Source organism: Novosphingobium sp. (assembly GCF_027489515.1).
Taxonomy (GTDB): Bacteria; Pseudomonadota; Alphaproteobacteria; order Sphingomonadales; family Sphingomonadaceae; genus Novosphingobium.
Window position 1 is genome coordinate 57,672 of record NZ_JAIXZS010000052.1, and the last position, 57,007, is coordinate 114,678.

Here is a 57,007-nt window from a genome sequence, read left to right on the forward strand (position 1 = left end):
GGCGCGATCTCGCAGTATTCCGATCTCGGCAATGTGCGCGGCCCCAGAAATTACCTCAAGCTTGCCGAGCGCAATGCCACGATGCGCGGCTTCGTCGTCACCCACCACGCCGCGCGCTTCCCGGAGGCTAAGGCAGAGATTGCCGCGCTGATGCAGGAGGGCAAGATCGATCTGCCCGAGCACGTTGTGGACGGCATCGACCATTTCGCCGAAGCGCTGCTGCTGCTCTTCGCGGGCGGCCACACCGGCAACATGCTGGTGCGGCCCTGATCGCTCACTCCTGCGCGGCGTAGACCTTCACCAGATCGTGGAGGAAATCGCGCGCGCGGTAGGCCCCTTCCACCGAGTGCCGTTCGTTGAGGCCGTGGAGTCCGTTGCCGTCCGGTTCGAGGAGCGGACCCGGCACCCCGTAAGTGGGGATGCCCAGCGGGCCGAGGTACGTCGCATCGGTCGCGCCGGTCATCATCGCGGGAACCAGCGGCACACCCGGATAATGGCGCGCGACGAGTTTCTCCGCCGGACCCATGATGCGCGGATCGAGCGGCGGCGGGACGGCGAGCGGTCGCACGCGGCCGACCGGGGTAACGGTCATGCGCGGATCGCCGATCGCCTCGATCAGCGCGGCGCGGGTGGTGTCACCATCTTCGCCCGGCACGATCCGGCAATTGATATTGGCCTTGGCGCGCTGGGGCAGGGCGTTTGCCGCGTGGCCGCCTTCCAGCAGCGTGGCAACGCAGGTGGTGCGCAGCATGGAATTCAGCGTGCGGTCGCTGGCCACGAGCCGCTCCGCCTCGCGGTCTGCCGGATCGGCAGCAAGGCGGACCATCGCCGCCCCCAGCGCATCCGTGCGCGCGGCGCCGACCTTGGCGAAGTAGGTGCGCGTCGTATCGTTGAAGTGCACCGGGAATTTCAGCGCCCGCACGCGCGCCAGCGCGTCCGACAGTTCGTAGATCGCGTTGTCGTCCACCGGGATCGAGCTGTGCCCGCCGGGATTGGTCGCCTGCAGCTCGAAGTTGCGGTTGGCTTTCTCAGCCGTCTGCATCGATTGGCTCAGCACCTTGCCGTGCGCATCGGTCGCTCCGTTGCCGCCTTCGTTGAGTGCGAACGCGGCGGCGATCAGATCGGGCCGGTTTTCGGCGAGCCATTTGGCGCCGTTCATCCGCGCGCCCGATTCCTCGCCGCAGGTGAGCGCCAGCTTGATCGTGCGCTTCGGCTTGAAGCCTTCGGCCTTGAACCGGATCAGCGTGTCGATCCAGATCGCATCGAGCATCTTCATGTCGGACGTGCCGCGCCCGTAGAAGTAGCCGCCCTCCTCGATGAACTGGAAGGGACCCCGCACCCAGTCCTCGGCCCTCGCGTTGACCACGTCGATATGGCCGAGCAGCAGCATCGGCTTTGCCTTGGCCGAAGTGCCGGGCACGGTGACGACCAGTCCGCCGTCGAGCGGAAAGGCAGGGTCCTGAAACGCGGCGAGCTGATCCTCGGCAAAGCCTGCGGCGCGGAAGCGGGCCGCGATCTTGCCCGCCAGCGCGGTACAACTGCCGGTGGCGACCGAGGTGTCGGTCTCGACGAGCTCGCGGAACAGGTCGCGGAAGGCGAGCTGGCCAGCGCTCGGCGCTGGAGCACCTGCGGTTTCTGCCGCGTGCGCGCCGACGGGGGTTAGTGTGAGCGCCAATGGGGCGAGCGCCAATGCGGCGGCGAGAACGGTCCTTGTCGTCACGGATGCAATCTCCGGCTGGCGCTTCTGACAGACGCTTAGTTCCACCATGTCGGGCTCAAGTCCATGCCTATCGCCCTGTGACGGAACGGTGCGATCCTGGAAGGCTGTGCGTGTTTGTCGCTACGCAAAGGCCCTGTAATCGCAGCGTCATCGCGGCTAACTAATCCCTCGGGGACCCTATGGGGAAGGCTGCGAAGATGGACAGGTGGACTTGGGCGGGCGGTGCGTCCCTGCTGGCTTTCGCATCGGTGGCGCACGTGCATGCGCAAGTGCTCGCCGGACCGCCACCTTCGGAAGATTCCACCGCCACCGGCGCGCCCGGCGAGATCGTTGTGACCGCGCAGAAGCGTGCGCAGAAGCTTCAGGACGTGCCGCTCTCGATCGTCGCGCTCAATACCGAAGCGCTCGCGACGCGCAACGTGCGCACCTTCAACGATTACGCCAAGTTCCTGCCCAGCGTCTCCTATTCTAGCTACGGCCCGGGCCAGGCCGAAGTCTATTTTCGCGGGCTCTCCAACGGCAACCGGCTTTCGACCGGATCGCTGCCCACGGTCGGCGTCTATCTCGACGAGCAGCCCGTCACCACCATCGGCACGACGCTCGACGTCCACATCTACGATATCGCGCGGGTCGAGGCGCTGGCGGGGCCGCAGGGCACGCTGTTCGGTGCGAGCAGCGAGGCGGGCACCTTGCGCATCATCACCAACAAGCCCGATACCAAGGCGTTCTCGGGCTCGGTCGATCTCACCGCCAACAAGGTGGCACACGGCATGCCCGGCGGCATCGCCGAAAGCTATCTCAACATCCCGCTATCGAGCCACGCGGCGCTGCGCGTGGTCGGCTTCTATCAGTATGACGGCGGCTATATCGACAATGTGCGCGCGCCGAAGGGCGTGACCTATCCAACCTCGGGCGCGGTGCGCGACAACCGCAAGCTCGTCGGCAAGGATCAGAACTCGGTCGAGGCCTATGGCGGGCGGGCGGCGCTCAAGGTCGATCTCGATGACAACTGGACCGCGACCGCCGGCGTGATGGGCCAGCGCCAGACCTCCAACGGCAACTTCGCGTTCAAGCCCTCGGTCGGCGATCTCAAGACCACGCGCTTCTTTCCCGAGGCACAGAAGGACGAGTGGTATCAGGCCAGCCTCGCGATCGAGGGCAAGCTCGGCTCGTTCGACCTCACCTACGCGGGCGCCTATTTCGAGCGCAAGGCGGCCTATACGTCCGACTATTCGGACTACGCCTATCTCTATGACAGCTACTATGCCAGCACGCCGGACTATTTCGGCAACAATTTCAAGGACAACGCTGGCCGGCTGATCAACCCCGCGCAGATCGTCAGCCAGGACGAGCGCTTCACCAAGCAGAGCCACGAGCTGCGCATCGCCTCACCCGCGACCGACCGGCTGCGGATCGTGGCGGGACTGTTCTACCAGCGCCAGACCAACAATTGGCGCAACCTCTATACCGTGCCGAACCTTGCCGATGCGCAGTCCGTCACCGGGCTGCCGGGAGTGAACTACGCCAACATCCAGTTCCGCACCGACCGCGACTACGCCGCCTTTGCCGAGGCCGCGTTCGATATCGTGCCGACGCTCACGCTCACCGGGGGCCTGCGCGCCTACAAGTACGACAACAACGTGATCGGCTTCTTCGGCTTCAACGGGACGCGCAGCGCGGTGGGCGAGGCGCTGTGCTTTCCCGGCACCGTGGGCGCCTATGGAACGCAGCGCCCCTGCGACAACATCAACACCAAGGCGACGGGCTCTGGCGTGCGGCACAAGCTGAACCTCAGCTGGAAGGCGGCGCCGGGCAAGCTGCTCTATGCCACATGGTCCACCGGCTTCCGCCCGGGCGGCATCAACCGCCGCCCCACGGCGCCGCCTTATGCGGTCGAGACGCTTACCAACTACGAAGTGGGCTGGAAGACGAGCTGGCTGGGCGGCAAGGTCCTGTTCAACGGCGCGCTGTTCCTCGAAAAGCTCAATCAGGCGCAGTTCGCGGTGACCAGCGACCAGAACGGGATCACCGATATCGTCAACGCCGGCCGCGCGCGCTCGAAAGGGATCGAGGCGGATCTCACCGTCATGCCGATGCGCGGACTCTCCTTCCAGGCTTCGGGCACGCTGGTGGATGCGGAAATTACCACCGACTTGTGCAAGTACACCAATGCCGCGTTCGATTGCACGATCCCGAGCGCCTCGGGCAATCCGAACGAACTGCGCGCGCCCGCCGGCACGCGCTTTGCCGGCAGCCCGCGTTTCAAGCTTTCGGCGATGACGCGCTACGAGTTCAGCCTCGGCAAGCTCGATGCCTTCATGCAGGCCGCCGCCTTCCACCAATCGAGCGTCAGCTCCTCGCTCGATGTCGCGGAGGCGCGGCTGATCGGCCACCAGCCGACCTACACCACGGTAGACCTTTCGGCGGGTGTGAGCCGCGAGACCTGGTCTGCCTCGCTCACGGTCGAAAACGTGGGCGACAAGCGCGCGCAGCAGAGCCGCAGCGTGACCTGCTCGATCTCGATTTGCGGCCCCGGATCGATCGTGGTCTACCCGCTGCGCCCCCGCTTCGTGAGCCTGCGCCTTGGCCGGCGCTTCTGATGGGAGACAAGGGAATGAACCGTTTGCTGATGGCGCTCGCGCTGCTGCTGCTTGCCCCCGCAATGGCCCCCGCGATGGCTCGCGCCGAGGCGCCCACGGCGGACCAGCGCCTGATCCTTGTCACCATGGACGGCACGCGCTGGCAGGAGGTGTTCCGCGGGGCCGACAAGGCGCTGGTGGCAGAGCCGAAGTTCACCCATCCCGACTGGAAGGAGACCGTCGAGAAGGCATGGGACACCGGGCCGGGGGTCATGCCGTTTCTGCACAGCCTGCCCGCACAGGGCGGCGTGCTCCACGGCAACCGCGATACCGGCCAGTGCATGCGCGTCACCAATCCGATGTGGTTCTCCTATCCCGGCTACAACGAACTGCTGACCGGCCGTCCCGATCCCGCGATCACAACCAACGACAAGACCTGGAACCGCAACACGACCTTCCTCGAATGGCTCAATCGCCGTCCGGGCTTTGCCGGGAAAGTGCGCATGTACGGCACCTGGGATGTGTTTCCCTATATCATCAACGACAAGCGCAGCGGCGTTCCGGTGAATGGTGAAGCGCCCGGCGCGCTGCCGACCGAAACCCGCACGATGCGCATGGCGCAGGATGCGCTGCGCTCGGCCGCCGACATGCGCGTGCTCTATGTCGCGCTCGGCGATACCGACGAGTTTGCGCACGAGGGCGACTATGCGCAGTATCTCGCTTCGATGAACCGCGACGACGACTTCATCGCCGAACTCTGGCGCATGGCGCAGGCGGACCCGGCATGGCGCGGGCGCACGACACTGATGGTCACCACCGACCATGGCCGCGGGGCCAGGCCCGGCGCCTACTGGACTGAGCATGGCAGCGCCGCGGCATGGAAACTGGCGCCGCAGGACTACACGATTGCCGATCCCGAAGGCTTCACCGGCTCTGACGCGATCTGGTTCGCCGCCATCGGCCCCGGCGTCCATCCCGCGCCGCAACTCCCGCTCAAGACCGCCTGCCTCACCCAGAGCCAGATCGCCGCCAGCGCACTTGCTGCGCTGGGCGAGGACTGGCGCGCGTTCGATGCCGGGGCAGGGGCCCCGCTGCCGTTCTTCGCGGGGCGCTGACGCCGGTTACTTCTTGCGCACCCACTTGAGGTCGTAGTCGGTCGTCCACGTGGCCCCGCCGTCGTTGCTGCCGATGGCGAGTTCGCGCACCGTGCCGTCGGGCATGGCATAGAGCGTCCAGTGCCGCAGCCGCACCCGCTTCTCGCCATTGGGGCCATCCGGCAGCGGCTTCTCGGTGACGTAACGCATCTCGCCGGGCTTCACGAGATTGCCGCGAAACACGGTCGCCGCGCCGTCATCGGTGGCCCAGGTATAGCCCCATGAGCCGAGCAGCCGCGAATAGTTGAACAGGCCGATGCCGTTGCCGGTGGGGTGGCCGTCGGTCTTCTTCCAATGCTCCTCGATCGCGCAATCGTTGAGGATCAGCGTCATCGTCACTTCGTCGGTCTTCGTGGTCCCGGTATAGACGTCCCAGCTGCCGACGGTGAAATCGAGCTCGCGGAACTTGGGATCATTCTTGCAGGTATCGGCGGTCTGCGCGGCCGCGGGTGCGGCTAGGGCAACGAGGGTGGCGGCAAGCAGCGGACGAAGCATCGGCGGTCTCCTGTCGAAGTCTGCGCGATGAGGCCGCAATTTCGGCGATTGCGCAAGGCCACTTTGCGATTACAAATCATGGCAAGGCGCCGGACAGGATTGGGGGACGCAGGCATGGGCGAATGGTCGGACAAGGAACTCGGACTCCATTTGCCGATCGCGCGGCGTGACTTCATCGGCGGCGTCGCGGCAGGCGCGGCTCTGGCGGCGGCGCCCAAGGCGATGGCTGAGGCGGCATCGGCAACCCCTGCCGGCTCTGCTGATTATCCCCCGTCGCTCACCGGCCTGCGCGGCCAGTATCCCGGCTCGTTCGAGGCCGCCCACATGGCGCGCGACGGCGATTTCGCCGGGTCCCTCGCGGCGGACGACAGCGGCGAGCACTATGATCTCGTCATCGTCGGCGGCGGCATCTCGGGCCTCGCGGCGGCGTACTTCTACCGGCAGGCGCTGGGCGATGATCGCAAGATCCTGATCCTCGACAACCACGACGATTTCGGCGGCCACGCCAAGCGCAACGAGTTCACCTACGAAGGCCGCAAGATCCTGGCCTACGGCGGCACGATGAGCATCGAATCGCCGTTCCCCTACAGCTTCACCTCTAAGAAGCTGCTGGCAGACCTCGGCGTCGATCTCTCCAGCTACCACCGCTACGAAACCAAGGCCTACGATGGCCTCGGCTCAGCGACCTTCTTCGACAAGGAGCACTTCCTTGCGGACAAGCTCGTCACCGGTACCGGCACCAAGCCCTGGCCGCAGTTCTTTGCCGAAGCCCCGCTTACGGGCGCGGTGCGCGCCGATCTCACCCGGCTCTACACCGAGAAGAAGAACTACCTGCCGGACCTCACGCCCGAGGCGCGCGCCGAATACCTGCGCCACATCAGCTATCAGGATTACCTCGTGAAGCACGCGGGCGTGCTGCCGCAAAGCCTGCCGTTCTTCTTCGGCCACTACTTCCGCAACAACAAGCGTGTCGATACGCTCCCCGCGTGGGAAGCTGCGCTCGGCGGGCGGATGCCGGGCTTTGCGGGCATGGACCTTCCGCAGCAGATCACCGCCGAAGCGCAGCATTTCCACTGGCCGGACGGCAACGCCACTGTCGCCCGCCTGCTCGTCAGCCGGCTGGTGCCGGGCGTTTTCCCGTCTGACAAGCTCGATCAGGAAAGCGTCGTCCTCGCGCCTGCACGCTACGCTGCGCTCGACAATCCGGCGAACCCCACGCGCATCCGCCTCTCCAGCATGGTCATCCGCGCCGAACATATCGGCAAGCCTGCGCGGCAGACCGAGAAGGCGGTGCGCATCGTCTATGTGAAGGATGGCAAGCGCGTCGCGGTTACCGGGGCCAACTGCATCATGGCCTGCTTCAACATGGTGATCCCGTTCATCGTCCCCGATCTGCCGGCCGCGCAGAAGGAGGCGCTGCACTACGCGTCCAAGGTGCCGATGCAGTACACCAACGTGCTGCTCAAGAACTGGCGCCCCTGGGCCAAGCTCGGCGTCAAGTCGATCGGTGCGCCCAACGGCTACCATATCGGCGCCTCGCTCGATTATCCGATGGACATCGGTGGCTACAAGAGCGCGCTCACGCCCGATGAGCCGGTGGTGATCCACATGACCCGCAACCCCAACCAGCCCGGCCTCCCGCGCAAGGAGCAGAACCGCCTCGGCCGCGCCGCTATGCTGGCGGAGGATTACACCACCATCGAGCGCGAGATCCGCAGCCAGCTCCAGCGCATGCTTGGCGGCGCCGGCTTCAACGCCGCGCGTGATATCGCCGCGATCACCGTCAACCGCTGGCCGCACGGCTATGCCTATACTTACGACACGCTCGGCGATCCCGATGTGCCCGATGAACTGCGCCCCCACGTGATCGGTCGCCAGACCTTCGGCCGGATCGCCATCGCCAATGCCGATGCGGCGGGCAGCGCCTTCACCAACACCGCGATCGACATGGGCGAACGCGCGGTGCAGGAATGCCTCATCAGCCGCGGGCTGATCTGACGCGATGATCGAACTTTACCATTGCCGCGATGCGCGCTCGTTCCGCGCGCTCTGGGCGCTCGAGGAGCTGGGGCTGCCCTATACGCTCCACACGATGCCGTTCCCGCCGCGCGTCCGCGTGCCGGAATACCTCGAGCAGAACCCGCTCGGCACGATCCCGCTGCTCGTCGACGGCACCACGCGCATGACCGAGTCCAGCGCCATCCCGCAGTATCTGGCAACGCGTTACGGCCCGACCCCTCTGGCGGTATCGCCGGAGGAAGCGGACTACGGCCTCTGGCTGGACTGGATGCACCGCAGCGAGGCGACGCTCACGTTCCCGCAGACCATCGTCCTGCGCTACACCCGCCTCGAACCCGAAGATCGCCGGCTGCAGCAGGCCGCCGACGATTACACCCAGTGGTTCTTCTCGCGCCTCAAGCACCTCACCCGCGCCCTTGAAGACGGCCGCGAATGGCTCTGCGCCGGCCGCTTCACCACAGCGGACATCTGCACCGCCTACGCACTCCTCCTCGCGAAGGACCTCGGGCTCGACTACAAGTTCAGCCCAGAGATCGCCGCCTACTGGGAACGGGCGAGCACGCGGCCCGCGTTCCTCGCGGCCAAGGCGGCGCAGTCCGCCTGAATCAGTGCCGCGCCGGTAGCTCGATCACCCCGTCTACAGCGCGCCATTCCGCCGGGCGGATCAACTGGTCGTGCGCGATCCGCACCGAATGGATGCGTGCATCGATCTCTCGCCGCCAGAACGCGAGGAAATCGAACAGCACCGGAAAATCGGGCGCCTCGTCGTAATCCTGCCAGGCATAGAGCTGGAGTAGCGAGGGGTAATCGGGCCGATAGTAGACGATTTCGGCCGTCGTCAGGCCGTAGCCGAGAAGGCGGAGGCGCAGGTCATGGTCGGGGCTGGGCACAGCAGGCAGATGCGGCGTGGCAGGCAAGGCAGGAACTCCCTTCAACACAAGGGTCCGGCCCGGCCATCCCCCGGCACGCACCGGACAAGGGCAGTGTTTATCACCCGCGCGGCTGCGTCAAGTATCTGAAACATTGGCACTTAACCCGGATGAGTGCCAAAAATTTCGTCTCGGGTCTTGAAGCCGATTTTCCCCGCACCTAGCTTTGCGTTGCCTCCCGCCGGTCATGCGGGGGAGGCGCTCATCACATCGTTTTGCAACTGGAGGTTATGCATGCATTTCCGACCCTTGCACGACCGCGTGCTGGTCCGCCGCATCGAGGCCGAGGAAAAGACGGCCGGCGGCATCATCATTCCCGACACTGCCAAGGAAAAGCCGCAGGAAGGCGAAGTCATCGCCGTCGGCGCCGGTGCTCGCAATGAGGCCGGCGAGCTGATCGCGCTCACCGTCAAGGAAGGTGATCGCATCCTGTTCGGGAAGTGGTCGGGCACCGAGGTGAAGATCGATGGCGAGGACCTGCTCATCATGAAGGAGAGCGATATCCTCGGCGTGATCGAGCCCGCGGCGCAGCTCAAGAAGGCGGCCTGATCGGCGCCTTCACCATCCACACACATCTGCCAAACGCTTGAAAGGAGGTAGGCCACAATGGCTGCCAAGGACGTCAAGTTTGCCGGCGACGCGCGCGAGCGGATGCTGCGCGGCATCGATACGCTGGCCAATGCGGTCAAGGTCACGCTCGGCCCCAAGGGGCGCAACGTGGTGATCGAAAAGAGCTTCGGTGCACCGCGCATCACCAAGGATGGCGTTACCGTTGCCAAGGAAATCGAGGTCAAGGACAAGTTCGAGAACATGGGCGCGCAGATGCTGCGCGAAGTGGCGAGCAAGCAGAACGACAAGGCGGGTGACGGCACCACCACCGCCACCGTGCTGGCGCAGGCCATCGTGCGCGAAGGCGCCAAGGCGGTTGGCGCGGGCATGAACCCGATGGACGTGAAGCGCGGCATCGATCTGGCGGTCAAGGCCGTCGTCGCCGATATCGAGGCGCATGCCAAGAAGGTCTCGGCGAACAGCGAGATCGCGCAGGTTGCGACCATCTCGGCCAATGGCGACGAGGAAGTCGGCCGCATCCTGGCCGAAGCCATGGAAAAGGTCGGCAACGAGGGCGTGATCACCGTCGAGGAAGCCAAGAGCCTTGCCACCGAGCTCGAGACGGTCGAGGGCATGCAGTTCGATCGCGGTTATCTCTCGCCCTATTTTGTCACCAATGCGGAGAAGCTGAAGGTCGAGCTCGACGATCCCTACATCCTCATCCACGAGAAGAAGCTCTCCAACCTGCAGGCGCTCATCCCGCTGCTCGAACAGGTCGTGCAATCGGGCCGTCCGCTCCTCATCATCGCTGAGGACGTGGAAGGCGAGGCGCTGGCGACGCTCGTCGTCAACAAGCTGCGCGGCGGGCTCAAGGTCGCCGCGGTCAAGGCGCCCGGCTTCGGTGATCGCCGCAAGGCGATGCTGGAAGACATCGCGATCCTCACCGCCGGCAACGTCGTCAGCGAGGAACTTGGCACCAAGCTCGAGAACGTCACGGTCGGCATGCTTGGGCGCGCGAAGAAGGTCATCATCGACAAGGACAACACCACCGTGGTCGATGGCGCCGGTGCGCGCAGCGAGATCGACGCGCGCGTTTCGCAGATCCGCGCCCAGATCGAGGCGACGACCAGCGACTACGACCGCGAGAAGCTGCAGGAGCGCGTAGCGAAGCTGGCGGGCGGCGTCGCCGTCATCCGCGTCGGCGGGGCGACCGAGGTCGAGGTCAAGGAAAAGAAGGACCGCGTCGACGATGCGCTCCACGCCACCCGCGCGGCGGTCGAGGAGGGCATTCTCCCGGGTGGTGGCATCGCGCTGCTGCGCGCGACGCAGCGGCTGAACGACCTCAAGCCTGCCAACGATGATCAGCAGTCGGGCATCGACATCGTGCGCCGGGCGCTGCGTGCGCCGACGCGCCAGATTGCCGACAACGCGGGCGAAGATGGCTCGTACATCGTCGGCAAGCTGCTGGAGAGCGATGACTACAACTGGGGCTTCAACGCTGCCACCGGCACCTATGAAGACCTCGTGAAGGCCGGCGTGATCGATCCGGCCAAGGTCGTGCGCACCGCGCTGCAGGATGCGGCCTCGGTCGCCAGCCTGCTCATCACCACCGAGGCGCTGATCGCCGAACTGCCCAAGGACGAGAAGGCCGTCGCGGCCCCGCCGATGGACTTCTGATCGGTCGCTGAAATGGAAAAGGGGCGGTAGCCAAGCGGCCGCCGCCCCTTTTTCCTTTTAGCCCTCTCCCCTTGAGGGGAGAGGGTTGGGAGAGGGGAATGCTGCGACAAAGCCCCTCTCAACTTCGGCTAGGCAGCACGCTGCCAAGCCTTCGTATCTCTCCCCTGAAGGGGAGAGAGCAACGGCATTCAGCCCATCAGAACTTCACGCTGCCACGCACGCCCACAGTGCGCGGGGCCTGGAACTGGTAGGTGTTCGCACCCGCGTTGAAGTTCTGCGTCGCGTAGGCCAGAACCTGCTTGTTGAAAATGTTGCGTACGTAGGCCGAGATTTCCCAGAAGCTGTTGTTCGGCTGGAACTTGATGTTGGCGTTGGCCAGCACATAGTCCCACGAGCGCGTGTCGACCGTGTTGAACACCCCATAGTAGAAGTCCGAGGAGTACTTCGCGTCGATCCGCGCGGTGAACGTGCCGAACGAGACGGGCACGTCCTGCTCGATCGAACCCGATGCCGTGAATTCCGGCGCATTCGGCAGGCGGTTGCCGCTGATATCCACCGAAACCGGCGGATTGGCGCCAGTGTTGATCCGGATGCCATCACCGAACTTGGTGTGCAGGTAGGCCGCGTTGAGGTTCACGCGGGTGGTCTTGCTGGCAAGTGCGGTAAGGCTGCCTTCGATGCCGAACACTTTGGCGCTGCCGACGTTGAACACGCCGGAGCCGCTGGAGGTCGCGTCGGTGAACTGCGAACCCTGGTAGCCCTTGTAGTCGAAGTAGAACACCGCGGCATTCAGCTGCAGGGTGTTGCCCATCAGCGAGTTCTTGGTGCCGATTTCGAACGCGTCCAGCTTCTCGGGACCGTAATCCACCGAAGGTGCGCTGCCGTTCGAATTGAACCCGCCGGACTTGTAGCCGCGGTCATACTTTGCGTAGACCAACGTGCCCGGTGCGGGACGGTAGTTGAGGCCGACGTGCCAGGTCGGCTGACCCTGGCTGAGGTTGCCGTTGCCCGGCGTTGTCAGCGGGAACGGCGGGCAGGTGCCCGGCGCGGGGAAGCCGTTGCCGCACAGCGGGAAGGCGAGCGCGGGCAGGCTGAGCACCGCGTTGCCGGTGCGCACCTTCTTGTCCCAGGTATAGCGGCCACCAAGGCTGAGCTGCAGCTGGTCGGTCATGTTGTATTCGACCTGGCCGAACAGCGCCTGCGAGCGCGTCAGGATGTTGTAGTCGAACTTGATGCCATAGCGGTTCGACTGGTCGGCATTCGGCAGCCCGCTGAGGAAGCCGCCCGGCGCGAAAGGACCGGTCATGTCGAGGTTGAAGATCCCCGAGTTGACCACGTTCTTTTCCTGGAAATAGAAATAGCCCGCCTGGAAGAACAGCTTGCCGCCCTTGTTGTTGCTCACGCGGAATTCGTGGTTCCAGGTCTTGGGGGTTTCCTGCTGGCGGAACTGGCGATTGGCCGGATAGCCGCTGGTGGCATCAAGCCGGTTGCGCCAGTCGGCGCTGTCATAGCCGCCCGAATAAATGAAGTTGAGGCCCATGTCGGTGCTGTAGGCCGCTTCCCAGCGCACGCGGTCGCTGTCGAGCTTGGTCATTGTCGGCGCGAAGCTGGTGAAGGTCTTCGCCTTGCCGAATTCGGGCGTTGGGCCGCCGAGCGGGCCGCGGAACTGCGCGTCACCGTTCACGTCGCGGTTGTCGTGCTGGTAGGAAACCCACAGCGAAAGGCCATTATCGCCCTTGTAGAGTGCCTGGATGCGGCCCGACTTGAAGTTCTCGTCATCGCCATCGAACGCGGGGCCGGCCGACTTGCGATAGCCTTCGTGGCTCAGGATCGTGCCCGAGGCGCGGACAGCGAAGCCTGGTGCTAGCTGGACGTTGACGCCCGCTTCGCCGTTGAAGGTCTTGTAGTTGCCGGCTTCGATGCTGCCGTAGGCGCCGGTACGCATTTCGGGGCGGTTGGTGACGATGCTGACGAGACCGCCGGTCGAGTTGCGGCCCTGAAGCGTGCCCTGCGGGCCCTTGAGCACTTCGATGCGCGCCACGTCATAGAACGAGGAGCTGATCGAGAAGGAACGGTTCACGAAGAAGCCGTCGCGCGTGATCGGCACGGAAGGATCGCCGATTTCGGTCACGTCGGTTGAGGCAATGCCGCGCACCGCGACATAAGCCGCGCCGGTCGAGTTCGTGACGTTCACGCTGGGGTCGATCTGGGCGAGGTCGCGCACCGTGTTGACGCCCTGATCCGCGAGCGCAGCGCCGGTATAGACGTTGAGCGCGATCGGGGTGTCCTGCGCGCTGGAGGCGACGCGGTTGGCGGTCACGACGATTTCGCCGAGGCCTTCGGCGGGCTTCGCGGCATCGGTGGCCGCAGCAGCGGCGTCCTGCGCGTGGGCAGGCGCGGCCAGCGCGAACAGGCTCGCGCCCAGCAGGAATGCAGCAGCAGTGGTGGGCTTCATGGTTCTCCCCCTCGGATTGGAATCTTATGAACAGATTAGATTAGTAATGATTATTCTAATATTGAAAGCCGAAACGGACGTCAATATCCTCCCGCAACGTCATGGAAGTGCGGCGGCGAAGATGGGCCGGCAAGGCAACGGCCTGTCCTACATCCGCCTGATCTGCCAGTGTGCGCGCATGGCGCAGAAACCTGCACGATCCTGGCCAGACCTCGCAGGAAGCCTGATCGGCTCGGCCGATCAAGGGCCACACACTGATCGAATGCCATTATTCCTCAGGGCAGTGTCAACTGTGTCAACCTGGCAAGGCCGGACCCGTCCGGATGGGCCTGATGACACTGGCGCCGCACACTGCTAACGGCGCGGCATGACCGACCTTTCGCTGATCCGCAATTTTTCCATTATCGCGCACATCGACCACGGCAAGTCGACGCTCGCTGACCGCCTGATCCAGTACACCGGCGGCCTCTCCGAGCGTGAGATGAGCGAGCAAGTCCTTGATAATATGGACATTGAGCGTGAGCGTGGGATCACCATCAAGGCGCAGACCGTCCGGCTCGATTACACCGGCAAGGACGGCAAGACCTATCAGCTCAACCTGATGGACACGCCGGGCCACGTGGACTTCGCCTACGAAGTGAGCCGCAGCCTCGCCGCCTGCGAAGGCGCGCTGCTGGTGGTCGATGCGGCGCAGGGCGTGGAAGCGCAGACGCTCGCCAACGTCTACCAGTCGATCGAGCACGACCACGAGATCGTTCCCGTCATCAACAAGATCGACTTGCCCGCCGCCGAACCCGAAAAGGTGCGCGCGGAGATCGAGGAAGTGATCGGCATCGATGCGAGCGAGGCCGTCCTCACCAGCGCCAAGTCCGGCATCGGCATCGAGGAAGTGCTCGACGCGATCATCGCGCGCATCCCCCCGCCGGGTGGCGACCGCACTGCACCGCTCAAGGCCATGCTGGTCGATAGCTGGTACGACCCCTACCTCGGCGTCGTCATTCTCGTGCGCGTCATCGACGGCGTCATCAAGAAGGGCCTCCAGGTCAAGTTCATGGCCGGCGGCACCGAACACCTGATCGACCGCGTCGGCTGCATGCGGCCCAAGCTGCAAGTGCTCGACGAGCTGGGGCCGGGTGAAATCGGCATCATCACCGCGCAGATCAAGGAAGTCGCGCAGGCCCGCGTGGGTGACACGATCACCACGGTCAAGCAGGGCGCGACGCAGGCGCTGCCGGGCTTCAAGGAAGTCCAGCCGGTGGTGTTCTGCGGCCTGTTCCCGGTCGATGCGGCGGACTTTGAAAAGCTGCGCGAAAGCATCGGCAAGCTGCGGCTGAATGATGCCAGCTTCTCGTTCGAGATGGAAAGCAGCGCGGCACTCGGCTTCGGTTTCCGCTGCGGTTTTCTCGGCCTCTTGCATCTGGAGATCATCCAGGAACGCCTCAGCCGCGAATACGACCTCGACCTCATCACCACCGCGCCCTCGGTGGTCTATCGCCTGACGATGACCGACGGCACGGTGAAGGAACTCCACAACCCCTCCGACATGCCCGATCCGGTCAAGATCGCGGAAATGGAAGAACCGTGGATCAAGGCTACGATCTACACGCCCGACGAATACCTCGGCTCGATCCTCAAGCTCTGCCAGGACCGCCGCGGCATCCAGACCGGCCTGACTTACGTTGGCGGGCGGGCGCAAGTGACATATGAACTGCCGCTCAACGAAGTGGTGTTCGATTTCTACGACCGCCTGAAATCGATCAGCCGCGGCTACGCGAGCTTCGACTACGAGCAGATCGGCCTGCGCGAGGGCGATCTCGTGATGATGAACATCCTCGTGAACAACGAGCCGGTCGACGCACTGAGCATGGTCGTCCACCGCAGCCAGGCCGACCCGCGCGGCCGCCATCTGGTCGAGCGCCTCAAGGACCTCATCCCGCGCCACATGTTCAAGATCCCGATCCAGGCCGCCATCGGCGCCAAGGTGATCGCGCGCGAGACGATCAGCGCCATGCGCAAGGACGTGACCGCCAAGTGCTACGGCGGCGACATCAGCCGCAAGAAGAAGCTGCTGGAGAAGCAGAAGGAAGGCAAGAAGCGCATGCGGGAATATGGCAATGTGACCATTCCGCAGGAAGCGTTTATTGCAGCGCTGAGGATGGGTGAGGAGTGACGAGCGCCCGAATGTAAGCGAAGATTTGCGCAGCAAACCGCAAGCTTAGATTCGATCAGGCGCCGTTCGGCCGGGGGCCGGCAAGCCTAAAGCGCAGCCGAGCCCTTCGACCACGCGGCTTTGCCGCGGCGGTGTTTTCTTGCTTGCCATTTTTTCCGGGACCTTGCCGCCTCTTTGCTGCATTGATCCCAGCGGACCGCCAGCTTGGCGGCGGAATGGGATCGGGGCATTGGCACAGACGGAAACAATCCAGAGCGCTCCGGCCAGTTCGGCAAGCATCGGTCAGTTCATTGATCGCTGGATTTACGTGGGCATGGCCTTGTTGCTCATCGCGATCGTCCTAATCGGTTTCCTGCCTGACTCTCTTGAAAAAATCGCTGATGTGGCGGCCGGACGGCGGCCGCCGCTGCCGCTGGTGCTCCATGTTCACGCCGTGCTGATGGGTAGTTGGCTTTTGCTTTTGCTGACCCAGACGGTGTTGATGGCGCGCGGGCAAGTGCGCTGGCATATGCAGCTCGGGATGCTTGCGTTGCTGCTTGCCCCGGCCATTGTGGCGACGGGGATTGTGCTGGTGCCGATCAACGTGGCAACCAAGGTGGCCTTCAGCGCCGCTTCATCGCCCGAGGTGCGGGCGCTGTTGGAGCGGACCGTGCATGTATCGCTAAACGTCTGCCTTGTGCAGATCCGCGCGGGCCTGTGTTTTGCCCTGTTCGTCGCGCTTGCGATTGCGGTCCGAAAGACCGATGCCGGCATGCACAAGCGGCTAATGATCCTTGCGACTGTTGTTCCGCTGAGCGCAGCGTTCACGCGCATGACCTGGCTGCCGCAGACCATGCCCTACTCCTCGCTCAGTCAGCTAGCCTGGACGCCTTGCGCGGCCTTGCCCATGTTCATGTGGGACCTTTACCGCCTGCGCCGTATTCATTTGGCGTATTGGTGGTTCGCGGCGGGAATGGTGCCAAGTGGTGTGGTGGTGGCGATGCTGTGGAACACGCCCGGCTGGATCGCCTTTGCCTCGCGGTTGCTGATCGGCCCGGCTTGAGTGGGGGCACTACCCGCCACCCCTCCTCAGAAGAGGTGGCCATTTTTCCCTCCGTCAGCCCTGCAGGCTGCCACTTCCCCGATACAAGCTTGGGGAGAGGACCTTTGCCCCCTCAGCTTGCCGTAAACCCGCCGTCGACCACCAGTTCCGAGCCGGTCATGAAGGCGGCGCGGTCCGAGGCGAGGAAGGTGACGGCGTCGGCGATGTTTTGCGGCACGCCGAAGTGGCCCAGTGGGTGGCGATCCGAGAAAGCAGCGCGGGTGTCGTTTTCGCCGGTGCCGGTGGCGGCAGCGAACTGGGAGACGAGATCGCGGCCCATGTCGGTTTCGATGATGCCGGGGTGGATCGAATTGCAGCGGATGCGCGAGGCGGCGAGTTCGACCGCGACGCCCTTGGTGAAGAGGCGGACCGCGCCCTTGCTGGCGTTGTAGCAGCTGACCAGCGGGCTGCCGACTAGGCCGGCGACCGAGGAGAGGTTGATGATCGAGGTCCCGCCGGTCCACAGGTTGGCACGTTCGGCGAGGAGCGGGACGGCGTGCTTGCAGCCGAGGAACACGCCTTCGACGTTGACGCTGTGGAGGCGGCGCCAGTCTTCGAGCGTGGTTTCGGTAAGGGGTTTGGCGAGGAACAAGCCGGCGTTGTTGACCAGGATATCGAGACCGCCGGCCGTATCGCGCGCGAAGGCCATCGTATCGATCCAGCTTTGCTCGTCGGTCACGTCGTGCGCGCGGGCGAGGCCGCCGATCTCATCGGCAAGGGCCTCGGGCGCGGCAAGATCGGTGACGATGACGCGCGCGCCCTGCGCGGCGAGGGCGCGGGCAGACGCCTCGCCGATGCCGCGCGAGGCGCCGGTGACGAGGGCAATGCGGCCGGTGAGGTCTGTCATGGGCATGTCTCTCCATCGGTTCTGTTTTCACAGCATCCTAGCGCCGATTTTGCGGATGGCCACTGGGCGGCGCCGTTTTAGCGCGGTCAGACCGCAGTGTGCTGGCGCATGGCCATGACTGCGATACCGATGGCGAGGCAGGACAGGCCGAGCACGGCGAAAAACGGCACGATCCCGGCCGCCACGATCACCGCGCCCATGCCGGAACCGGCCACCGCGCCGATGCGGCCAAGCGAGAGCGTGATCCCGACCCCTTGCGCGCGTATGGCGGCGGGAAATGCGTTCACCGCGAGCGAGAACAGCATGATCTGAAGCCCGGACATGAACACGCCGGCCCCGGCAAAGCCCAGCACGACCAGCGAGGTCGGGTGCAAGCCGCCGGACAGCATAGGGCCGATTGCCAGGGTGCAGGCGGTGCCAAGGACCGCCATCACCACCATCGGCGCGCGCAGGCCGAAGCGGTCCATCATCCGCGACCCGACCAGTGCGCCGGCAATCCCGCCCAGATTGAAGGCGCCGGCGCCGAGCGAGGAAACGGCAAGATCATAGCCGAGCGATGCCAGCATGGTCGGGCCCCAGTTGAACACGAGGTAGTTCCCGAGCAGGCCAAACAGGAACGCGGCCGAGAGCGCGAGCGTATCGCGCAGCAGCGGCGGCTGGAACAGCGTCTTGATGCCGATTGTGGTTGCGGAGTCCGCAGGTGCGACGAGCGCAAAGCGGGCTGGCACATCGAAGCCCGCGGCGCGCAGCACCCTGGCGAGTTCGGCGCGGCGGCGCGGCCGGCGCATCAGGAACCGCGGCGATTCCGGGAGGAGCGCGATGAGGGCGCCGGTCACCGCGATGGTCAGCACACCGGCGGTGAGGAACAGCATCTGCCAACCATAGGCGGGCAGCAGCCATGCGGACAGCCCGCCGCCGACGAGACCGCCGAGCACGACGGCGAGCATGCTGATCGAGACCGACAGGCTGCGGCGGTTCGCCGGGGAGAACTCGGAGACCAGCGCCGTCGCGTTCGGCAGCGCGGCGCCGAGCGCGAGCGTGGAGAGGAAGCGGCAGACGGCCAGCATGGGCAGGTTATCGGCAAGGGCGGAGGCTGCCGTGGTCAGCCCGAACAGACCCGCCGCACTGATCAGCGTAGGGCGCCGCCCGGCCCGGTCACCCAGCCAGCCGCCGATGCCGCTGCCGACCGACATGATGAGCAGGCCGACCACCACCACCGGCACGAAGCTCTCGCGCGGGAGGTGCCACGCCTTCATCAGCGCGGGCATGGCAAAGCCGAGTATCTGGTTGTCCATCCCATCGAGCAGGATCGCCGCAGTGCACAGCGCGAGGACGCGCTTCTGGTAACCGGACCAGCTGCCCTCGTCGATCAGGCGGTCTATATCGAGGCGCGGGAGATCCTCATCGGCTTCTTCGGTGATGGGGGCTACGCTCAACTCGGATCTCCGCCATGGTTTGCATCGATGACGCCATCGACGAGATTGCTGGACCACAGCCGCTCGTCGAGCTGGCCGGGCTGGGTGAGTTCGCGCAGCCACGCGGTGTTGGCCGCGGCAGCGGCGCGGGCGCGGCGCAGGGCCTGGTCGGTGCCGATCACATCGAAGCGGACTGATTGGCCTGCGGGCTGCTGGGCCAGCCGGTCAACATCCGCGCCAATCAGGGTGGCGATTTTCGGGTAGCCGCTGGTGGTCTGGTGATCGGCGAGCAAGACGGTGAGCCTGCCGTCGCCATCGGCCTGCAGGCAGCCGCGCAGCGCCGGTTCGCTAGGCATCGCGATTGACGAGGGCTTGAGCAAAGCGCCGTCCAGCACGCGGCCCATCCGGTCGAAACGGGCGGAGGCGGTGAACGGGGCCTCGGCAAGGCAAGCGATGGCTTCGGCGGGAAAGTGGCGGTCTTGCGGCCCGAGAACGACGGCAAGGCGGTGCGACGGGTCTGCTGATGGCGGCGGGGCGAAAGTGCGGGGCGCGAGCGGTCGCGGTGCAGCGAAATCGAAGGCCGTGCCAGAGGTGACCGCGCCGCCGCCGAGGCCGGAGGAGGCATGGGTCGCGCGGCTGCCGAGCCAGCGCGACGCGGCATGCTCGCCGGCGAAGGCGAGATAGGTCCAGTTGCCCGATCCGGCGCGGATGCGCAGGCGCTGGCCGGGGCGGAGCGTGTCTTGACGGCAGGGCCTGGCCTCGTCGCCGTCAACGTCGGCGAGGAAGCCGCCGCCGCAGAGCGCGAAGCCGATCTCGCCTTCGTGGCAGGCGATGAGGCAGCCGCCGTGAGAGAGTTCGAACGCCCAGCCATCTGGCGTGCCGGTCAGCGCCATCGCGGCGGCAAAGGCTAGCCGGTCGACCGGGCCGGAGTGCGGCACTCCGAAGCGCATGACGCCCGTGCGGCCCCGGTCCTGGACCGTGGTGAGGGGCCCGGCGGCCTCGAAGACGATGCGGGCGGTCATTGGCCTTCGATGCGCTGGAAGCGGATCACGTCGCCCGGATCGAACAGGAAGGGCTGGGGGCGGGCGGGATCGAGGATCACCGCATCCGTATGGCCGATGACCCACCAGCCGGTCGGCATCGGCAGCGTGGTGATAAGGCACTGCGCGCCCGCGATGATCACGCTGCCGGCGGGATGGCCGCGTTCGGCGCGGGGCTTGCGAGGGAGGTGCAGCGCAGGCGGGACGCCGCCGAGGTAGGCGTAGCCGGGGGCGAACCCGTACATGAAGACGCGGTATTCGCCGGCGAGGTGCTGCGTGACGACCTCGTCTTCGGTGAGGCCGGTCGCCTTGGCGACGGCTTCCAGATCGGGGCCGCAAGCAGCATTGTAGCGGACGGGAACGATGTGTTCACGCGGGCGGCGCGTCTCGATCGTGGCGCCTTCGAGCAGGGCAAGGGCGTGCGCCGCGACACGGTCTCCCGCCGTGACGAGAGGGTCGAACAAGATCATCAGCGAGACATAGGCGGGCACGGTCTCGACCATGCCGAGGGGCGGCTGGCTGGCCAGCGCCTGATCAAGCGCAACGACGCGTTCGTTGATCTTCGTGCTGATCTCGTCGCCGAAATCGATGAGGACCGCGCTCTCCCCCATCGGCCGGACGGATACCGGGCTCGCGCTCACCGCAGAAAGGGCGCGACCGTGATCCCGCGCCCGGCCAGCGCGACGCGGATCGCCCGGGCCATGACGACAGCATGCGGATCATCGCCGTGGACGCAGATCGAATGGCCGGCGAGCCGGACTGGATCGCCGCCGACTGTGGGCATCAATCCGGTTTCAAGCCATGTGAGCAGGCGCGCGGCGGCGGCGCCATAATCGTCGATCATCGCGCCGGGCTGGCCTCTGGGCACGAGATTACCGCCGGGGGTATAGCCGCGGTCGGCGTAGATCTCGCTGAACACGTGGCAGCCGGCATCGCGGGCGACTTGCTCCAGCACGGTACCCGAGATGGCGAGGATCGCGAGCTTGCTGTCGATGGCGCGGACGGCGCGGACAATGGCTTCGGCAATGGCGCGGTCTTCCGACGCGACATTGGCGAGCGCGCCGTGCGGCTTCACATAGGAAACGCGCGTGCCCGCCAGCGCGGCGATGGCGATGAGCGCGCCGGTCTGCGCAGCGACGAAGCGTTCGACCTCGGCAGGCGGGAAGGGCAGGCGGCGGCGGCCGAAGCCTTCCTTGTCAGGATAGCTGGGATGCGCGCCCACCGTGATGCCGCGCTCGCGCGCCATGGTCAGCGTGCGGAACATAGTTTCAGGGTCGCTCGCGTGTCCGCCGCAGGCGATGTTGGCGCTGGTGACGATCTCCAGCATGGCCTTGTCATCGCCCATGACCCACGGACCATAGCCCTCGCCGAGATCGGAATTGAGATCGATCGTGCGGGCGTTGAGGTCGGACATCGGGGCCTTTCCGGCGGTTCAGGGACAAGCGCCTTGCCGAAATAGGCGAAGCTGGTGCCCCTGTCCAAACCTGAACGTCTCGCCCCCTGCGCGTCAATGCCGGTATGGATTATGCATCCGGATCCTTGTGCAGCCATTCGGCGTGCTTGGGCGCGCGCTTGGTGCGGCTCCACTCCTCGAGCATGACGGGCGCGAGGCTGGCGAGTTCGTCGTACTGTGCCGCGGTGCCGATATTGCAGGCGAGTTCCAGCCGGTGCCCGTTGGGATCGAAGAAATAGATCGAGCGGAAGATGCCGTGGTAGGTCGGCCCGAGGACGTCGATCCCCTGCGCTTCGAGCGACACCTTGGCGGCATGGAGCGCGGCCTCGTCGGCCACTTCGAAGGCGAGGTGCTGCACCCAGGCCGGGGTGTTGGGGTCCTTGCCCATCTCCGGCTGGTTCGGCAGCTCGAAGAAGGCGAGCACGTTGCCGCCGCCGCAATCGAGGAAGACGTGCATGTAGGGATCATGCTCGCCCGTCGAGGGCACGGTGTCTTCGGCAAAGGCCGTTGTATAGCGCATGCCCATGACGCGTTCGTACCAGGCGACCGTTTCCTTGGCGTCGCGGCAGCGGTAGGCGACATGGTGGATGCGCTGAATGGGCGGGATCATGCTGCGGTCTCCACGTTCAGAACCCCACGGCGCAGCTGGTCGCGCTCCATCGACTGGAACAGTGCGGTGAAATTGCCCTCACCGAAACCTTCATCCTTCTTGCGCTGGATAAACTCGAAGAACACCGGGCCGATCTGTGTTTCGGAGAAGATCTGCAGGAGCAGGCGCGGATCACCGGCCTCGGTCGACCCGTCGAGCAGGATGCCGCGCTTCTGCAGATCCTCCACCGGCTCGCCATGGCCGGGCAGGCGTTCTGCGAGCATCTCGTAATAGGTCGCGGGCGGCGGGGTCATGAACGGGGTGCCGAGTGCCTTGAGCCGGTCCCACGCGCCGAGAAGGTCGTCGCAGGCGAAGGCGATGTGCTGGATGCCCTCGCCGTTGTAGGCGCGCAGGAATTCCTCGATCTGGCCCCCGCCGGCTTTTGCTTCCTCGTTGAGCGGAATGCGGATCTTGCCATCGGGCGCGGTCATCGCCCGGCTGGTGAGGCCGGTATACTCGCCCTTGATATCGAAATAGCGGATCTCGCGGAAGTTGAAGATGCGCTCGTAGAACGCGGCCCAGTGCGCCATGCGGCCGCCGTAGACGTTGTGGGTGAGGTGATCGATCGTGTGGAAGCCAGCGCCCTTCGGCTGGCGGTCCACGCCGGGCAGGTAGACGAAATCGATATCGTAGATCGAGAGATCGCCGAGCGGCGAGCCTTCGTAGCGGTCGATCAGGTAGATGATCGCGCCGCCGATGCCGCGAATGGCGGGGAGGCTGAGCTCCATCGGGCCGGTGCGCACCTCGACCGGCTCGGCGCCGCGTTCGAGCGCTATGGCATAAGCGTCGGCGGCGTTGCGCACGCGCCAGCCCATGCCGCAGGCCGAAGGGCCATGCTCGGCCGCGAACCACGCCGCGGGGCTTTTTGGTTCATAATTGGCGATGAGATTGATGCCGCCCTGCCGCCACAGCTGCACCGCCTTGGAGCGGTGATTGGCGATGTGGGTGAAGCCCATCGCGGCGAAGACAGGTTCGAGGAGGCCAGGTTGGGGCGCGGAGAACTCGATGAATTCGAAGCCATCGAGGCCCAGCGGATTGTCGAACAGATCGGTTGTCTTCGGCTCGGCGTTCACCGCGCGTCTCCCATGATTCCGGATGCACCAGAATATAGCGGAAACACGATGCGCTGTCCGCGCAGAGTATGCACTCTATGGCATAATAAATGCGTGAAATGAGCGTGTTCGTGATATTTGATGCGTGATTTGAGTGTCTGATCGGATGGCTGCGGGTGGATGCCCCAGAATCTCGGTGCATTCTTTCCCGCGCTTGGCAATAAGCCGTGGCATGAGGATCTATGACATTTCCCAGCGGCTCGATGCGCGGACGCCGCTGTGGCCGGGCGAGCCGCCGCTGGTGCTGAGCCATCATGCAGTGATCTCGCCGCAATGCCCGGTCAACGTCGGCGCGCTGTCGTTCCCGCTCCATGCGGGGACGCATGCCGATGCGCCGTTTCACTATGATGCGGCGGGGCAGACGAGCGCGGAGACGGCGCTGGAGCCCTATATCGGGCGCTGCCTGTTGATCGATGTGCGCCATGCGGCGGGGATGGCGGTGGAGGTGGAGGATATCGACTGGGCGGCGCTGGAAGCCGCTGGTGCGCCCCGCGTGCTGCTGCGGACATACGAGCGCTTTCCGCATGAGGCGTGGGACAGTGCCTTCCACGCCGTTTCTGCCGGGGTGATCGCCCGGCTGGCGGCGCTGGGGGTGGTGCTCATTGGAACCGATGCGGCCTCGCTCGATCCCGAAACCTCGAAGACGATGGACGCGCACCATGCTGTGCGCGCGGCGGACATGCGCATTCTTGAGGGGCTGGTGCTCGATGCCGTGCCGCCGGGAGTCTACGAACTGATCGCGCTGCCCTTGCCGCTGGCGGGGGCCGATGCGAGCCCGGTGCGCGCCGTGCTGCGGGAGATCGCGGCATGAGCGCGTGGAGCCGCGAGGCGCTGGAGGCGCTTGACCGCGCCGATCCGCTCGCCAGGTTTCGGGATCAGTTTCAGCTGCGTGAGGGGCTGGTTTATCTTGACGGCAATTCGCTGGGGGCACTGCCGCGCCGCACCATGGCGCGGCTGCAGCAGACCGTCGCGGAGGAATGGGGCGAAGGGCTCATCACCTCATGGCTCGGCGCGGACTGGATGGCGGCGCCGCGCCGGGTGGGCGACAAGATCGCGCGGTTGCTGGGGGCCGATCCGGGCGAGGTGATCGTGGCGGATTCGACTTCGATCAATCTGTTCAAGGCGATGACGGCGGCGCTATCCTTGCGTCCGGAACGATCGGTGATCCTCTCGGAAACCGGCAATTTCCCGACCGATCTTTACATGATGCAGGGGATCGCGGCGTTTTCCGGTGGCCGCGTGCGGGCCGAGGCGGTGCCGGGCGACCGCGTGCTGGAGCGGCTGGGCGATGATGTCGCAGTGCTGCTGCTCACGCAGGTGCACTACAAGACCGGCGCAGTGCGCGACATGGCCGAAGTGACCCGGCGCGCGCATGAGGCGGGCGCGCTGGTGGTCTGGGATCTCAGCCACAGCGCGGGGGCGATCCCGGTCGATCTGAATGGCGCGGGCGCGGACTTTGCGGTGGGCTGCGGGTACAAGTTCCTCAATGGCGGGCCGGGCGCCCCCGCTTACATTTTTGCGGCGCGGCGGCATCAGGCATCAGCGGTGCCGGTGCTATCGGGCTGGTTCGGCCATGCCGAGCCCTTCGCGTTCGAGGATGGCTATCGCCCCGCGGCGGGGATCGAGCGCTTTCTGTGCGGGACACCGCCGGTGCTGGGGCTCACTGCGCTGGAATGCGGGGTCGATCTGATGGCCGAGGCTGACATGGCGGCGGTGCGCGCCAAATCACTGCAGCTTGGCCGCGTGTTCATGGACTTGATGGACGCGCATTGCAGCGAGCTTGGCTTCTCGCTCACAAGCCCGCGCGAGGATGCGCGGCGGGGGAGCCATGTGTCGTACGCGCATCCACAGGGCTATGGGATCATGCAGGCCTTGAAGGAGCGCGGCGTGATCGGCGATTTTCGCGATCCCGATGTGCTGCGGTTTGGCCTGACACCGCTTTATCTCCGGCATATCGACATGCTGGAGGCGGTGCTGCGCATCCGCGAGGTGTGCGAGACACGCGCCTGGGACGATCCGCGCTGGGCCGTGCGCGCTGCGGTGACCTGACAAGCGAACCTATCACTTTCACCTGATGAGGCGCGCGCGACGAGGGGGCATGCTGCGCGCCGGACATGGGGCGAGGAGACGGGCATGGGCGAGCTTTCGGGCAAGGTGGCAATCGTGACAGGCGCGGCGCGCGGGCAGGGGCGCGCGATGGCGCTGGCGCTTTCCGGCGCAGGCGCGGACGTGGCGATCTGCGATGTAGACGAGGCGGCGATGCCGAGCGTGGGTTATGCGCTGGGCGGGCCACTGGAAGAGGTGGCGGGCGAGATTGCGGCGCTGGGCGTGCGCGCGCTCCATGCGGCCTGCGATATCCGGCGGCAGGGCGAGATCGATTCCTTCGTCGGGCGTGTGCTGGCGGAGCTCGGCCGGGTCGACATTCTGGTCAACAACGCGGGTATCCTGACCAGCAACATGCCGATGCACCTGCTCGATGACGAGACCTTCGAGACAACGATTGCGGTCAACCTCACCGGCAGCTGGCGCATGAGCCGCGCAGTGGTGCCGGCGATGATCGAGCAAGGGACTGGCGGGCGGATCATCAACATCGCGTCGGTCGCGGGCACGATCGGCACACCGGGCTTCGGCCATTACTGCGCCACCAAGCACGGCATGATCGGCATGACCAAGACGATGGCGGCGGAACTGGGCGCCTATGGCATCACCGTCAATGCGGTGTGCCCGGGCTTCCTGCCGACCAAGATGGTCGAGCATACCGCCAGCGAGATCGGCGCGCGGGCCGGGCTGACCCAGGACGAGGTCTATGCGCAGTACCTCAGCGTGGCGCACATCAAGGAGAAGATCAGCCCCGAGCAGACCGCCGCCTCGGTGCTCTATCTGGCGAGCGAGGCGGCGCGTGTGGTGACGGGATCGAGCCTTGTGATCGATGCCGGATGGTCGGCCACCTGAAGGCCTTGCGCGGCGGGAACGGGTGCCGCAAGACTGCGCGCGAAAACAACCGGAGAGGGAAAACCGAATGACGGCCTATGTTGTGTTCATCAAGGATGGCGTGAACGATCAGGCGGAGCTGGATCAGTACAACGCCAAGGCGGGCGCCTCGATCGCAGGTCATCCGCTGAAGCCGCTGGCGTTCTATGGCGCGAACGAGACGTGGGAAGGGCCGACCGCGGAAGGCCTCGTCATCATCGAGTTTCCCGACATCGAAGCGGCGAAGGCCTGGTACAACAGCCCGGCCTATCAGGACGCCAAGGTACACCGCCTCAAGGGCGCGTCGTACCGCGTGATGGTGACCGAAGGGGTCGCCTGAAAGCTGTTGCAGCGGCGCGCCATTGCGGCATGATGCCGCGATGGCCGCTGCGCATCAGACTATCTCGCACCGCTCGATGCTGATTGCGGGCTTCTCGACGGTCGTCGAGTGGTACGATTTCACACTCTACATCTATGTCGCGACGATCCTTTCGCGGGTGATGTTCGGCGGGGGTGAGGGCTCGCTGGCAGCGGTGCTGGCGGGCTTTGCCGTCTCCTATCTGATGCGGCCGCTCGGGGCGATTGCCATGGGCCACTATGGCGATCGGCACGGGCGGCGGCGTGCCATGCTGCTGTCGATGGCAGTGATGACGGCGGCGATGCTCGGCTGCGCGCTGCTGCCGACCCATGCCGAGATCGGCCCGGCTGCGGGCTTCCTGCTGCTGGCCCTGCGCTGCGTGATGGCCTTTGCTGTGGGCGGCGAATATACTGGCGTGGTGGCCTATCTGATTGAAGGCGCAGGGCCGCATCGGCGCGGCCTGATCACCAGCTGCGCATCGGCGGCGAGCGAGATCGGCGCGCTGCTCGCGGTGGGCGTCGCGGCGCTGACGACCTGGGCCATGCCGGCGGAAATGCTCGATGCCTGGGGCTGGCGCATTCCCTTCTTTGTCGGTGCGGCGCTCGCGGGCGGTGTGCTGCTGGCCCGCGCGAACATGGACGAATCGCCCGAGTTCGAGCGCCAGCGCGCGGCAGGAACAGTGCCCGAAAGCCCGCTGCGCCATGCCATCACCCACCAGCGCGCCGGGATAGTCCGCGGCTTTGCGATTTCGGCGCTGGGCTCGATCAGCTACTACGTCGGGATCACCTATGTCCCTGCCTTCCTCGCCTCCGTCGGTGCGGTGGGCGAGGGCGCGGCGCTGACGCTGTCGACCGTCGCGGCCTTTGTGGTGATCGCGGTCACGCCGTTGGTGGGCGCGCTTTCGGACCATGTCGGGCGGCGGCCGGTCCTGATCGGGATCGCGCTCGCCTGCGTGGCGGGGCCGATCACGCTATTCTCGCTGATGGCGCATGGCGGGGTCTGGCCGGCACTGGTGGGCGCGGTGCTGCTCGCGGCGCTGGGCGGTGCATGGAGCGCGGTTGGCGCGGTAGCAACGGCGGAGCAGTTCTCCGGCGAGGCGCGGCTTTCCGGTCTTGCGCTGGGCGTGACAAGCGCCACCGCGTTGTTCGGCGGGGTGACGCCGCTGGTGGCGCAGATGCTGCTTGAGGGGACTGGTTGGCCTCCGGTGCCCGGCGCGATGATTGCGGTGGTGGCGCTGGTGATCCTGCCGGTGCTCTGGCGCATTCCCGAAACCGCGCCGCGCGCAGGGTGGACAGCGGAGCCGCAGCCGATATAGTTCGCAAACCTAACTATCTGGCCTAACTATAATCGGAGAGGGCGATGGCAACCGCTACGCTGGACAACATCGAGGAAAGCGCGAGAGCCGCGCCGACGTTGATCCGCTATCTCGACGAGGGTGAGTTCGTCACCCGGCGCTATGTGAGCCAGGGCGCGGAGATGAACACCGGCGACTACCGCGACTATCCCGTGGTGGTGCGCGACGGGATGCCGATCCGCGATCATTTCAGCCTCGATGTGCACGGCTTCGTGATCGCGAAGCACGAGACCGCGATTGCCGATTTCCACGACAAGGCGGCGGTTGACGCCGGCTATCAACGCGAGGTGGAGGCGCTGGTCGCGCGGCTGACGGGTGCAGACAAGGTTTCGACACAGGGGTGGATGATCCGCACCTCGGGCGACCTTTCCAGCCGCGCGCAGGAGAAGGTTGAAGGCTATGTCCATTCGGGCGGGATCCAGCCGCCGGCGGGCGAAGCGCATGTCGATTACAACGAACTGACCGGCAGGCGCGCAGCGGCGCGGGTCTATGGGCAGGCCTTTCCGGATGGGCCGGGCTACAAACGCTATATCTGTTTCTCGCTCTGGCGCACGTTCTCGCCAGGCCCGCAAGACTGGCCGCTCGCGGTCTGCGACGGGCGGACGGTGGGCGATGCGGAGACGGCTTCCAACACGCTGTTCGTGGTCGATGCATTTCCGGAGGGCGACGCCCTGACCGCGCCGGTCGAGGGCGAGGACCAGATGATCGCGGCGACGATCTTCCGCTACCGGCCGGAACACCGCTGGTGGTATTTCGCGAACATGGCGAAGGACGATGTGCTGCTGTTCAAGTTTCAGGACAGCGACCATTCGGTCACCTGGCGCTGCCCGCATACTGCGTTCCACGATACCAGCCTTCCGGATGCGAAAATCCGGGAAAGCATCGAAGTGCGCGGGGTGGCATTTTTCGAGTAGGTCAGGCGAGCGGCGCGAGGCCGGTGAGGACAAGCGCGACTAGCTGGGCCTGCCCGCTGGTGCCGGTCTTGGCATAGAGGCGCTTGGAGTAGTTGCGCGCGGTTTCCGGCGTGAGGCCGAGGCGGCTGCCGGCTTCGAGGATCGTTTCACCGCTGGCGAGGCCGATGGCGAGCGCGGCTTCGCGCGCCGAGAGGCCATGCGTGGCCGCGAGGACCGCCGCAGCATTTGCGGGCACGGCGGGCGGGGCGCTGCGGATGATGCCGATGGCGGCTGCGCCTGATCCGGCAGGTGCGGGGCACAGGAGAAGGTGACGCGCACCGAGCAGGACGAGGCGGCGTGCCTCAAGCGGAGCGCCCGATAGCTGGGCGCAGGCCGTTTCCAGCGCGCGGGCGGTTTCGGGAAGGAGCTGGAGGCGGCGCAACGGGCCGGGATCGGCGGTAAAGGTCAGCTGACGTTCGGCCTCGGGATCTGCGGCAAGGACTGCGCCGGAGGCGGTGAGGGCGACTTCTCCGACGCTGAGCAGCGCGAGCGTGCTTTCGGCCATTGCTACGCGCATCGCTGCCCGGCCCAGCGCCGCGCGCACGCCAAGCGCGGCAGCGAGATGTGGGGCAAGCGCCGCGAGGAGCGCGCTGTCGGCCGCGCCGAGGTCTTCGCGCTCGCGGGTGAGGAGGAGCCAGGCTTCGCCGCCGCCGGGGCTGCCGATGCGGACGGCGCGGGCGTGGTTGATCCGCATCGCGCCGAGCGCCGAGCGCTGGGCGGAAAGGCGGGTGGGCGCATCGAAATCGAGCATTTCGCCAAGCGTGTAGACGCGCCCCGTGCGCATCGCGCTGCCGGGGAACAGGCCGAGCGCGGCAAGGCGGGCGAGATCGAGCGGGGGATCGAGCGCAGCGCGCGCGGCATCGGCGCGGACGGTAAGCGTGGGTTCGCCCGAACCTGGCGGTGCGAGCGCCAGCGCGGCGCGGCGTGCGCCGGTGCGCTGGAGCAGGTTGGCAAGGAAGCGCTGCCACGGCGGGTCCTCCAGCAGACCCTCCATGAGCGGCAGGTAAAGCTCGCGTTGATCGGTTGAAAGGAATGCCATGGTGCTTTTGCTCCCATATGGGAGCTTTGTGCCGGCGCGCAAGAGGCCATGTGGCATGCGCAACCTTTGAACGGCCGGAACACGATGTCAGACCCTGTCAGCAAATCCACCCTGACCCATATCCAGCGCCTCGAGGCCGAGGCGATCCACATCATGCGCGAGGTGGTGGCCGAGGCGACCAATCCGGTGATGCTCTATTCGGTGGGCAAGGACAGCGCGGTGATGCTGCACCTTGCGCGCAAGGCCTTCTACCCGAGCCCGCCGCCGTTCCCGCTGCTCCACGTGGATACCACGTGGAAGTTCCAGGCGATGTACGAACTGCGCGAGCGGATGGCGATGGAGAGCGGCATGGAGCTGCTCGTCCACCAGAACCCCGAAGCCGCCGCGCGCGGGATCAATCCGTTCGACCACGGTCCACTTCACACCGATATGTGGAAGACCGAAGGCCTCAAGCAGGCGCTCGACAAGTGGGGCTTTGACGCGGCCTTCGGCGGTGCGCGGCGCGACGAGGAGAAGAGCCGTGCCAAGGAGCGCATCTTCAGCTTCCGCACCGCTTCGCACGGCTGGGATCCCAAGAACCAGCGTCCAGAGCTGTGGAACATCTACAACGCGCGCAAGAACAAGGGCGAGAGCATCCGCGTGTTCCCGATCTCGAACTGGACCGAGCTCGATATCTGGCAGTACATCCGCCTCAACGACGTGCCGATCGTGCCGCTCTATTTCGCGGCCAAGCGGCCGACCTTCGAGTGGGAGGGCGGCCTGTTCATGGCCGACGACCTGCCACGGCTCGAGAAGGTGCTGGGCTATCGCCCTGAAATCACGGAGCGTTCGATCCGCTTCCGCACGCTCGGTTGCTTCCCGCTGACGGGTGCGGTGGAGAGCAATGCGACGACGCTCAACGAAGTGATCCAGGAAACGCTGCTCACCACCACCAGCGAGCGGCAGGGCCGCGTGATCGACAAGGATGCCGGGGGCGCCGGCATGGAAGTCAAGAAGCAGCAGGGATATTTCTGATGTCGGGTACGGACGTGATCTACCAGACCGAGGCCCTGATTGCCGAGGACATCGAGGCCTACCTCAACCTGCACCAGCACAAGTCGATGCTGCGCTTCATCACCTGCGGCAGCGTGGATGATGGAAAATCGACGCTGATCGGGCGCTTGCTCTACGATTCGAAGATGATCTTCGAGGATCAGCTCGCAGCGCTCGAGAACGACAGCAAGAAAGTCGGCACGCAGGGCGGCGAGATCGACTTTGCGCTGCTCGTCGATGGCCTTGCGGCCGAACGCGAACAGGGCATCACGATCGACGTCGCTTACCGCTTCTTCAGCACCGAAAAACGCAAGTTCATCGTCGCCGACTGCCCGGGCCACGAGCAGTACACGCGCAACATGGTGACGGGCGCCTCGACGGCGGACCTCGCGGTGATCCTGATCGACGCGCGCAAGGGCGTGCTTGCGCAGACGCGTCGGCACAGCTATCTCGCGCACCTCATCGGCATCCGCCACATCGTGCTCGCGGTGAACAAGATGGACCTGATCGGCTACGATCAGGCGCGCTACGACGCGATCGTCGCGGATTATGCGGCGTTCGCCGCCAGCATCGGCATCGAGGCGTTTACCGCGATGCCGATCTCGGGCTTCAAGGGCGACAACATCACCGCGCTCAGCGACAACACGCCGTGGTATTCCGGCCCCACGCTGATGGGGCACCTTGAAACGGTGGAAGTGAACACGGCGGCTGAAGCTGCCGGAGTTTTCCGCATGCCGGTGCAGTGGGTGAACCGCCCGAACCTCGACTTCCGGGGCTTTTCGGGGCTGATTTCCAACGGCACCGTGCGCAAGGGCGATGCCGTGCGCGTGCTCCCTTCGGGCAAGACCAGCACGGTGACGCGCATCGTCACGCTTGATGGGGATCTGGAGGAAGCGGTGGCCGGCCAGTCGGTCACGCTGTGCCTCGCCGACGAGATCGACTGCTCGCGCGGCGATGTGCTGGCGGCTGCCGATGCGCCACCGCAAGTGGCGGACCAGTTCGAAGCGAACCTCGTGTGGATGGCCGACGAGCCGCTTGTGCCGGGCCGCGCCTATTGGCTGAAGCTGGCGAGCCAGACCGTCTCGGTGACGGTTTCGCAGCCCAAGTGCACCATCAATGTCAACACGATGGAGCGCCTTGCGGCCAAGACGCTTGAACTCAACGCCATCGGTCTTGCCGAGATCACCACCGACCGCGCGATCGTGTTCGAGCCTTATGGTGAAAGCCGCACGCTCGGCGGATTCATCCTGATCGACAAGATCAGCAACGCCACCGTCGCGGCGGGCATGCTCAACTTCAGCCTGCGCCGCGCGCAGAACGTGCACTGGCAGGCGCTCGATGTGACGCGCGAAGCTCATGCACGGCTCAAGGGCCAGAGCCCGGCAGTGCTGTGGTTCACCGGCCTCTCCGGCTCGGGCAAATCGACCATCGCCAATCTAGTCGAGAAGAAGCTCCACGCGCTCGGCAAGCACACGTTCCTGCTCGATGGCGACAACGTGCGCCACGGGCTCAACAAGGATCTGGGCTTCACCGAGGCTGACCGCATCGAGAACATCCGCCGCGTGGCCGAAGTCGCCAAGTTGATGACGGATGCGGGGCTCATCGTGCTGACGGCCTTCATCAGCCCGTTCCGCGCCGAGCGCGACATGGTGCGGGCGCTGCTGCCCGTCGGCGAATTCTTCGAGATCTTCGTCGATACGCCGCTGGAAGAAGCCGAACGGCGCGATGTGAAGGGGCTCTACAAGAAGGCCCGGAGCGGGGCGCTCAAGAACTTCACCGGGATCGACAGCCCCTACGAAGCGCCGGAAAACGCTGAAATCCGCGTGGACACGATGCGCGAAAGCCCCGAAGAGGCGGCGGAGCGGATCGTGGCGCTGATCATCGGCGACTGGATGCCAGTGATCTGACGGAGTGATCCGACAGAGTGATCTGACGAATGCAGGGGTCTTGATGGACGATATCGAACTGGCGCGGCATCTGGCGGCGGGTGCGGCGCGCATCCTGATGGACCTTCGCGCGGCCGGCACGCACGAGGGCAAGGCCCTTGGCGCGGAAGGCGATTTGCGCGCCAATAGCTGGCTGATGGCCGAGATTGCCGCGCACCGGCCAGAGGACGGCGTCCTCAGCGAAGAGACGCAGGACACGCCCGAGCGCCTTTCCAAGTCGCGCGTGTGGATCATCGATCCGCTCGACGGCACGCGCGAGTATGGCGAGGGGCGCAGCGACTGGGCGGTCCATATCGGCCTCGCGATCAATGGCGTAGCCACGCTGGGCGCAGTGGCGCTGCCGGGGCTGGGGCTCGTGCTCGATAGCGGCGCACCTCAGCCGCTGCCGGCAATGGCAGAGCCCCCGCGCCTGCTGGTGAGCCGCACCCGGCCTGCGCATGAAGCGGTTGAAGTGGCCAAGGTGCTTAGCGGTGAACTCGTGCCGATGGGTTCGGCGGGTTCCAAGGCCATGGCTGTCGTGCGCGGAGAGGCGGAAATCTACCTCCATTCGGGCGGGCAGTACGAGTGGGACAACTGCGCGCCGGTGGCCGTGGCGGCCGCCGCCGGGCTCCATGTCTCGCGCATTGACGGCACGCCGCTCGTCTACAACAACCGCGATACGTACCTGCCTGACCTTCTGATCTGTCGCCGCGAATGGGCGGAACAGGTCCTTGGTGCCGTAGCGGCAATCGAGGCTTGACCGGCTGCAGCTTTGCCGACACGGAAGGGGCGCGATGATCGATCCCCGCTTGTTCCGTGATGTGCTTGGCGCCTACCCGACCGGGGTCTGCGTAATCACCGCGCTTTCCGAGGATGGCGAGCGGCATGGCCTTGTCGTCGGCTCGTTCACGTCGATTTCGCTTGATCCCCCGCTCGTCGGCTTTTTCCCGGACAAGCGTTCTGGCACCTGGCCGAAGATCGAGGTGTCGGGGCGGTTCTGCGTCAACGTGCTCGGCGCCGATCAGCTTTCGCTGTGCCGCCGTTTCGCCGCGCGCAGCCACGACAAGTTTGCCGAACTGGCGCACGGGCAGAGCCCCGCGGGCCTTCCGGTGCTCGACAACGCGATCGCGTGGATCGACTGCACGATCGAGCGCGTGACTGAAGTGGGCGATCACTGGCTGGTGGTCGGCGCGGTCGAGGCGCTGGGCAAGCAGGGCGAGGGCAATCCGCTGCTGTTCTTCCGCGGGCAGTATCACGATCTGGCGCTGCTCGCTGACTGATCTGGCTCTTTCTACCAACTGGTAGATTTTTTGCTCCCGAGGCCGCCAGATTGATTTCGGTCAAGGTTCGCCGCTTCCGCCCCTGCCACAAAAATGGGGCGCGGAAGGACCGGCTGTCATTCCCCCTTCCGCCGATTTCTCCCCGACTTCGGGCGGCGAGTACTCCTCGCCGCCCTCTTTTCGTGATGCTTTTGAGCGGGCTAGACCGGATGCACGATTGCCGCAGACCAATCCGACTGGTAGAACCGGAGTGGATGAGCGCTTGTGATACTTGCATAGTCCGCAATCGGGCGATTTGCGCCGGTCTCGAACACCCCGAGATAACGGCGCTCAGTGTCATGGGCCGCCGCCGCACCGTTTCCGCCGGTGAACCACTGATCTGGGAAGACGACGACTCGCTTCTCGTCGCCAACGTGATCGAAGGCGTGCTGAAGCTCACCACCAGCACCGCCGATGGGCGCGAGCAGATCGTGGGCGTTGCCTATCCGTCCGATTTCATTGGCCGTCCGTTCGGCCAGACGAGCGCCGCCAGCGTAGTTGCGCTCACCGACGCGCGCGTCTGCGTGTTCGCCCGCAACGATTTCGATCGCTTCGCGCGGGAGCATCCGGAGCTTGAGCACAAGCTGCTCGAGCGCACGCTCGCCGAACTGGACCGGACGCGCGCATGGATGATGCTGCTTGGCCGCAAGAGCGCGCCGGAGAAGATCGCGACCTTCCTGCTCGACATGTCCGAACGGCTGGCTGACAACGGCTGCGTTCATCAGCCCGGGGCGCAGAGCGGCCCGGCGCGGCAGTTTACCCTGCCGTTTTCGCGCCAGCAGGTTGCCGATCTGCTCGGCCTGACCATTGAGACGGTGAGCCGCCAGTTCACCAAGCTCAAAGCTGATGGCGTGGTCGCGCTGCCGGGGCGGCGCGACGTGGAAATCCTGAATCGCGGCGCGCTGATGGCGCTGGCGGGATAAAGCCAGAAGATTCTTCGCACCGTAGGGTTGATACAAGTATCGGGCTGCCAAGCGCGATATTCTCCCTGCAAGCAAGGCAGGCGGAGAGAGTATCATGTTGATTGCACCGATACTGGTGGGCGATGGTATCCAGGTCGAACTGGCCAGCGGTCAGAACGTATTTGTCAGTGCCACTTCGACCGTGGCATCAGCGGTAGACGCTGGAATCTGGGCGCGCGGCGATTTTCATTTCATCTCCGTCTATGGCTATGTCGCGGGCTCGTTTGCGGCCATCATGCTCGGCGAGAACGGCTTCTATGGAAGGCTTGGCAACACGGCCAACCAGACGCGGATCGTGATCGGTGAGAACGGCGTTGTGTCGGGCAACACCTATGGGGCCTACGTGCGGGGCGACAAGTGCACCATTCTCAACAATGGCGAGATCAGCAGCGATTTCATCGGCATCCTGCTGGTGAAGGACGATGGCAGCGGCAATGTCGGCAACAGGATCATCAATCGCGGGATCATCAGCGCAACGGAGACGGGGATTGATTCGCGCAATTACGGGCTGAAGCTCTACAATTACGGTGTGGTTGAAGTCCTGTCCGATGCCGATGTGGCGGTGCGATCCAGTTCGGCCAACGACAATACGATCACCAATCGCGGGCTGATCTCTGGCGGAATCATCCTTGGCGACGGGTATGATCTTGTCGACAACCGGGCCGGAACGATCGAGGGCAGCGTGGACCTGGGGGGCAACAACGATGTGTTCCGCGCCGGGGTCAGCATCGAAGCCGTGCGCGGCGGCCTTGGCATCGACACGCTGCAGTTTGGCGGTGCCTCGGGTGTTTCGATCAACCTGACGCTCGGCACGGCGTCTGGCGGATGGGCGGAAGACGACCAGTACGACGGGTTCGAGAACGTGATCGCGACCAAGGGAAACGATCTGCTGATCGGCAGCGCGGTCAACAACGGTCTGGACGGGCGCGATGGCAACGACCGGCTGGAAGGCCGCGACGGCGCCGACAGCCTGCTTGGCGGGGCGGGCAATGACGTTCTCGTCGGCGGGAAAGGCTCGGATGCCCTTCGCGGCGACGCCGGGGCCGACACCTTCGTGTTTGCCGTTGGCGATTTCGGCGGGAAGGCGCTCGGCCCGGCGGACCTCATCCTCGACTTTTCGCATGTCGACAAGGACAGGATCGATCTCTCTCGCGTCGATGCCAATACGCTGGTTTCGGGGAACCAGGCCTTCGTGTTCATCGACACAGCCGCGTTCGGCAAGGTCGCCGGGCAGCTGCGGGTCGACAACTCGACCCCAGGCTATACGCTGCTGACCGGGGACACCAATGGTGACGGCGCGATTGATTTTGCGATTGCGTTCAACAGCGTGGTGAAAGTCTATGCCGCGGACCTGATCCTGTGACGTTCTGATTGCCGGAGCGCGCGGCGCTGATGCAGCGACGGACGGCCAGCAGGGCCGAAGCCCGGCTTGCCGCCCGCCCCCCCTCCTCGAAGGGAGGTTTGCCCGGACGCGCGGGGAGGGTCGGAGGCCATCCGCGCCGACGGGGCAATCCGGTCAGAACCGGTAGGACACGCCGGCGCTGAGGATCCAGGCGTTGATCTTGTGGCGCGTGGTGAGTGCTTCCACCCCGCCGGCAGTGGTGAAGTGGGCGGTGGTGTTCACCCAGTACTTCTTGGCATCGAGGCTGAGGCCGTAGCCGCTCTTGCCGAGCGCGATATCGACGCCACCTTGCACGGCCGCGCCCACTTCGTTGGAGAGGCGCACGCGCGCCGCGCCAAGCCCGGCGGCCGCCGCACCCGGGCGTTCACCCAGCCAGAGATAGAGCGCGGGACCGGCGCCGATGTAGGGCTTGATCCCGCCCGACAGCGGCAAATGGTATTTGAGCGTGAGGGTTGCGGGGATCAGGATGGCGTGATCGACGATAGCCGCCCCCGCCAGTGGGCCGGCGCCGGTCACGTGGTGCGCGCTGGTGCAGCAGATCGTCTCCGCCGAAATGCTCGGCGTGAAGAAGTATTCGACCGCGAGCGTGGGCACACCGTTGTTGCTCGCCTTCGTTTGCGAACCGGCGGGGAGGCCGATCAGATCCTTGTCGACGCGGCTGATCTTGCCATCGGGCAGCACCGCTGAACCGAGCAGCTTGATCTGCCATTTGCCGTCGGCCGATCCGGCGTGGGCAGGCGCTGAGACAAGGGCGGTAGCGGCGAGCGCCGCGGCGATGGTGGCTGCGTGGAGGGTTTTCATGAGCTGGGGCTCCCAAAGCTGCGGATGTCCTGCCCCTCGCAGGACGGCTTGAAGGCCGCAGCACGCCGTCCCAATGCCGCGAGGACGCACCTGCAACATTGACTGAGCGCAAATCAGGGCAGGAAAAAATAACCGTTTCGGCAAAAGAATAATCGGCGAGCGCAAACGCCGCGCGGCAAATTGACACCGGTCAATGTTGCGGGGGCGAAGGACGGGCAGGGACAGTCCAGCAATTCGCATGGAAGGGTGCTTCCCATGGACTCCGTTATCCCGCGCACTGGCCTATGGCTGGCTGCGTTGTTCTTCGCGGTGATCGCCACCGCACTGGCGGTCGACACCGGCTTTGCCGTCCACATGGTGATCTGCGGTCTGGCCGCGTTCATCGGTCTCGTCGTCACGGTACGGGGCTGGGATCCCGCTGCCGCAATTCGCCCGGTCGATACAGGACGTTATGATGACGACCTGATTCGCCTCGGCGTGATCGCCACGGTGTTCTGGGGCACGGCGGGGTTCCTCGCGGGGCTCTACATTGCGCTCGAGATGGCCTTCCCGCAGTTCAACCTGGGGCTGCAGTGGATCAATTTCGGGCGGCTGAGACCGCTGCACACTTCCGCCGTGATCTTCGCATTCGGCGGCAATGCGCTCATCGCGACCTCGTTCTACGTGGTCCAGCGCACCTGCCGGACGCGGCTTGCGCTGCCCGGTCTCGCGAAGTTCGTGTTCTGGGGATACCAGCTCTTCATCGTGCTGGCGGCGACCGGGTATCTGATGGGGATTACCCAGGGCAAGGAGTACGCTGAACCGGAATGGTACGTTGACTTGTGGCTCACCGTGGTCTGGGTCGCCTATCTTGCGGTCTTCGTCGCCACGCTGCTCAAGCGGACCGAGCCGCACATCTACGTCGCCAACTGGTTCTACCTCTCGTTCATCCTGACGGTGGCGATGCTCCACCTCGTCAACAACGCGAACATTCCGGTGAGTTTCTTCGGATCGCGCAGCTATCCGGTGTTCGGGGGCGTGCAGGGCGCGCTGGTGCAGTGGTGGTATGGCCACAACGCGGTGGGCTTCTTCCTCACCGCCGGCTTCCTCGCGATGATGTACTACTTCGTGCCCAAGCAGGCCGAACGCCCGGTCTATTCCTATCGGCTTTCGATCATCCACTTCTGGGCGCTGATCTTTCTCTACATCTGGGCGGGTCCGCACCACCTCCACTACACCGCGCTGCCGGACTGGGCGCAGACATTGGGCATGGTCTTCTCGGTCATGCTGTGGATGCCGAGCTGGGGCGGGATGATCAACGGCCTGATGACGCTCAACGGCGCCTGGGACAAGATCCGCACCGATCCGATCCTGCGCATGATGGTCCTCGCGCTCGCCTTCTACGGCATGAGCACCTTCGAGGGACCGATGATGAGCATCAAGTCGGTCAACTCCTTGAGCCACTACACCGATTGGACCATCGGCCATGTGCATTCCGGCGCGCTGGGCTGGAACGGCATGATCACGTTCAGCTGCCTCTACTACCTCGCGCCGCGCCTGTGGGGCCGGGAACGCCTCTACAGCCTGCGCATGGTGAACTGGCACTTCTGGCTCGCGACGCTGGGGATCGTTTTCTACACCGCCGCGATGTGGGTGGCGGGGATCACGCAAGGGTTGATGTGGCGCGAATACGGGCCGGACGGCTACCTGGTGAACTCGTTCGCCGATACCGTCGCCGCGCTCCACCCCATGTATGCGCTGCGTGTGCTGGGCGGGCTGCTCTACCTCTCGGGCGCCGCGGTGATGGCCACCAATATCACCCGCACGATCCTCGGCCACAGCCGCGAGGAAGCGCCGCTTCATTCGCCCGCCTTCGATCCGGCGCGCGACCGGCCGCTTGCACCCGCGATCGCCATCTGACCCGGCCTGACAGGAGATACCGACATGGCCACTTTCATGGAACGCCACCGCAAGCTGGAGCGCAACGTCACCCTGCTGGGCGTGCTCGCCTTCGCGGTGGTGACGATCGGCGGGATCGTCGAGATCGCGCCGCTGTTCTGGATCGATAACACGATCGAGAAGGTGCAGGGGATGCGCCCCTACACCCCTCTCGAGCAGGCCGGGCGCGACATCTATGTCCGCGAAGGCTGCTACGTGTGCCACAGCCAGATGATCCGCCCCTTCCGCGACGAAGTGGAGCGCTACGGCCACTACAGCCTCGCGGCGGAATCGATGTACGACCATCCCTTCCAGTGGGGATCGAAGCGGACGGGCCCGGATCTGGCGCGCGTCGGCGGCAAGTATTCGGATGAATGGCACGTCCAGCATCTGAGCGCGCCGCGCGAACTCGTGCCGGAATCGATCATGCCGAGCTACGGCTTCCTCAAGGAGCAGCCGCTTGATCAGGGCGACATGGTGCCCGCGTTGCAGACGCTGGAAAGGGTCGGCGTCCCCTACACCAGGGACGAGATCGCCGCCGCCAACGATGACCTCAAGGCGCAGGCCAATCCCGATGCCGACCACTCCGCGTTCCTCAAGCACTATCCCGGTGCGACGGTGCGCGACTTCGATGGCGACCCGAAGCGGCTGACCGAGATGGATGCGCTTGTCGCCTATCTCCAGGTGCTCGGCACGATGGTCGATGTGAATGCTCCGGCCGCGCAGGAGCATCTCGCGAAGGAGAAGGGCCGGTGACGATCCTGCAGCTCTCCACCCATTCGACCTACGACCTGCTGCGGCATCTGGCCGACAGCTATGGGCTGGCGATCATGGCGCTGGTCTTTGTGGGCCTGTGCCTTTGGCCGTTCCGCCCGGGCGGACGCGCAGCGAGCCGCGATGCGGCGCTCTCGATCTTCGAGGATGACACCAATGACGCATGACACCACGCACCATGGAAAGGTGATCGATCACGCCACGGGCACGGCCAAGGTCGGGCACGAATGGGACGGGATCGAGGAACTCGACACCCCGCTGCCGCGCTGGTGGCTGTGGACCTTCTACGCGACGATTGTCTTCGCGCTGGTCTATGTCGTGCTCTATCCGGCGATCCCTATGCTGCATTCGGCGAGCACCGGCACGCTGGGCTGGACGAGCCGAGGGGTGCTCGCCGACGATATGGCGCACGAAAAGGCCGAGCATCAGGCGGTTCGCAATGCCATCGCGGCGACCCCCATCGAGGCACTGGCCGCCAATCCGGCACTGCAGCGCGCCGCGATCGAGGGCGGGCACGCGGCGTTCAAGGTGAACTGCGTGCAGTGCCATGGTGCAGGCGGGGCGGGCGCGAAAGGCTATCCCAACCTCAACGACGATGACTGGCTGTGGGGCGGCGATCTGGCGACCATCCAGAAGACGCTGGTGAACGGCATCCGCCAGCCGGGCAACGATGCGACCCGCAGCAGCCTGATGCCGAGCTTCGGCAAGGACGGCATCCTCACGCCCGCGCAAGTGCAGGACGTGGTCAGCCATGTGCGAGTGTTGAGCAAGCAGGACCCGGCGAGCGCATCCTCGGCACGCGGCGCGCAGATCTTTTCCGACAACTGCGCCGTGTGCCATGGGGCGAACGGTGAGGGGAACCGCAGCGTCGGCGCGCCTCGCCTCAGTGACAAGATCTGGCTCTATGGCGGCGACCGCGCCTCGCTGACCACAACGGTGACCAACGCGCACGCCGGAGTGATGCCGGCGTGGACCGGGCGGCTCGATCCGGTGACGATCAAGATGCTGGCCGTGTACGTTCACTCGCTCGGCGGCGGCGAAGCAGCGCCTGCGCCTGCCGCGCCGGCAGCTGGGGCGGCGCAGTAAGCCCCATGAACATGATGGATCCCGACATGACCGCTGCACCGGCACCGCTCTATGCCAAGCGCACGGCGGTGTTTCCGAAGAAGATCGACGGGCCGTTCCGCCGCTTCAAGTGGTTGGTCATGGCAGTGTGCCTTGCCGTCTACTGGGGCACACCGTGGATCCGTTGGGACCGGGGGCCGCATGCGCCGGGGCAGGCGGTGCTCGTCGATCTCGCGCACCGCCGGTTCTACATGTTCGATATCGAAATCTGGCCGCAGGAGTTCTACTTCGTGGCCGGGATGCTGATCATGGCGGGGATCGGGCTGTTCCTCGTCACCAGTGCGGTGGGCCGGGCATGGTGCGGCTATGCCTGCCCGCAGACGGTGTGGACCGACCTTTACCAGCATGTCGACCGGCTGATCGACGGCGACCGGAATGCGCAGCTGCGCCTCAACGCTGCGCCCTGGACCCCGGCCAAGTTTGCCCGGCGGATGTTCAAGTGGAGCGTCTACCTCGGCATCGCCTTCGTCACGGGCGGCGCATGGATCTTCTACTTCGCCGATGCGCCGACGCTGCAGCGCGCGTTCTGGACCGGCACGGCGGCCCCGGTGGCCTATGCCTCGACCGGCATTCTCACGTTCACGACATTCTGGCTCGGCGGCTTCATGCGCGAACAGGTGTGCATTTACATGTGCCCCTGGCCGCGCATCCAGACCGCGATGCTGGATGAGAACTCGCTCACCGTCACCTACAAGCACTGGCGGGGCGAGCCGCGCGGGTCCTTGAAGGAAGCGAAAGGCGCCGCAAGCCCGCTGGGTGATTGCATCGACTGCAAGCAGTGCGTGGCCGTGTGCCCGACGGGGATCGACATCCGCGAGGGGCCGCAGATCGGCTGCATCACCTGCGCGCTGTGCGTGGATGCCTGCGCCAAGGCGATGGCCTCGGTGGGCCGTCCGCGCGGCCTGATCGATTACTGCACGCTCATCGATGCGGAGCGAGAGATCAAGGGCGAGCCGGCGCGGCCGGTGGCGAAGGTGCTGCTGCGCCCGCGCCTGATTGCCTATTTCGCGGTGTGGGGCGGGATCGGCCTTGCACTGCTGTTCATGCTGGGCGCGCGCGAACGGCTGACGCTTTCAGTGGCGCGCGAGCGCAATCCGGAATTCGTGCAGCTTTCGGGCGGCGCGGTGCGCAATGCCTTCACGCTGGCGCTGCGCAATATGGAAGACCGCCCGCGCAACCTTCGCATCGCCGCCGAAGGGCTGCCGGGCGCGGCGCTCTACACCGACGAGATGGCGCCGGGCGCGGCGAGGGCCACGATCGACGTTGCCGTCCCGGCGGACAGCACGGCCAAGGTGCGGCTCTACGCTGTGGTTCCCGCCGCCCATGCGCGGCAGCAGGACTTCACCCTCGAGGCGACGCCGCTCGATCACGAAGGCCAGGCGGTGCGCCGCGAGACGCATTTTGCGGCGCCTGAAACCGAACATGAAGACCACGAGGAGCACGACTGATGGCACAGCTTTCGGCAAAGCCCTTTACCGGGCGGCACATGGCGCTCGTGATGACCGGCTTTTTCGGCGTGGTGATCGCGGTCAACGTCCTGCTCGCCAACCTTGCGGTTTCGACCTTCAGCGGGACGGTGGTGGAGAACTCCTACGTCGCGAGCCAGGGCTTCAACCGCTTGCTCGGCGCGGCAAAGGCCGACAAGGCGCTGGGCTGGCAAATGGCGCTTGCGCGTGTGGGTTCCGGCAACGTGCGTTTCACGCTGAGCGATGCAAGCGCACGGCCGCTGGCGGGCGCGGCCGTGCGCGCGCAGGCGGATCATCCGCTGGGTGCCCGGGTGCCCGTCGTGATGAACCCGCGCGAGGTGGCACCGGGTGTCTACGAAGCGGCGCTGCCCGCGGGGCGCTGGCATGTCGGCATCGAGGTGCGCAGTGGCGGCCACGTCTGGCATGCCGAGGATGACGCGCTGTGAACGTGGCATCGGCGCGCCTCGCCCCGCAGGTCAGCCGCACCGTGCTCGCGGTGCCGGGGATGCATTGCGCGGGCTGCATGGGCAAAGTCGAGCGCGCGCTGGGCGCGGTGCCGGGCGTGGCTTCGGCGCGCGCCAACCTGACCGCGCGGACCATTGCGGTCGATCACATGGGCACGGTCGAGATCCCCGACCTCGTTGCGGCGCTTGCGGGGGTGGGCTTTGCCGCCGAGCCGCGTGAGGACGCGGTCGAGCCGCCCTCCGCCTCGCGCGAGTTGCTCGCGCCGCTGGCGGTGGCGGCGTTTGCCTGCATGAACGTGATGCTGCTTTCGGTGAGCGTCTGGTCCGGAGCGGATGGCAGCACGCGCGATCTGTTTCACTGGCTTTCGGCGCTGATCGGTGTTCCGGCGATCCTCTATGCCGGGCAGCCGTTCTTCCGCTCGGCGCTCGGCGCGCTGAAGCGCGGGCGGACCAACATGGATGTGCCGATTTCGATCGGGGTTACCCTGGCGACTGGCCTTTCCTGCTACGAAACGCTGACCGGGGGCAAGGAAGCCTGGTTTGACGGCACCTTGATGCTGCTCCTCTTCCTCCTCGCAGGCCGTGCGCTCGATGCGATGATGCGCGACCGCGCGCGGGCCGGCGTCGCCGCGCTGCTGCGGCAGGCGGCGAGCGGGGCAATGGTCGTGGGCACGGACGGCGCGCTGCGCTGGACTGCGGCCGCTGTGCTTGCGCCGGGCATGATGATGCGCGTCGCGGCGGGCGAACGCTTGGCGGCGGATGGCGCAATCACCAACGGCACGAGCCGGTTCGACCAATCCCTGCTGACGGGCGAGACTGCGCCGGTGCCGGCAGGGCCGGGGCAGCCGGTGCTGGCGGGCATGCTCAATCTCGATACGCCGGTCGATGTGATCGTCACCGCAGCGGGGCAGGGCACTGCGCTCGCCGAGATTGCGCAGGCGATGGAATCGGCGGGGCAGGCCAAGAGCGCCTTTGTGCGGATCGCGGACCGCGCTTCGCGGCTCTATGCGCCTGCGGTGCACACGCTCGCAGCGCTGAGCTTTGCGGGGTGGTTGATCGCAGGGGCGAGCTTCCACCAGGCGCTGGTGGTGGGCATTGCGGTTCTGATCATCACGTGCCCCTGCGCGCTGGGCCTTGCCGTGCCGGTGGCGCAAGTCGTCGCGGCAGGGGCGCTGCTGAAGCAGGGCGTGATGGTGAAGGACGGCTCGGCCATCGAGCGACTGGCGCGGGTGGACCGCGTGCTGCTCGACAAGACGGGGACGCTCACGATGGGCCGCCCGGTTCCCGATGCTGCAGTGCTGGAAGCGCTGGGCGAGGAGGAGGCCGCGGTTGCGCTCGCGCTCGCCAGCCACAGCCGGCATCCGCTCTCTCAGGCGCTGGCCCTGGCCCTTGCGGCGCGCGGCGTGCGCGCGGCGACGGTTGAGGACGTGCGCGAGACGGCGGGGCGCGGGGTTTCCGGTACGTGGAGGGGTCTTGCGGTTTCGCTGGGGCGGCCTTCGCAGAGCAGCGGAACCTCTGCTGCGCTGGCCATCGGCGCGGGGCCTGTGCGCGTGATCGGTTTTGCCGACCGGCTGCGGCCCGACGCGCGCGAAGCGCTGGCCGATCTCGCGGCGCTCGGCATCCCGGCGTCGATCCTTTCCGGCGACAATACCGCGGCCGTGCGGATTACCGCCCGCGAGACGGGGCTTACCGGGCAGGCAGCGGCGCTGCCGGCAGACAAGCTCGACGCCATCCAGCGGCTGCAGCGCAGCGGCAAGTGCGTGCTGATGGTGGGTGATGGCATCAACGACGGCCCTGCGCTCGCCGCTGCCGACGCTTCGATTGCGCCGGGCAGCGCCAGCGACGTGGGGCGCCAGGCGGCGGATTTCGTGTTTACCGGCGATTCGCTGCTCGCCTTGCCGCGCGCGGTGCGGGCCAGCCGACGGACGATGCGCGTGGTGCGCGAAAACTTCGCCGCCGCGATCCTCTACAATGCCTTTGCCGTGCCGCTGGCGATGGCAGGGCTGGTGACGCCGCTGATGGCGGCGATTGCCATGGCGACCTCGTCACTGATCGTGGTGGGCAATTCGCTCCGCCTTGCGGGAGCCGCCAAATGACCTCGATCCTCATCCTTATCCCCATCGCGCTCGGTATGGGACTGCTTGGACTTGCTGCCTTTTTCTGGGCGCTGCGGGGCGGGCAGTTCAGCGACCTCGACGGCGCGGCAGCGCGCATCCTGATCGACGAGGATACGCCGCTGTGAAGCGCCCGTTCGCCTTGCTCGCCACTCTGGCCGTGTTGCAACTGGCGATCCCGGTGCAGGCTTCGACGGCTTCCGGGAGCCCCAGAATGATCGCCCTGTGCGGTGGCGGCGCGCCGATCCCGTTGCCCATGAAAAATCACGATGCAGACAAGCCGTGTTGCAAGATTTGCCATAGCGCAATGCGCAAGCGGTTTGCGGGTGGCACTTGCTGCGGGGAGAACGACGACGAAGAGGACTCCGGGCAATGAGCGGGCCATCCACTGCTGAGCAGTTTGCCGACTGGATCTACTATCCGGAGCTGCTCGCGCGGCCGGTGCCGCGCTATACCAGCTATCCAACCGCGGCCGAGTTTGTCGACGGGAGTTTCGAGCTGCGCCAACGCATCTCGCTCGCCAGCCTGACCGGGCCGGTCTCGATCTACCTCCATATCCCCTATTGCGAGGAGATCTGCTGGTACTGCGGCTGCAATACGGGCGCGGCGAACAAGCGCCACCGGCTGACTGCCTATCTCGAGGCGCTGCACCGCGAGATCGCGCTGGTGGCGGACATGCTCGATCCTTCCGTGCATATCGAACACATCGCGTTCGGCGGGGGCAGCCCCAATGCCGTGCCGCCGACCGAGTTCGTGCGGCTGATCGATGCGCTGGTGCTCGCCTTCCGCTTCGTGCGCCCGGCGCTGTCGGTCGAACTCGATCCGCGCACGTTGACGCGCGACTGGCTCACCGCGATCCGCGGCATTGGCGTCACCCGCGTCAGCCTTGGCGTGCAGACACTAAACCCGGCGGTGCAGGAGGCGATCGGGCGCGTTCAGCCCATCGAGATGATCGAGCGCGCGGTGCAAGGTCTGCGCGGGGCGGGCGTCGGTTCGATCAACTTCGACCTGATGTACGGCCTGCCGCATCAGGACGACGCGGTGCTCGCCGAAACGCTGGCGCAGAGCGTGGCGATGGGGCCGAACCGGATTGCCCTGTTCGGCTATGCCCACGTGCCGCACCTGATCCCGCGCCAGCGCCGGATCGATGGATCGGACCTGCCCGACCAGCGCGGGCGCTTCCGCATGGCGGCGATGGGCGCGCGGCAGCTGATCGATGCGGGCTATCAGGCGGTCGGCTTCGATCACTTCGCGCTTCCCGATGATCCGCTTGCGCGCGCAGCCCGCAACGGCACGCTGCGGCGCAATTTCCAGGGATTTACGGAAGATTCTGCAAGCGTGCTGATAGGTCTCGGCGCCTCGGCGATCAGCGAGCTGCCCGGGCTGATGGTGCAGAACGAGAAGAACCCCGGCCGCTACCGCATGCTGATCGGGGCAGAGCAGCTCGCCGGCCGCCGCGGGATCGAGACCGGCCCCGAGGACGAACGCCGCGCCGCGCTGATCGAGGCACTGCTGTGCAAGGGTGCGGCCAAGATCGACGCCGATATGCTGAACGCCGCGCGGCCTCGGCTGGAGCCATTCGCCAAGGTCGGGCTGGTATCGCTCGAGCGCGGCTGGCTGCGGCTGGAGGCAGGCGCTGCGCCCTATGCCAGAGCGATAGCCTCGGTGTTCGATGCCTATCGCAGCGAGGAGCGCAGTTTCAGTTCGGCGATCTGAGGGCCGTCCGAGAGGACATCAACACGGGCATTGTCCTGAAGAGACTGCCCTACTGCTCTGGGTTGCTTCGCTACGCTCGCAATGACGAGGTGCGGGGAAGAACACGCAGAGAGTACTCGGCCTCCCGAACGAAGAATAGCTATGCGTGTGCCCGATTGCAGGCTGCAAGCCGCGCCCCCGCGCGTTAGGTCAGGGCACACCCCAAACCAGCCCAGCGAGTTCCCATGAAGCCCATCGAAACCATCATGCGCACGGCCCCGGTCATTCCGGTGCTGGTGATCGAGGACGTGGCCCATGCCGTGCCCGTAGCGCGCGCGCTGGTGGCGGGGGGCTTGCGCGTGCTGGAAGTGACGCTGCGCACGCCTGTGGCGCTCGATGTGATCCGGGCGATGCGGAGTGTGGAAGGCGCCATCGTCGGCGCGGGCACAGTGACCGATCCGTCGACGCTCAAGGCCTCGATCGATGCGGGCGCGGAGTTCATCGTCTCGCCGGGCCTGACCGAGCGGTTGGGGGCGGCGGCAGTGTCCTCGGGCATTCCTTATCTGCCCGGCATCGCCAACGCGGGCGATATCATGCGCGGGCTTGATCTGGGGCTTACCCATTTCAAGTTCTTCCCGGCGTCGACTTCGGGCGGCTTGCCCGCATTGAAGGCGCTTGCGGCTCCCTTCCATCAGTGCCAGTTTTGCCCGACGGGAGGGATCACACTGGAAAGCGCCCCGGAATGGCTGGGCTTTGGCCCGGTGCTCTGCGTCGGCGGCTCCTGGGTGGTGGGCAAAGTCCAAGATGGGGGCGCGCCCGATGTTCTGGCAATCGAGGCGGCAGCGCGCGCGGCAGCAGCGCTGGCCTGACGCGAGGGGGCTGTAACCCCGATGCAGCCTGCAGGCGAACCGGCCTGCGGGACCAACAATCTGGCACGAGGTGCGGCGCGCATGGATACGGTCGATACGCTGAGGAACCGCCTGCAGGAACTCCACGCGCGGACGGCGGAGACGCCGCTGTTCAACCCGGTGTTCCAGCTGAGCCACGATCTTTCGCGGCGGCTTGAAAGCGGCGCGCTCGATCTTTCCGCCATGGAGAGCCTTGTCGCGGCGCTCGAGTGCGAAGGGCTGCAGGCCCGCGCCGCGCGGCTGCGGCACCTGATCGCGCCGACCGATCCCGCTGACAACCTCGCGCGGCTCGCTGCGCTGCTCAACGAGGAAGACGGGTTTTCCGAGTTCCGTCGCCGCTGGGAGCGGCCGCTGCTCCACGCCGTCTTCACCGCGCATCCGACGTTCCTGCTGAGCCCCGCTGAATCCGATGCCGTCGCCGAGGCCGCGCTGGCCGATGACCCGATGGCGGCTACGGTCTGCCAGGTGCCCGGCGCCGCCCCCAAGGTGACGCTCGATTACGAACACGCCGAAGTGCTCGCAGCCATCGAACGCGCCGGTGCGGCGCGTGACCGCATCAACGCCGCGCTGCTCGCCCATGCGCGCACGCGCTGGCCGGGGCGCTGGCTCGATTTCCGTCCGCTGCCGTTCCGCTTTGCCAGCTGGGTCGGCTACGACATGGACGGGCGGACGGACATTTCGTGGTCGACCTCGTTAGCCTATCGCCTGGCGGAAAAGGCACGCCGGCTCGAAGGCTATGCGGCGCAGCTGGCGGCGGTGGTGCCGGATCATGCGCTGCTGGGCACCTTGCGCGGCGCGGCGGCCCATGCAGCCGAGATGGCAGATCGCTTCACCGGTCTTGGCGCGGAGCCTGAAGCACTTGCAGCCGCCGCCAATGCCCTGACGGCGGAGCATCCGGACAAGCTGCTTTCGCTTGCGCCGATCATCGCGGCGCTGGAAGCTGAGGCCAAGACGGCCGATGGCGATGCCGCGATTGCGCTCGCCGTGCTGGCGGGGGCCATGCGTGCCGACGGGCTCGGCATGGGCTGGATCCACTTCCGGGTGAACGCCTCGCAGCTTCTGAATGCGCTGCGGCGGCGGATCGATCCCGAAGGCACGCTCGATCTTGCCAGCAAGAGCGCGCTTTCGAAGCTGCGCGAACTGCTGGCGGATGTGAAGCCGCTGCGCGCCAATTTTGCAGCGCTTGCCATCGAGACCTCGACCGCAATGCGCCAGTTCCTCGTGATGGCGCAGATACTCCACCACATCGACGCCGATGCGCCGATCCGCATGCTGATCGCCGAATGCGAACAGCCGCAGACGGTGCTGGCCGCGCTCTACTTCGCGCGCCTGCTGGGGATCGAGGACAAGGTCGATGTCTCGCCGCTGTTCGAGACCGAGGCCGCGCTGGAGCATGGCGGGCGGTTCCTCGAGGCGCTGCTCGCGGAGGAATCCTACCGCGATTACGTGCGGCTGCGCGGGCGGCTCTCGATCCAGACGGGCTTTTCGGATGCCGGGCGGTTCATGGGGCAGATCCCGGCCGCGCTCGCCATCGAGCGGCTGCAGGGCCGGCTTGCCGCAGCGATGAAGGCGGCAGGACTGACCGACGTGGCGGCGCTGGTGTTCAACACCCACGGCGAGAGCATGGGCCGCGGCGCGCATCCTTCCGGCTTCGAGGACCGGCTGACCTGGCCGCTCAGCCGTTGGGCGCGCGGGCGTTTTGCCAAGGCCGAGATCGTGCTGGAGCCCGAAGCGAGCTTCCAGGGCGGCGATGGATACCTGTTCTTCCGCTCGGACGAACTCGCGCTCGCGACGCTGACGCGCATTGTCGAGGCGGAAGAGGCGCTGCGCAGTGCCGGCGAGGCCGATCCGTTCTACGACCGCACCGATCTCAGCCTCGATTTCTACCGCGCGATCCGCCGTGTGCAGCGTGAGCAGCTGGAAAGCGTGACCTATGCGCGCGCCGTCACGGCGTTTGGCCTCGGCATGCTCAAGACCACCGGCAGCCGCGTCTCGCGCCGGCAATCGGATATCGCCAGCGACCGCACGATGAGCCTCAGGCAGATCCGCGCGATCCCGCACAACGCGATCCTGCAGCAGATCGGCTATCCGGTGAACGTGATCGCGGGCGCGGGCATCGCGGCGGGGGAGGAGACCGAGGCGGTCGCCGAACTGCTCGGCCGCAGTGCGCGCGGGCGCCAGCTGGTGCGGCTGCTGCGTGCGGCCAACGGCCTCGCCTCGATCAAGACGGTGGCGTGCTTCGGCGAGCTGTTCAATTCGGCCTACTGGGCGAGCCGGCCTTATCGCGGGACCGAGACCAGCCTCGAGGACGCCTGCCTTGCGCTGGCGGAATACCTCACCAAGGACGACCGGGCGGGCGTGTTCCGGCGCCTCGCCTCACGCCTGCGTGTGGACTGGATGAAGCTCCACCGCCTGCTCGCGATGATCCCCCGCGAGGAGGCCCGCAATACCGCGACCGAGAAGGAGCGCCGCACCATCGCGCTGCTGCAGGCGCTGCGGCTGGCGCTGTTGATGCACATGTTCCTGCGCGCCGTGCAGGTGCCGCCGTTCAGTCGCTCGAACGACGTGAGCCGCGAGGATGTGCTCGAAATGGTCCTTTCGCTGCGGGTGGACGAGGCGCTGGCCCAGCTGCGCCGCGCCTATCCGGTAATCGAGCCCGAGATCGAGGACTTCCCGGTGAATGAGCCGACCGACTACCCGGACAACCGCGCCGAAGGCTACGGCACGATCCGCACGCGCTTCATCGATCCCATCGAGCGGGCGCATGCGCTGAACCTCAGAATCTCGGCGGCGATTGCGAACCACTTTGGGGCGCATGGGTGAGGGGCTGAAGCCTCACCCCACGTACGTCCGCCCATGCTTCACCGGCTTGGCGGGCAGCCCGAAGATCGCGCCGGCTGATAGCCGCGTGCCGCGCACCACCAGCACGAGCGTGTCACCTTCCTCGATGTTCACGTCCTCGCCGGGGTGCTGGATCGATTGGCCGTTCACGCGGTCGATCTGGACGATGAAGAAGGCACCGGCGCCGCGGCGTTCGGCTTCGCCGACGGTGGCGCCGGTTAGCGCGCCTTTGGGGACGGCGGTGACGACTTCGACGTCGAGGCCGAGATCGTGCAAGAAACGGCGCGCGTCCGCCATGTGTTCGGCTTCCTGGATGCGGCTGTCGGTGGCGGGGTAGAGGATCAGTTCGGTGATCCGCTCCGCGCCGATGTGGGTAGGGAGGACGACCTTGTCGGCGCCGGCGTGGAACAGCTTGCGTTCGGTGGTGGGCGCCTCGCCGCGCGCGATGATCTGGACGGCGGGGTTGAGGCTGCGCGCCGAGAGCGTGATGAAGACGTTGGCGGCATCATCCGGCAGCACCGAGGCGAGGACGCGGGCTTGGCTGATCCCGGCGGCGCGCAGGGTTTCTTCCTGCGTGGCTTCGCCGACCATGACGAGCCAGCCATTGGTGCGGGCTTCTTCTGCCAGATCGGGGTTGCGTTCGATGATGACGAAGGGGTGCCGCGCCTCGGTCAGCGCCTTCGCCAACTGGAGCCCGATGCGGCCCATGCCGCAGATGATGGCGTGGTCCTTCAGGCGGTCGATCTCGGTTTGCATCTTGCCTACCCCCAGGAGCTGGCGGAACTGGAACAGGGTGAACACCTGCACGAGCGCGGAGGTGAGCACGATCATGCCGGTGCAGCCGAGCACGATCGTGGCCGTGGTCCACAAACGCAGGAACGCGGTATCGATCGGGCGGACTTCGCCGTAGCCGACCGAGAAGATGGTGAGCAGCACCATGTAGGCCGCATCGCCAACCGGCCAACCGCAGGCGATGTAGCCCAGCGTGGAGACCGCGAAGACCACCGCGACGTAGAGCAAGGTGCCCGTCAGCAGGCGGAGCGGCGAGCCCAGCACGCGGCCTGCGCCCTGGCTGAAGGTGAAGGGCTGCTCCATCAGCGCCTCAGCCTCCGCCCAGCCGCATCAGCGCGGCCATGCCCCAGACGGTGCCCACGATGAGCAGCACGCCGGCAAGATCGAGCAGGAAGCCGGCGCGCAGCACACGCGGCATGGCGATGTGGCCGGTGCCCCAGGCGAGCGCGTTGGGGCCGGTGCCGGCGGGGAGCATGAAGCCCCAGCTGGCGGCGAGCGCGGCAGGCAGCGCAAGCAGGATCGGATCGGCCCCGAGCGCGCCGCAGAGCGCGGCGACGACAGGCATGATCCCGCTCGCGGCGGCGATGTTGCTCGCAAACTCGGTGACAATGATGACGAAGCCGACAAGGACGAGTGCCACCACCGGCAGCGGCACAGTGCGCAAGGGGAGCATCGCGGTGCCGAGCCAGTCACTGAGGCCCGAGGCATCCATGCCCATGGCAAGGCTGAGCCCGCCACCGAACATCAGGATCACATCCCAGGGCATGCGGTTGGCTTCCTTCCACGTCAGCATCGCGCGCCCCGTTCCGTCTGGCAGGACGAAGAGCGTGAGGCCGGCGATGGCAGCGATCGTGCCGTCGGTCAGCCCGCCCTTGGGAAACAGGCTTTCGGTGAGCGGGAGCGTGACCCAGGCGAGCACGGTGAGGAGGAAGAGGGGGACGAGGCGCTGTTCGGGGCCGGTCCAGTGCACCGAATGCTCGATCGCATCGTGCGCGGCGGCAGGATCGAAACTGCCGGGGCCGATGCGGTGGACGCGGGCGATGATGAAGGCGGCGAGCGGCACGCCGATGAGGACGATAGGGAGGCCGAAGGCGGACCATTCGATGAATGTGATCTTCACGCCCAACGTGCGGTCGAGCAGGCCTGCAGCAATGGCGTTGGTGGGGGTGCCGACGATAGTGCCGTAGCCGCCCAACGTGGCGGCGAAGGCGACGCCCATCGGCAAAGCCCCTGCCATGCCGTCCGTCTCACCCTCCTTGATCCCGCCCGAGGAGAGGATGGCGAGCGCCATCGGCATCATGATGAGCGCGGTCGAAGTGTTCGAGATGAACATCGAGATCGAGGCGGTTGCCATCATCACCGCCAGCAGCAGGCGCACCGGGCTGGTGCCCGCGCGGGCGAGCATGGTGAGCGCGAGGCGGCGGTGGAGGCCGGTCCGCTCGATGGCAAGCGCGAGGAAGGCGCCGCCGACGAACAGGAACATGATCGGCGAATAATAGGCCGCCGCCGTCTTGTTCGCATCCGTCACCCCGGTGAGGGGGAGGACGATGAAGGGCAGCATGGCAGTGGCCGAAAGCGGCATTGCCTCGGTCATCCACCAGACCGCCATCCACCAGACGAGGCCGGCGGTGTGCCACGCGGTCGGCAGCATCCCGGCGGGCGCGGCGATCAGCAGCGTGGCGAGGAGGCCGAGCGGGCCAATGGCCAGCGCCAGGCTGCGTGCATTCATAAAGCGCTTGGTTCCCCCGCTTTGCCGTTAGACTTGCCTAGCAGAGCGGGCGGAGCCGGGGGAAGCGGAGAGTTGGGAGGAGGGGGGGCTCAGAGCACGAAATCGCTGGCAAATATCACCGTCAGTCCGCTCAGTCCAAGTTTGAAATCGGGGGTTCCATCACCATTGGTATCGCCTTCCAGAATGACAAATCCCAGTCCAAGCTGGACGCGAAGTTCACCTGCTACCTTGTGAAATGGCTGATCTGCGATGAAGGCGAAGGCTTGGTCACCGGCCAGTGATCTGTTCGCATCGATGGCCGCAAGATCGATCCGATCCTTGTCGATACGATTGAAATCCTTGATGATTTCGTATTCACCGAGCCCGCTTACAGCCAGATCGAAGCTGGCGAACACGAAGCGGTCGGCCCCCGCGTCGCCGGCCAGAACATCGACACCGGCTCCCCCGGTTATAGTATCGTCGCCAAGTCCGCCATTGATGGTGTCAACGCCAGCGCCGCCCATCAGGATGTCATTACCGCCACCGCCGGAGAGCGAGTTGGCGCTGCTGTCACCAATAAGGATATCCGCGCCGAGGCTCGAACCCACAAGGTTGGCAAAGCCTGTATAGACATCGTCCTTTGCCCATCCCGTCGCCGCGATGCTCCGGTCGAGCGCAAGCTGGACGCCGGATGACTTGCTGAAATCAAGCGTGTCACCATTGCCGCCGCCATCGGCAACTTCATCCCCGGCGCCGGGCATGAAAATGTCCGCGCCTGTGCCGAGAAGGATCTTGCCTTCAATCGTACCGCCGCGATTGTCGAGCAGATCGGCGCCAACATTCAGCAGAACGTCGCCGGTGATCAATCCGCGATTGATGAGGCGATCATCGCCTTGGCTGAGATTGACATTACCCTGAACCTGTCCGCGATTGATGACAGTGTCGGATGCGGTCGACGTATATATTGCAGTACCCTCGGAGGCGATCAGGCCAAAATTGGAGATTGTGATCGAAGCCCCATTGGTGTTGACCCCATACTTGAGGCCACTGATGGTTCCGAAGTTGCGGACAATCCCTCCCGATCCGCTTCCGCTTGAATCCATCTGCACGCCTGCAAGGTTATCAGCCTGGATCAGACCGTGGTTCTCGAGGACGTTTGATCGCCCGGTGAGGACAACACCAAAATCGTACCCTTCAACGGTACCGGTTGGTCCAACAAAGAGACGGTACTGGTTGATGGTGCCCGCTGCGCCGGAATCCATTCGAATTCCCGCGAAAATGGCGCTGACGAAGCCATAAACCTTGATGCTCTGGTGAATGCCAGACGCGCGAACTGCATCGCTGAGGTCGGTCGAGACGACAGTGACAGATGGGGGCACGAGCAGGACGTCGTGATCTTCAACGAGAGTATAACGCTTGCCGGGGCCAGAGGAATTTGTCGCGACCTGATATCCCATGTTCCCCCCCTAACGAATCCAATTCATCCCGTGCTGGAATGATGCGCAGATCATTTGCGTTACGTATCATGCGGTGCGGCCGACCAACAATACCCGCTTCCGGTGTGCCGGGATGTGGCGCAGCGCACACGCAAAAGCTGAAAGCCGGCAAAAGGCGAGAAGGGGCGTGCGTTGCGACGCACCCCTTTCAACTCCGGTTGGTGAACGCCCGTTACTTCGGTGCGAGGACCATCACCGTCTTGGAGTCTTCCAAGCAGCGGAAGGCTTCGGCCTTGTCCAGCTCGGCGACATCGCCCTGCACCTTGCGCAGGGGGGTATGCCGAGCTGCCGGTGCGAACCCCGGCACAGGCAACGCGCGCGCGCCTGGCCGGTGCCGCATCAGCAGATCAGAGCACGAAATCGCTTGCCACAAGCACGCCATCGGGAGCGACGGCGATGGTGAAATCGGCGACGCCATCACCATTGGTATCGCCTTGCACGAAATAGCCGGCGACAACCAATTCGAGCTTGAGTTCGCCAGCGACGTTGTGGAACGCGCTTGTGCCGATGAAGGTGAAGGCCTGATCCTTGGCCACATTGACGTTGGCGTCGATCGCGGAGAGGTCGATCTTGTCCGCCTCCGCATGCTTGAAATCGTTGATGACGTCGTAGTTGCCGGGGGTTTTCTGGCTGCCCGCCACGTCGGCGAGCGTGAACACGAACTTGTCGGCACCAGTGCCGCCGGTGAACTGATCGAAACCTGCGCCGCCGACGAGGATATCGTTCCCGTCTTCGCCATAGAGGAAATCGTTGCCGTCGCCGCCGTTAACCGTATCGACGCCGCGTCCGCCATAGAGGGTATCTGCGCCCGACTGGCCGTTCAGGATATCGTTGCCGCCAAGCCCGGTGAGGAAATTGTCGCCGCCATCGCCGATCAGCGTATCGTTACCGGTGGACGAACCGATGACTTTTTCGAAACTGGTGTAGACGTCGTCCTTCGCCCAGCCGGTGCCATCAATGCTGCCATCCAGCGCAACGCGTACGCCCGAGGATTTGGTGAAATCGAGTGTATCGATTTCGGTGCCGCCATTAGCGGTTTCGATGCCGGAGCCGGGAATAAAGGTGTCGGTGCCCGAGCCGAGCGAGATGTTGCCATCGATCGTGCCACCGCGATTGTCGAGCAGATCAGTGCCGTTGCCCAGCAGCACATCGGCGGATATGAGGCCACGATTGAGCAGTGTGTCATTGCCCGAATAGAGATCGACATCGCCTTCGATCCGGCCGCGATTGACAAGCCGATCGTTGCCCAGATCGGTATAGATGGCCTTGTACTCGGGGCATGAAATCGTGCCGTAGTTGTAGATGCGCACGTCGCCTGCGCCGGACACGGCAAGGATCCCGGTGTTGCCGCCCTGGATGGTGCCATAGTTGTAGAGCCTGCCTGCGAGACCTCCGGTGGCAGAGGCAAACGTAACCGCGTTGCTCAGGGCGGAATTGATCTGCCCGAAGTTGACCAGCATGGAACTGCTGGACCGGAGCGAGACTCCTATCGACTGGCTGGCGATCGTGCCCCCGATTCCGACCGAGAGTACATCGCTCGTAGTTCCCGTTCCGCCAAGGGAGACCCCGTAGAGCCCGCCGACAAAGCCGAAGATCTGGACAGTTGCGCCACCGCCATTGCCGAATACGGCATAATCTTCCGAACTGACGACGACCGTGCTGATCGGGACGAGCAGGCCATTGGACGAATCGACGGCGTATTGCGGGCCATTGCTGGAGCTGTTGACGGCGATTTGCAGCGGCATGTGGGGTCCTTTCGCACCGGTCATCGGTCCGGCGGTAGATGACATGGCAGACGTACCCGTTATTGTACGGAATCAACATGTGTTGGGATTATCTCTGGCCGGAATGATGCCAAAGGAAACGTAGAACGGGGCGCACCATCACAGTACGCCCCGTTTCAATACCGCCATATCAGACGTATCTGTCGCCGCTACTTAGGCGCGAGGACCATGAGCATCTGGCGGCCTTCCATGCGGGGGAAGGCTTCGACCTTGGCGATCTCGGCGACGTCATCCTGCACCTTGCGCAGGAGGTTCATGCCGAGCTGCTGGTGGGAAAGCTCGCGGCCGCGGAAGCGGAGCGTGATCTTGACCTTGTCACCCTCTTCGATGAACCGCGTGACGTTACGCATCTTGGTGTCGTAATCGTGGTCATCGATGTTCGGACGCATCTTGATCTCCTTGATCTCCTGCGTCTTCTGGCTCTTGCGGGCGAGGTTGGCCTTCTTCTGCGCTTCGTAGCGGAA

At 65.6% G+C, this 57,007-nt stretch carries 52 protein-coding genes (1 of these 52 running past the window's edge); 33 read left to right on the forward strand and 19 right to left on the reverse strand.

The genetic code is table 11. The features are described 5' to 3' along the window. Positions 1-270: the 3' end of an NADP-dependent oxidoreductase gene (locus Q0082_RS09110; RefSeq protein ID WP_298191734.1), read on the forward strand. 738 nt of this gene lie to the left of the window's left edge; the window shows 270 of its 1,008 coding nt (coding positions 739-1,008); its start codon lies off the left edge, out of view; its stop codon occupies positions 268-270. A gap of 4 nt (positions 271-274) precedes the next feature. On the opposite strand, the gene Q0082_RS09115 is transcribed toward Q0082_RS09110, so the two are convergent. Continuing rightward, complete coding sequence (locus Q0082_RS09115; protein WP_298191736.1) at positions 275-1,720, reverse strand: M20/M25/M40 family metallo-hydrolase; 1,446 nt, start codon at positions 1,718-1,720, stop codon at positions 275-277. A gap of 197 nt (positions 1,721-1,917) precedes the next feature. Between Q0082_RS09115 and Q0082_RS09120 the strand changes: the two genes are divergently transcribed. Beyond that, on the forward strand, positions 1,918-4,320 hold the full coding sequence (locus Q0082_RS09120; RefSeq protein ID WP_298191739.1) for a TonB-dependent receptor: 2,403 nt from the start codon (positions 1,918-1,920) through the stop codon (positions 4,318-4,320). Between the two features lie 14 nt (positions 4,321-4,334). Then, positions 4,335-5,414 (forward strand): hypothetical protein, encoded by a 1,080-nt coding sequence (locus tag Q0082_RS09125; RefSeq protein WP_298191741.1) that lies wholly within the window; start codon positions 4,335-4,337, stop codon positions 5,412-5,414. A gap of 6 nt (positions 5,415-5,420) precedes the next feature. On the opposite strand, the gene Q0082_RS09130 is transcribed toward Q0082_RS09125, so the two are convergent. Continuing rightward, positions 5,421-5,948, reverse strand: a complete 528-nt coding sequence (locus tag Q0082_RS09130; protein WP_298191744.1) for a hypothetical protein — start codon at positions 5,946-5,948, stop codon at positions 5,421-5,423. 114 nt (positions 5,949-6,062) lie between these two features. Here Q0082_RS09130 and Q0082_RS09135 point away from each other — a divergent pair, with 114 nt between their 5' ends. Both Q0082_RS09135 and Q0082_RS09140 read left to right on the forward strand, forming a co-directional pair. Further along, the gene (locus tag Q0082_RS09135) at positions 6,063-7,946 is read left to right on the forward strand and encodes an NAD(P)/FAD-dependent oxidoreductase (RefSeq protein WP_298191746.1); all 1,884 of its coding nucleotides are present in this window, start codon (positions 6,063-6,065) and stop codon (positions 7,944-7,946) included. Positions 7,947-7,950: 4 nt separating this feature from the next. Next, complete coding sequence (locus Q0082_RS09140; RefSeq protein ID WP_298191748.1) at positions 7,951-8,571, forward strand: glutathione S-transferase family protein; 621 nt, start codon at positions 7,951-7,953, stop codon at positions 8,569-8,571. 1 nt (position 8,572) lies between these two features. On the opposite strand, the gene Q0082_RS09145 is transcribed toward Q0082_RS09140, so the two are convergent. Further along, positions 8,573-8,884 (reverse strand): protein usg, encoded by a 312-nt coding sequence (locus tag Q0082_RS09145; protein WP_298191750.1) that lies wholly within the window; start codon positions 8,882-8,884, stop codon positions 8,573-8,575. 246 nt (positions 8,885-9,130) lie between these two features. Between Q0082_RS09145 and groES the strand changes: the two genes are divergently transcribed. Further along, positions 9,131-9,445, forward strand: a complete 315-nt coding sequence (groES, locus tag Q0082_RS09150) for a co-chaperone GroES (protein ID WP_298191753.1) — start codon at positions 9,131-9,133, stop codon at positions 9,443-9,445. A 57-nt stretch (positions 9,446-9,502) separates the two neighbouring features. Next, the gene (groL, locus tag Q0082_RS09155; RefSeq protein ID WP_298191755.1) at positions 9,503-11,122 is read left to right on the forward strand and encodes a chaperonin GroEL; all 1,620 of its coding nucleotides are present in this window, start codon (positions 9,503-9,505) and stop codon (positions 11,120-11,122) included. Positions 11,123-11,318: 196 nt separating this feature from the next. Here the strand turns inward: groL and Q0082_RS09160 are convergent, their stop codons facing one another. After that, positions 11,319-13,577 (reverse strand): TonB-dependent receptor, encoded by a 2,259-nt coding sequence (locus tag Q0082_RS09160; protein ID WP_298191757.1) that lies wholly within the window; start codon positions 13,575-13,577, stop codon positions 11,319-11,321. A 367-nt stretch (positions 13,578-13,944) separates the two neighbouring features. Between Q0082_RS09160 and lepA the strand changes: the two genes are divergently transcribed. Together lepA and Q0082_RS09170 are read left to right on the forward strand one after the other, a co-directional pair. Next, positions 13,945-15,747 carry a translation elongation factor 4 gene (gene lepA / locus Q0082_RS09165; RefSeq protein WP_298191759.1) on the forward strand — a complete coding sequence of 601 codons (1,803 nt, stop codon included), beginning with the start codon at positions 13,945-13,947 and terminating at the stop codon, positions 15,745-15,747. 229 nt (positions 15,748-15,976) lie between these two features. Beyond that, complete coding sequence (locus tag Q0082_RS09170) at positions 15,977-16,789, forward strand: hypothetical protein (protein ID WP_298191761.1); 813 nt, start codon at positions 15,977-15,979, stop codon at positions 16,787-16,789. Between the two features lie 112 nt (positions 16,790-16,901). Here Q0082_RS09170 and Q0082_RS09175 read toward each other — a convergent pair whose 3' ends face one another. From Q0082_RS09175 to hppD, 7 genes are all read right to left on the reverse strand, one after another. Beyond that, positions 16,902-17,675: a glucose 1-dehydrogenase gene (locus Q0082_RS09175; RefSeq protein ID WP_298191763.1), complete on the reverse strand. Its 774-nt coding sequence runs from the start codon at positions 17,673-17,675 to the stop codon at positions 16,902-16,904. 86 nt (positions 17,676-17,761) lie between these two features. Further along, positions 17,762-19,111: an MFS transporter gene (locus tag Q0082_RS09180; protein WP_298191765.1), complete on the reverse strand. Its 1,350-nt coding sequence runs from the start codon at positions 19,109-19,111 to the stop codon at positions 17,762-17,764. Next, positions 19,108-20,112 carry a hypothetical protein gene (locus Q0082_RS09185; protein WP_298191767.1) on the reverse strand — a complete coding sequence of 335 codons (1,005 nt, stop codon included), beginning with the start codon at positions 20,110-20,112 and terminating at the stop codon, positions 19,108-19,110. The genes Q0082_RS09180 and Q0082_RS09185 overlap by 4 nt, the downstream gene beginning before the upstream one ends. Further along, complete coding sequence (pxpB, locus tag Q0082_RS09190) at positions 20,109-20,741, reverse strand: 5-oxoprolinase subunit PxpB (RefSeq protein WP_298191769.1); 633 nt, start codon at positions 20,739-20,741, stop codon at positions 20,109-20,111. Before pxpB ends, Q0082_RS09185 begins: the two co-directional genes overlap by 4 nt. Before the next feature lie 26 nt (positions 20,742-20,767). Then, positions 20,768-21,544 carry a 5-oxoprolinase subunit PxpA gene (locus tag Q0082_RS09195; RefSeq protein WP_298191770.1) on the reverse strand — a complete coding sequence of 259 codons (777 nt, stop codon included), beginning with the start codon at positions 21,542-21,544 and terminating at the stop codon, positions 20,768-20,770. A 109-nt stretch (positions 21,545-21,653) separates the two neighbouring features. After that, entirely contained in the window at positions 21,654-22,193 is a 540-nt protein-coding gene (locus Q0082_RS09200; protein ID WP_298191772.1) for a VOC family protein, read from the reverse strand. Continuing rightward, a complete protein-coding gene (gene hppD / locus Q0082_RS09205; protein WP_298191774.1) occupies positions 22,190-23,305 on the reverse strand; it encodes a 4-hydroxyphenylpyruvate dioxygenase in 1,116 nt (371 codons plus the stop codon). Before hppD ends, Q0082_RS09200 begins: the two co-directional genes overlap by 4 nt. 211 nt (positions 23,306-23,516) lie before the next feature. On the opposite strand from hppD, the gene kynB reads away from it, so the two are divergent. The 6 genes from kynB to Q0082_RS09235 all read left to right on the forward strand — a co-directional run bounded on the left by kynB (position 23,517) and on the right by Q0082_RS09235 (position 28,940). Beyond that, entirely contained in the window at positions 23,517-24,155 is a 639-nt protein-coding gene (kynB, locus tag Q0082_RS09210; RefSeq protein WP_298191776.1) for an arylformamidase, read from the forward strand. Beyond that, entirely contained in the window at positions 24,152-25,393 is a 1,242-nt protein-coding gene (gene kynU, locus Q0082_RS09215; RefSeq protein WP_298191779.1) for a kynureninase, read from the forward strand. Before kynB ends, kynU begins: the two co-directional genes overlap by 4 nt. A gap of 84 nt (positions 25,394-25,477) precedes the next feature. Continuing rightward, positions 25,478-26,296, forward strand: a complete 819-nt coding sequence (locus Q0082_RS09220) for an SDR family NAD(P)-dependent oxidoreductase (RefSeq protein ID WP_298191780.1) — start codon at positions 25,478-25,480, stop codon at positions 26,294-26,296. A gap of 67 nt (positions 26,297-26,363) precedes the next feature. Continuing rightward, a complete protein-coding gene (locus Q0082_RS09225) occupies positions 26,364-26,654 on the forward strand; it encodes a DUF1330 domain-containing protein (protein ID WP_298191782.1) in 291 nt (96 codons plus the stop codon). Between the two features lie 40 nt (positions 26,655-26,694). Continuing rightward, positions 26,695-27,987 (forward strand): MFS transporter, encoded by a 1,293-nt coding sequence (locus Q0082_RS09230; RefSeq protein ID WP_298191784.1) that lies wholly within the window; start codon positions 26,695-26,697, stop codon positions 27,985-27,987. 44 nt (positions 27,988-28,031) lie between these two features. Further along, positions 28,032-28,940: a CmcJ/NvfI family oxidoreductase gene (locus Q0082_RS09235; protein WP_298191786.1), complete on the forward strand. Its 909-nt coding sequence runs from the start codon at positions 28,032-28,034 to the stop codon at positions 28,938-28,940. Position 28,941: 1 nt separating this feature from the next. On the opposite strand, the gene Q0082_RS09240 is transcribed toward Q0082_RS09235, so the two are convergent. Beyond that, positions 28,942-30,018, reverse strand: a complete 1,077-nt coding sequence (locus Q0082_RS09240) for a LuxR family transcriptional regulator (RefSeq protein ID WP_298191787.1) — start codon at positions 30,016-30,018, stop codon at positions 28,942-28,944. A gap of 84 nt (positions 30,019-30,102) precedes the next feature. Between Q0082_RS09240 and cysD the strand changes: the two genes are divergently transcribed. The 6 genes from cysD to Q0082_RS09270 all read left to right on the forward strand — a co-directional run bounded on the left by cysD (position 30,103) and on the right by Q0082_RS09270 (position 36,619). Next, complete coding sequence (cysD, locus tag Q0082_RS09245; RefSeq protein WP_298191789.1) at positions 30,103-31,032, forward strand: sulfate adenylyltransferase subunit CysD; 930 nt, start codon at positions 30,103-30,105, stop codon at positions 31,030-31,032. Then, complete coding sequence (gene cysN / locus Q0082_RS09250; protein WP_298191792.1) at positions 31,032-32,957, forward strand: sulfate adenylyltransferase subunit CysN; 1,926 nt, start codon at positions 31,032-31,034, stop codon at positions 32,955-32,957. The genes cysD and cysN overlap by 1 nt, the downstream gene beginning before the upstream one ends. Before the next feature lie 43 nt (positions 32,958-33,000). After that, positions 33,001-33,735: a 3'(2'),5'-bisphosphate nucleotidase CysQ gene (locus Q0082_RS09255; protein WP_298191794.1), complete on the forward strand. Its 735-nt coding sequence runs from the start codon at positions 33,001-33,003 to the stop codon at positions 33,733-33,735. 34 nt (positions 33,736-33,769) lie between these two features. Next, positions 33,770-34,255, forward strand: a complete 486-nt coding sequence (locus tag Q0082_RS09260) for a flavin reductase family protein (RefSeq protein ID WP_298191796.1) — start codon at positions 33,770-33,772, stop codon at positions 34,253-34,255. A 254-nt stretch (positions 34,256-34,509) separates the two neighbouring features. Beyond that, positions 34,510-35,217 carry a Crp/Fnr family transcriptional regulator gene (locus tag Q0082_RS09265; RefSeq protein ID WP_298191798.1) on the forward strand — a complete coding sequence of 236 codons (708 nt, stop codon included), beginning with the start codon at positions 34,510-34,512 and terminating at the stop codon, positions 35,215-35,217. 94 nt (positions 35,218-35,311) lie between these two features. Then, the gene (locus tag Q0082_RS09270; RefSeq protein WP_298191800.1) at positions 35,312-36,619 is read left to right on the forward strand and encodes a M10 family metallopeptidase C-terminal domain-containing protein; all 1,308 of its coding nucleotides are present in this window, start codon (positions 35,312-35,314) and stop codon (positions 36,617-36,619) included. Between the two features lie 153 nt (positions 36,620-36,772). Here Q0082_RS09270 and Q0082_RS09275 read toward each other — a convergent pair whose 3' ends face one another. Next, complete coding sequence (locus Q0082_RS09275; RefSeq protein WP_298191801.1) at positions 36,773-37,459, reverse strand: OmpW family outer membrane protein; 687 nt, start codon at positions 37,457-37,459, stop codon at positions 36,773-36,775. 255 nt (positions 37,460-37,714) lie between these two features. Here Q0082_RS09275 and ccoN point away from each other — a divergent pair, with 255 nt between their 5' ends. The 12 genes from ccoN to Q0082_RS09335 all read left to right on the forward strand — a co-directional run bounded on the left by ccoN (position 37,715) and on the right by Q0082_RS09335 (position 50,745). Continuing rightward, positions 37,715-39,358, forward strand: coding sequence for a cytochrome-c oxidase, cbb3-type subunit I (gene ccoN / locus Q0082_RS09280; RefSeq protein ID WP_298191803.1), 1,644 nt, complete (start codon positions 37,715-37,717; stop codon positions 39,356-39,358). Positions 39,359-39,382: 24 nt separating this feature from the next. Further along, positions 39,383-40,132 (forward strand): cytochrome-c oxidase, cbb3-type subunit II, encoded by a 750-nt coding sequence (gene ccoO, locus Q0082_RS09285; protein WP_298191805.1) that lies wholly within the window; start codon positions 39,383-39,385, stop codon positions 40,130-40,132. After that, positions 40,129-40,317, forward strand: a complete 189-nt coding sequence (locus Q0082_RS09290; protein WP_298191807.1) for a cbb3-type cytochrome c oxidase subunit 3 — start codon at positions 40,129-40,131, stop codon at positions 40,315-40,317. The genes ccoO and Q0082_RS09290 overlap by 4 nt, the downstream gene beginning before the upstream one ends. Next, positions 40,307-41,236: a cytochrome-c oxidase, cbb3-type subunit III gene (gene ccoP, locus Q0082_RS09295; RefSeq protein WP_298191808.1), complete on the forward strand. Its 930-nt coding sequence runs from the start codon at positions 40,307-40,309 to the stop codon at positions 41,234-41,236. The genes Q0082_RS09290 and ccoP overlap by 11 nt, the downstream gene beginning before the upstream one ends. 26 nt (positions 41,237-41,262) lie before the next feature. Then, positions 41,263-42,723, forward strand: a complete 1,461-nt coding sequence (gene ccoG, locus Q0082_RS09300; protein ID WP_298191810.1) for a cytochrome c oxidase accessory protein CcoG — start codon at positions 41,263-41,265, stop codon at positions 42,721-42,723. Beyond that, positions 42,723-43,187, forward strand: a complete 465-nt coding sequence (locus Q0082_RS09305) for a FixH family protein (protein ID WP_298191811.1) — start codon at positions 42,723-42,725, stop codon at positions 43,185-43,187. Before ccoG ends, Q0082_RS09305 begins: the two co-directional genes overlap by 1 nt. Next, a complete protein-coding gene (locus Q0082_RS09310; protein ID WP_298191813.1) occupies positions 43,184-45,301 on the forward strand; it encodes a heavy metal translocating P-type ATPase in 2,118 nt (705 codons plus the stop codon). The genes Q0082_RS09305 and Q0082_RS09310 overlap by 4 nt, the downstream gene beginning before the upstream one ends. Then, positions 45,298-45,447: a cbb3-type cytochrome oxidase assembly protein CcoS gene (gene ccoS / locus Q0082_RS09315; protein ID WP_292947003.1), complete on the forward strand. Its 150-nt coding sequence runs from the start codon at positions 45,298-45,300 to the stop codon at positions 45,445-45,447. The genes Q0082_RS09310 and ccoS overlap by 4 nt, the downstream gene beginning before the upstream one ends. Next, on the forward strand, positions 45,444-45,695 hold the full coding sequence (locus tag Q0082_RS09320; protein WP_298191817.1) for a hypothetical protein: 252 nt from the start codon (positions 45,444-45,446) through the stop codon (positions 45,693-45,695). The genes ccoS and Q0082_RS09320 overlap by 4 nt, the downstream gene beginning before the upstream one ends. After that, positions 45,692-47,035 (forward strand): oxygen-independent coproporphyrinogen III oxidase, encoded by a 1,344-nt coding sequence (gene hemN / locus Q0082_RS09325; RefSeq protein ID WP_298191818.1) that lies wholly within the window; start codon positions 45,692-45,694, stop codon positions 47,033-47,035. Before Q0082_RS09320 ends, hemN begins: the two co-directional genes overlap by 4 nt. A gap of 224 nt (positions 47,036-47,259) precedes the next feature. Continuing rightward, entirely contained in the window at positions 47,260-47,883 is a 624-nt protein-coding gene (gene eda, locus Q0082_RS09330) for a bifunctional 4-hydroxy-2-oxoglutarate aldolase/2-dehydro-3-deoxy-phosphogluconate aldolase (protein ID WP_298191820.1), read from the forward strand. An 81-nt stretch (positions 47,884-47,964) separates the two neighbouring features. Further along, positions 47,965-50,745, forward strand: coding sequence for a phosphoenolpyruvate carboxylase (locus Q0082_RS09335; protein WP_298191833.1), 2,781 nt, complete (start codon positions 47,965-47,967; stop codon positions 50,743-50,745). Between the two features lie 12 nt (positions 50,746-50,757). Here the strand turns inward: Q0082_RS09335 and Q0082_RS09340 are convergent, their stop codons facing one another. From Q0082_RS09340 to infC, 6 genes are all read right to left on the reverse strand, one after another. Further along, the gene (locus Q0082_RS09340) at positions 50,758-51,858 is read right to left on the reverse strand and encodes a potassium channel protein (RefSeq protein ID WP_298191821.1); all 1,101 of its coding nucleotides are present in this window, start codon (positions 51,856-51,858) and stop codon (positions 50,758-50,760) included. 7 nt (positions 51,859-51,865) lie between these two features. Further along, positions 51,866-53,284: a DASS family sodium-coupled anion symporter gene (locus tag Q0082_RS09345; protein WP_298191822.1), complete on the reverse strand. Its 1,419-nt coding sequence runs from the start codon at positions 53,282-53,284 to the stop codon at positions 51,866-51,868. A gap of 89 nt (positions 53,285-53,373) precedes the next feature. Beyond that, the gene (locus tag Q0082_RS09350; RefSeq protein ID WP_298191824.1) at positions 53,374-54,720 is read right to left on the reverse strand and encodes a hypothetical protein; all 1,347 of its coding nucleotides are present in this window, start codon (positions 54,718-54,720) and stop codon (positions 53,374-53,376) included. A 211-nt stretch (positions 54,721-54,931) separates the two neighbouring features. After that, positions 54,932-55,099 (reverse strand): hypothetical protein, encoded by a 168-nt coding sequence (locus Q0082_RS09355; protein ID WP_298191825.1) that lies wholly within the window; start codon positions 55,097-55,099, stop codon positions 54,932-54,934. 7 nt (positions 55,100-55,106) lie between these two features. Then, positions 55,107-56,504, reverse strand: coding sequence for a calcium-binding protein (locus tag Q0082_RS09360; RefSeq protein ID WP_298191827.1), 1,398 nt, complete (start codon positions 56,502-56,504; stop codon positions 55,107-55,109). A gap of 188 nt (positions 56,505-56,692) precedes the next feature. Next, positions 56,693-57,007, reverse strand: a 315-nt coding sequence (gene infC / locus Q0082_RS09365; protein ID WP_298191829.1) for a translation initiation factor IF-3, incomplete at its 5' end; no start/stop codon positions are given.

What these genes read in the sequence shown, in the direction of transcription:
- kynU (WP_298191779.1), top strand. Translation starts at nt 24,152, where the DNA reads ATGAGCGCGTGGAGCCGCGAGGCGCTGGAGGCGCTTGACCGCGCCGAT.
- Q0082_RS09120 (WP_298191739.1), top strand. Translation starts at nt 1,918, where the DNA reads ATGGACAGGTGGACTTGGGCGGGCGGTGCGTCCCTGCTGGCTTTCGCA.
- Q0082_RS09225 (WP_298191782.1), top strand. Translation starts at nt 26,364, where the DNA reads ATGACGGCCTATGTTGTGTTCATCAAGGATGGCGTGAACGATCAGGCG.
- Q0082_RS09230 (WP_298191784.1), top strand. Translation starts at nt 26,695, where the DNA reads ATGGCCGCTGCGCATCAGACTATCTCGCACCGCTCGATGCTGATTGCG.
- eda (WP_298191820.1), top strand. Translation starts at nt 47,260, where the DNA reads ATGAAGCCCATCGAAACCATCATGCGCACGGCCCCGGTCATTCCGGTG.
- groL (WP_298191755.1), top strand. Translation starts at nt 9,503, where the DNA reads ATGGCTGCCAAGGACGTCAAGTTTGCCGGCGACGCGCGCGAGCGGATG.
- Q0082_RS09185 (WP_298191767.1), bottom strand. Translation starts at nt 20,112, where the DNA reads ATGACCGCCCGCATCGTCTTCGAGGCCGCCGGGCCCCTCACCACGGTC.
- Q0082_RS09265 (WP_298191798.1), top strand. Translation starts at nt 34,510, where the DNA reads ATGAGCGCTTGTGATACTTGCATAGTCCGCAATCGGGCGATTTGCGCC.
- pxpB (WP_298191769.1), bottom strand. Translation starts at nt 20,741, where the DNA reads ATGGGGGAGAGCGCGGTCCTCATCGATTTCGGCGACGAGATCAGCACG.
- Q0082_RS09360 (WP_298191827.1), bottom strand. Translation starts at nt 56,504, where the DNA reads ATGCCGCTGCAAATCGCCGTCAACAGCTCCAGCAATGGCCCGCAATAC.
- Q0082_RS09305 (WP_298191811.1), top strand. Translation starts at nt 42,723, where the DNA reads ATGGCACAGCTTTCGGCAAAGCCCTTTACCGGGCGGCACATGGCGCTC.
- ccoN (WP_298191803.1), top strand. Translation starts at nt 37,715, where the DNA reads ATGGACTCCGTTATCCCGCGCACTGGCCTATGGCTGGCTGCGTTGTTC.
- Q0082_RS09340 (WP_298191821.1), bottom strand. Translation starts at nt 51,858, where the DNA reads ATGGAGCAGCCCTTCACCTTCAGCCAGGGCGCAGGCCGCGTGCTGGGC.
- cysN (WP_298191792.1), top strand. Translation starts at nt 31,032, where the DNA reads ATGTCGGGTACGGACGTGATCTACCAGACCGAGGCCCTGATTGCCGAG.
- Q0082_RS09135 (WP_298191746.1), top strand. Translation starts at nt 6,063, where the DNA reads ATGGGCGAATGGTCGGACAAGGAACTCGGACTCCATTTGCCGATCGCG.
- Q0082_RS09195 (WP_298191770.1), bottom strand. Translation starts at nt 21,544, where the DNA reads ATGTCCGACCTCAACGCCCGCACGATCGATCTCAATTCCGATCTCGGC.
- Q0082_RS09140 (WP_298191748.1), top strand. Translation starts at nt 7,951, where the DNA reads ATGATCGAACTTTACCATTGCCGCGATGCGCGCTCGTTCCGCGCGCTC.
- Q0082_RS09160 (WP_298191757.1), bottom strand. Translation starts at nt 13,577, where the DNA reads ATGAAGCCCACCACTGCTGCTGCATTCCTGCTGGGCGCGAGCCTGTTC.
- ccoS (WP_292947003.1), top strand. Translation starts at nt 45,298, where the DNA reads ATGACCTCGATCCTCATCCTTATCCCCATCGCGCTCGGTATGGGACTG.
- ccoG (WP_298191810.1), top strand. Translation starts at nt 41,263, where the DNA reads ATGACCGCTGCACCGGCACCGCTCTATGCCAAGCGCACGGCGGTGTTT.
- Q0082_RS09130 (WP_298191744.1), bottom strand. Translation starts at nt 5,948, where the DNA reads ATGCTTCGTCCGCTGCTTGCCGCCACCCTCGTTGCCCTAGCCGCACCC.
- Q0082_RS09270 (WP_298191800.1), top strand. Translation starts at nt 35,312, where the DNA reads ATGTTGATTGCACCGATACTGGTGGGCGATGGTATCCAGGTCGAACTG.
- hemN (WP_298191818.1), top strand. Translation starts at nt 45,692, where the DNA reads ATGAGCGGGCCATCCACTGCTGAGCAGTTTGCCGACTGGATCTACTAT.
- Q0082_RS09220 (WP_298191780.1), top strand. Translation starts at nt 25,478, where the DNA reads ATGGGCGAGCTTTCGGGCAAGGTGGCAATCGTGACAGGCGCGGCGCGC.
- groES (WP_298191753.1), top strand. Translation starts at nt 9,131, where the DNA reads ATGCATTTCCGACCCTTGCACGACCGCGTGCTGGTCCGCCGCATCGAG.
- Q0082_RS09200 (WP_298191772.1), bottom strand. Translation starts at nt 22,193, where the DNA reads ATGATCCCGCCCATTCAGCGCATCCACCATGTCGCCTACCGCTGCCGC.
- lepA (WP_298191759.1), top strand. Translation starts at nt 13,945, where the DNA reads ATGACCGACCTTTCGCTGATCCGCAATTTTTCCATTATCGCGCACATC.
- Q0082_RS09175 (WP_298191763.1), bottom strand. Translation starts at nt 17,675, where the DNA reads ATGACAGACCTCACCGGCCGCATTGCCCTCGTCACCGGCGCCTCGCGC.
- cysD (WP_298191789.1), top strand. Translation starts at nt 30,103, where the DNA reads ATGTCAGACCCTGTCAGCAAATCCACCCTGACCCATATCCAGCGCCTC.
- Q0082_RS09355 (WP_298191825.1), bottom strand. Translation starts at nt 55,099, where the DNA reads ATGCGGCACCGGCCAGGCGCGCGCGCGTTGCCTGTGCCGGGGTTCGCA.
- Q0082_RS09350 (WP_298191824.1), bottom strand. Translation starts at nt 54,720, where the DNA reads ATGGGATATCAGGTCGCGACAAATTCCTCTGGCCCCGGCAAGCGTTAT.
- Q0082_RS09335 (WP_298191833.1), top strand. Translation starts at nt 47,965, where the DNA reads ATGGATACGGTCGATACGCTGAGGAACCGCCTGCAGGAACTCCACGCG.
- ccoO (WP_298191805.1), top strand. Translation starts at nt 39,383, where the DNA reads ATGGCCACTTTCATGGAACGCCACCGCAAGCTGGAGCGCAACGTCACC.
- Q0082_RS09345 (WP_298191822.1), bottom strand. Translation starts at nt 53,284, where the DNA reads ATGAATGCACGCAGCCTGGCGCTGGCCATTGGCCCGCTCGGCCTCCTC.
- ccoP (WP_298191808.1), top strand. Translation starts at nt 40,307, where the DNA reads ATGACGCATGACACCACGCACCATGGAAAGGTGATCGATCACGCCACG.
- Q0082_RS09125 (WP_298191741.1), top strand. Translation starts at nt 4,335, where the DNA reads ATGAACCGTTTGCTGATGGCGCTCGCGCTGCTGCTGCTTGCCCCCGCA.
- Q0082_RS09240 (WP_298191787.1), bottom strand. Translation starts at nt 30,018, where the DNA reads ATGGCATTCCTTTCAACCGATCAACGCGAGCTTTACCTGCCGCTCATG.
- Q0082_RS09235 (WP_298191786.1), top strand. Translation starts at nt 28,032, where the DNA reads ATGGCAACCGCTACGCTGGACAACATCGAGGAAAGCGCGAGAGCCGCG.
- Q0082_RS09255 (WP_298191794.1), top strand. Translation starts at nt 33,001, where the DNA reads ATGGACGATATCGAACTGGCGCGGCATCTGGCGGCGGGTGCGGCGCGC.
- kynB (WP_298191776.1), top strand. Translation starts at nt 23,517, where the DNA reads ATGAGGATCTATGACATTTCCCAGCGGCTCGATGCGCGGACGCCGCTG.
- Q0082_RS09260 (WP_298191796.1), top strand. Translation starts at nt 33,770, where the DNA reads ATGATCGATCCCCGCTTGTTCCGTGATGTGCTTGGCGCCTACCCGACC.
- Q0082_RS09275 (WP_298191801.1), bottom strand. Translation starts at nt 37,459, where the DNA reads ATGAAAACCCTCCACGCAGCCACCATCGCCGCGGCGCTCGCCGCTACC.